This is a genomic window from Xylanimonas protaetiae, assembly GCF_004135385.1.
GTDB classification, from domain to species: Bacteria; Actinomycetota; Actinomycetes; order Actinomycetales; family Cellulomonadaceae; genus Xylanimonas; species Xylanimonas protaetiae.
In genome coordinates this window covers 1,885,959-1,942,366 of record NZ_CP035493.1, presented here as the reverse complement: position 1 = coordinate 1,942,366, position 56,408 = coordinate 1,885,959, and the positions used below count along the sequence as shown (strand labels likewise).

Annotated in this window: 49 protein-coding genes and 3 pseudogenes (2 of these 52 cut by a window edge); 27 read left to right on the top strand and 25 right to left on the bottom strand. The window is 74.5% G+C overall.

Features of this window, described 5'->3' with window-relative positions; translation table 11 throughout:
- Together guaA and ET471_RS08995 are read right to left on the bottom strand one after the other, a co-directional pair.
- On the bottom strand, positions 1 to 1,501 hold the 5' portion of the coding sequence (gene guaA, locus ET471_RS09000; protein ID WP_129187664.1) for a glutamine-hydrolyzing GMP synthase. It extends 83 nt beyond the left edge of the window; 1,501 of the gene's 1,584 nt are visible here — the first part of the coding sequence; the start codon lies at positions 1,499 to 1,501; the stop codon falls past the left edge of the window.
- A 66-nt stretch (positions 1,502 to 1,567) separates the two neighbouring features.
- Positions 1,568 to 1,981, bottom strand: coding sequence for a DUF3817 domain-containing protein (locus ET471_RS08995; RefSeq protein WP_129187663.1), 414 nt, complete (start codon positions 1,979 to 1,981; stop codon positions 1,568 to 1,570).
- Positions 1,982 to 2,165: 184 nt separating this feature from the next.
- On the opposite strand from ET471_RS08995, the gene ET471_RS08990 reads away from it, so the two are divergent.
- The 3 genes from ET471_RS08990 to ET471_RS08980 are packed head-to-tail and all read left to right on the top strand — an operon-like array spanning position 2,166 to position 6,318.
- On the top strand, positions 2,166 to 2,783 hold the full coding sequence (locus tag ET471_RS08990) for a PadR family transcriptional regulator (RefSeq protein ID WP_129187662.1): 618 nt from the start codon (positions 2,166 to 2,168) through the stop codon (positions 2,781 to 2,783).
- A complete protein-coding gene (locus tag ET471_RS08985) occupies positions 2,783 to 3,511 on the top strand; it encodes an ABC transporter ATP-binding protein (RefSeq protein WP_129187661.1) in 729 nt (242 codons plus the stop codon). The genes ET471_RS08990 and ET471_RS08985 overlap by 1 nt, the downstream gene beginning before the upstream one ends.
- A gap of 11 nt (positions 3,512 to 3,522) precedes the next feature.
- Positions 3,523 to 6,318 (top strand): ABC transporter permease, encoded by a 2,796-nt coding sequence (locus ET471_RS08980; protein WP_165350458.1) that lies wholly within the window; start codon positions 3,523 to 3,525, stop codon positions 6,316 to 6,318.
- A 42-nt stretch (positions 6,319 to 6,360) separates the two neighbouring features.
- On the opposite strand, the gene ET471_RS08975 is transcribed toward ET471_RS08980, so the two are convergent.
- Entirely contained in the window at positions 6,361 to 6,813 is a 453-nt protein-coding gene (locus ET471_RS08975) for a nucleotidyltransferase family protein (protein ID WP_129187659.1), read from the bottom strand.
- A 195-nt stretch (positions 6,814 to 7,008) separates the two neighbouring features.
- Here ET471_RS08975 and ET471_RS08970 point away from each other — a divergent pair, with 195 nt between their 5' ends.
- The 3 genes from ET471_RS08970 to ET471_RS08960 are packed head-to-tail and all read left to right on the top strand — an operon-like array spanning position 7,009 to position 10,999.
- The gene (locus tag ET471_RS08970; RefSeq protein ID WP_129187658.1) at positions 7,009 to 8,889 is read left to right on the top strand and encodes an ABC transporter ATP-binding protein; all 1,881 of its coding nucleotides are present in this window, start codon (positions 7,009 to 7,011) and stop codon (positions 8,887 to 8,889) included.
- Entirely contained in the window at positions 8,886 to 10,622 is a 1,737-nt protein-coding gene (locus ET471_RS08965; protein WP_129187657.1) for an ABC transporter ATP-binding protein, read from the top strand. Before ET471_RS08970 ends, ET471_RS08965 begins: the two co-directional genes overlap by 4 nt.
- A 20-nt stretch (positions 10,623 to 10,642) precedes the next feature.
- Positions 10,643 to 10,999 (top strand): VOC family protein, encoded by a 357-nt coding sequence (locus tag ET471_RS08960; protein WP_129187656.1) that lies wholly within the window; start codon positions 10,643 to 10,645, stop codon positions 10,997 to 10,999.
- Positions 11,000 to 11,017: 18 nt separating this feature from the next.
- Here ET471_RS08960 and ET471_RS08955 read toward each other — a convergent pair whose 3' ends face one another.
- Complete coding sequence (locus tag ET471_RS08955; protein ID WP_129187655.1) at positions 11,018 to 11,905, bottom strand: VOC family protein; 888 nt, start codon at positions 11,903 to 11,905, stop codon at positions 11,018 to 11,020.
- A 102-nt stretch (positions 11,906 to 12,007) separates the two neighbouring features.
- On the opposite strand from ET471_RS08955, the gene ET471_RS08950 reads away from it, so the two are divergent.
- Positions 12,008 to 13,183: a MalY/PatB family protein gene (locus ET471_RS08950; RefSeq protein WP_129187654.1), complete on the top strand. Its 1,176-nt coding sequence runs from the start codon at positions 12,008 to 12,010 to the stop codon at positions 13,181 to 13,183.
- A 67-nt stretch (positions 13,184 to 13,250) separates the two neighbouring features.
- On the opposite strand, the gene ET471_RS08945 is transcribed toward ET471_RS08950, so the two are convergent.
- Positions 13,251 to 14,159 (bottom strand): SURF1 family protein, encoded by a 909-nt coding sequence (locus ET471_RS08945; protein WP_242496477.1) that lies wholly within the window; start codon positions 14,157 to 14,159, stop codon positions 13,251 to 13,253.
- 311 nt (positions 14,160 to 14,470) lie between these two features.
- On the opposite strand from ET471_RS08945, the gene ET471_RS08940 reads away from it, so the two are divergent.
- The 4 genes from ET471_RS08940 (at position 14,471) to ET471_RS08925 (ending at position 21,469) form a co-directional block, all read left to right on the top strand.
- Positions 14,471 to 16,957, top strand: coding sequence for a phosphoketolase family protein (locus ET471_RS08940; protein WP_207207362.1), 2,487 nt, complete (start codon positions 14,471 to 14,473; stop codon positions 16,955 to 16,957).
- Positions 16,958 to 17,079: 122 nt separating this feature from the next.
- Positions 17,080 to 19,179: a phosphate acetyltransferase gene (pta, locus tag ET471_RS08935; RefSeq protein ID WP_129187653.1), complete on the top strand. Its 2,100-nt coding sequence runs from the start codon at positions 17,080 to 17,082 to the stop codon at positions 19,177 to 19,179.
- A complete protein-coding gene (locus tag ET471_RS08930; RefSeq protein ID WP_129187652.1) occupies positions 19,176 to 20,357 on the top strand; it encodes an acetate/propionate family kinase in 1,182 nt (393 codons plus the stop codon). The genes pta and ET471_RS08930 overlap by 4 nt, the downstream gene beginning before the upstream one ends.
- Positions 20,358 to 20,581: 224 nt before the next feature.
- Positions 20,582 to 21,469: a DUF4031 domain-containing protein gene (locus ET471_RS08925; RefSeq protein ID WP_129190834.1), complete on the top strand. Its 888-nt coding sequence runs from the start codon at positions 20,582 to 20,584 to the stop codon at positions 21,467 to 21,469.
- Positions 21,470 to 21,515: 46 nt separating this feature from the next.
- Here ET471_RS08925 and ET471_RS08920 read toward each other — a convergent pair.
- Positions 21,516 to 22,943 (bottom strand): annotated as a pseudogene (locus ET471_RS08920) (succinic semialdehyde dehydrogenase); the annotation flags it as partial.
- A gap of 285 nt (positions 22,944 to 23,228) precedes the next feature.
- Complete coding sequence (locus ET471_RS08915) at positions 23,229 to 24,353, bottom strand: GuaB3 family IMP dehydrogenase-related protein (protein WP_129187651.1); 1,125 nt, start codon at positions 24,351 to 24,353, stop codon at positions 23,229 to 23,231.
- A 158-nt stretch (positions 24,354 to 24,511) separates the two neighbouring features.
- Between ET471_RS08915 and ET471_RS08910 the strand changes: the two genes are divergently transcribed.
- Positions 24,512 to 25,255 (top strand): exonuclease domain-containing protein, encoded by a 744-nt coding sequence (locus ET471_RS08910; protein ID WP_129187650.1) that lies wholly within the window; start codon positions 24,512 to 24,514, stop codon positions 25,253 to 25,255.
- Between the two features lie 84 nt (positions 25,256 to 25,339).
- Here ET471_RS08910 and guaB read toward each other — a convergent pair whose 3' ends face one another.
- Both guaB and ET471_RS08900 read right to left on the bottom strand, forming a co-directional pair.
- Positions 25,340 to 26,845 (bottom strand): IMP dehydrogenase, encoded by a 1,506-nt coding sequence (gene guaB / locus ET471_RS08905; RefSeq protein WP_129187649.1) that lies wholly within the window; start codon positions 26,843 to 26,845, stop codon positions 25,340 to 25,342.
- A gap of 129 nt (positions 26,846 to 26,974) precedes the next feature.
- Positions 26,975 to 28,084 carry a MerR family transcriptional regulator gene (locus ET471_RS08900; RefSeq protein WP_129187648.1) on the bottom strand — a complete coding sequence of 370 codons (1,110 nt, stop codon included), beginning with the start codon at positions 28,082 to 28,084 and terminating at the stop codon, positions 26,975 to 26,977.
- A gap of 189 nt (positions 28,085 to 28,273) precedes the next feature.
- Here ET471_RS08900 and ET471_RS08895 point away from each other — a divergent pair, with 189 nt between their 5' ends.
- Positions 28,274 to 28,555 (top strand): WhiB family transcriptional regulator, encoded by a 282-nt coding sequence (locus tag ET471_RS08895; protein ID WP_129187647.1) that lies wholly within the window; start codon positions 28,274 to 28,276, stop codon positions 28,553 to 28,555.
- Positions 28,556 to 28,624: 69 nt separating this feature from the next.
- Here ET471_RS08895 and groES read toward each other — a convergent pair whose 3' ends face one another.
- Positions 28,625 to 28,921 (bottom strand): co-chaperone GroES, encoded by a 297-nt coding sequence (gene groES / locus ET471_RS08890; protein WP_012877465.1) that lies wholly within the window; start codon positions 28,919 to 28,921, stop codon positions 28,625 to 28,627.
- Between the two features lie 219 nt (positions 28,922 to 29,140).
- Between groES and ET471_RS08885 the strand changes: the two genes are divergently transcribed.
- The 3 genes and pseudogenes from ET471_RS08885 to ET471_RS08875 all read left to right on the top strand — a co-directional run bounded on the left by ET471_RS08885 (position 29,141) and on the right by ET471_RS08875 (position 32,360).
- On the top strand, positions 29,141 to 29,827 hold the full coding sequence (locus ET471_RS08885; RefSeq protein WP_129187646.1) for a hypothetical protein: 687 nt from the start codon (positions 29,141 to 29,143) through the stop codon (positions 29,825 to 29,827).
- A 69-nt stretch (positions 29,828 to 29,896) separates the two neighbouring features.
- Positions 29,897 to 31,153 carry a class I SAM-dependent methyltransferase gene (locus ET471_RS08880; RefSeq protein WP_165350555.1) on the top strand — a complete coding sequence of 419 codons (1,257 nt, stop codon included), beginning with the start codon at positions 29,897 to 29,899 and terminating at the stop codon, positions 31,151 to 31,153.
- A 56-nt stretch (positions 31,154 to 31,209) separates the two neighbouring features.
- Positions 31,210 to 32,360, top strand: a pseudogene (locus ET471_RS08875) (glutamate--cysteine ligase).
- Positions 32,361 to 32,392: 32 nt separating this feature from the next.
- Here ET471_RS08875 and ET471_RS08870 read toward each other — a convergent pair.
- Complete coding sequence (locus ET471_RS08870) at positions 32,393 to 33,856, bottom strand: MFS transporter (RefSeq protein WP_207207361.1); 1,464 nt, start codon at positions 33,854 to 33,856, stop codon at positions 32,393 to 32,395.
- Between the two features lie 100 nt (positions 33,857 to 33,956).
- Between ET471_RS08870 and ET471_RS08865 the strand changes: the two genes are divergently transcribed.
- From ET471_RS08865 to ET471_RS08845, 5 genes are all read left to right on the top strand, one after another.
- Positions 33,957 to 34,643, top strand: coding sequence for a TetR/AcrR family transcriptional regulator (locus ET471_RS08865; protein WP_207207360.1), 687 nt, complete (start codon positions 33,957 to 33,959; stop codon positions 34,641 to 34,643).
- 78 nt (positions 34,644 to 34,721) lie between these two features.
- The gene (locus ET471_RS08860) at positions 34,722 to 35,306 is read left to right on the top strand and encodes an RNA polymerase sigma factor (protein WP_129187645.1); all 585 of its coding nucleotides are present in this window, start codon (positions 34,722 to 34,724) and stop codon (positions 35,304 to 35,306) included.
- On the top strand, positions 35,303 to 36,133 hold the full coding sequence (locus ET471_RS08855) for a zf-HC2 domain-containing protein (protein ID WP_165350457.1): 831 nt from the start codon (positions 35,303 to 35,305) through the stop codon (positions 36,131 to 36,133). The genes ET471_RS08860 and ET471_RS08855 overlap by 4 nt, the downstream gene beginning before the upstream one ends.
- Positions 36,130 to 37,002: an ABC transporter ATP-binding protein gene (locus ET471_RS08850; RefSeq protein WP_129187643.1), complete on the top strand. Its 873-nt coding sequence runs from the start codon at positions 36,130 to 36,132 to the stop codon at positions 37,000 to 37,002. The genes ET471_RS08855 and ET471_RS08850 overlap by 4 nt, the downstream gene beginning before the upstream one ends.
- Positions 36,999 to 37,880 (top strand): hypothetical protein, encoded by an 882-nt coding sequence (locus ET471_RS08845; RefSeq protein ID WP_129187642.1) that lies wholly within the window; start codon positions 36,999 to 37,001, stop codon positions 37,878 to 37,880. The genes ET471_RS08850 and ET471_RS08845 overlap by 4 nt, the downstream gene beginning before the upstream one ends.
- A gap of 598 nt (positions 37,881 to 38,478) precedes the next feature.
- Here the strand turns inward: ET471_RS08845 and tsaD are convergent.
- Complete coding sequence (gene tsaD / locus ET471_RS08840; protein ID WP_129187641.1) at positions 38,479 to 39,528, bottom strand: tRNA (adenosine(37)-N6)-threonylcarbamoyltransferase complex transferase subunit TsaD; 1,050 nt, start codon at positions 39,526 to 39,528, stop codon at positions 38,479 to 38,481.
- Positions 39,529 to 39,652: 124 nt separating this feature from the next.
- Here tsaD and ET471_RS08835 point away from each other — a divergent pair, with 124 nt between their 5' ends.
- Entirely contained in the window at positions 39,653 to 40,273 is a 621-nt protein-coding gene (locus ET471_RS08835) for a malonic semialdehyde reductase (RefSeq protein ID WP_129187640.1), read from the top strand.
- 68 nt (positions 40,274 to 40,341) lie between these two features.
- Here the strand turns inward: ET471_RS08835 and ET471_RS08830 are convergent, their stop codons facing one another.
- The 6 genes from ET471_RS08830 to ET471_RS08805 form a co-directional block, all read right to left on the bottom strand.
- Positions 40,342 to 41,235 (bottom strand): sulfurtransferase, encoded by an 894-nt coding sequence (locus ET471_RS08830; protein WP_129187639.1) that lies wholly within the window; start codon positions 41,233 to 41,235, stop codon positions 40,342 to 40,344.
- The gene (gene rimI, locus ET471_RS08825) at positions 41,232 to 41,798 is read right to left on the bottom strand and encodes a ribosomal protein S18-alanine N-acetyltransferase (RefSeq protein WP_129187638.1); all 567 of its coding nucleotides are present in this window, start codon (positions 41,796 to 41,798) and stop codon (positions 41,232 to 41,234) included. Before rimI ends, ET471_RS08830 begins: the two co-directional genes overlap by 4 nt.
- Positions 41,795 to 42,547 carry a tRNA (adenosine(37)-N6)-threonylcarbamoyltransferase complex dimerization subunit type 1 TsaB gene (gene tsaB / locus ET471_RS08820; RefSeq protein WP_129187637.1) on the bottom strand — a complete coding sequence of 251 codons (753 nt, stop codon included), beginning with the start codon at positions 42,545 to 42,547 and terminating at the stop codon, positions 41,795 to 41,797. The genes rimI and tsaB overlap by 4 nt, the downstream gene beginning before the upstream one ends.
- A 65-nt stretch (positions 42,548 to 42,612) precedes the next feature.
- Positions 42,613 to 43,131: a tRNA (adenosine(37)-N6)-threonylcarbamoyltransferase complex ATPase subunit type 1 TsaE gene (gene tsaE, locus ET471_RS08815; protein WP_129187636.1), complete on the bottom strand. Its 519-nt coding sequence runs from the start codon at positions 43,129 to 43,131 to the stop codon at positions 42,613 to 42,615.
- Positions 43,122 to 44,465: an alanine racemase gene (gene alr, locus ET471_RS08810; RefSeq protein WP_242496523.1), complete on the bottom strand. Its 1,344-nt coding sequence runs from the start codon at positions 44,463 to 44,465 to the stop codon at positions 43,122 to 43,124. The genes tsaE and alr overlap by 10 nt, the downstream gene beginning before the upstream one ends.
- The gene (locus ET471_RS08805; RefSeq protein WP_129187635.1) at positions 44,462 to 45,400 is read right to left on the bottom strand and encodes a pseudouridine synthase; all 939 of its coding nucleotides are present in this window, start codon (positions 45,398 to 45,400) and stop codon (positions 44,462 to 44,464) included. Before ET471_RS08805 ends, alr begins: the two co-directional genes overlap by 4 nt.
- A 37-nt stretch (positions 45,401 to 45,437) precedes the next feature.
- Between ET471_RS08805 and ET471_RS08800 the strand changes: the two genes are divergently transcribed.
- Positions 45,438 to 45,920 (top strand): glutathione peroxidase, encoded by a 483-nt coding sequence (locus ET471_RS08800; protein ID WP_129187634.1) that lies wholly within the window; start codon positions 45,438 to 45,440, stop codon positions 45,918 to 45,920.
- A gap of 16 nt (positions 45,921 to 45,936) precedes the next feature.
- Here ET471_RS08800 and ET471_RS08795 read toward each other — a convergent pair whose 3' ends face one another.
- Positions 45,937 to 46,554 (bottom strand): TetR/AcrR family transcriptional regulator, encoded by a 618-nt coding sequence (locus ET471_RS08795; RefSeq protein WP_129187633.1) that lies wholly within the window; start codon positions 46,552 to 46,554, stop codon positions 45,937 to 45,939.
- Positions 46,555 to 46,720: 166 nt separating this feature from the next.
- Between ET471_RS08795 and ET471_RS08790 the strand changes: the two genes are divergently transcribed.
- On the top strand, positions 46,721 to 48,232 hold the full coding sequence (locus ET471_RS08790; protein WP_129187632.1) for an MFS transporter: 1,512 nt from the start codon (positions 46,721 to 46,723) through the stop codon (positions 48,230 to 48,232).
- A gap of 77 nt (positions 48,233 to 48,309) precedes the next feature.
- On the opposite strand, the gene ET471_RS19120 is transcribed toward ET471_RS08790, so the two are convergent.
- Positions 48,310 to 48,750, bottom strand: a complete 441-nt coding sequence (locus ET471_RS19120) for an ADP-dependent NAD(P)H-hydrate dehydratase (RefSeq protein ID WP_425356578.1) — start codon at positions 48,748 to 48,750, stop codon at positions 48,310 to 48,312.
- Positions 48,751 to 48,950: 200 nt separating this feature from the next.
- Positions 48,951 to 49,811: pseudogene (locus tag ET471_RS19115) on the bottom strand (NAD(P)H-hydrate epimerase); the annotation flags it as partial.
- Positions 49,812 to 49,979: 168 nt separating this feature from the next.
- Here ET471_RS19115 and ET471_RS08780 point away from each other — a divergent pair.
- Positions 49,980 to 51,008 (top strand): LLM class F420-dependent oxidoreductase, encoded by a 1,029-nt coding sequence (locus ET471_RS08780; RefSeq protein ID WP_129187631.1) that lies wholly within the window; start codon positions 49,980 to 49,982, stop codon positions 51,006 to 51,008.
- Between the two features lie 77 nt (positions 51,009 to 51,085).
- Here the strand turns inward: ET471_RS08780 and ET471_RS08775 are convergent, their stop codons facing one another.
- Positions 51,086 to 51,436 carry a holo-ACP synthase gene (locus ET471_RS08775; protein WP_129187630.1) on the bottom strand — a complete coding sequence of 117 codons (351 nt, stop codon included), beginning with the start codon at positions 51,434 to 51,436 and terminating at the stop codon, positions 51,086 to 51,088.
- 69 nt (positions 51,437 to 51,505) lie between these two features.
- Complete coding sequence (gene glmS, locus ET471_RS08770; RefSeq protein WP_129187629.1) at positions 51,506 to 53,401, bottom strand: glutamine--fructose-6-phosphate transaminase (isomerizing); 1,896 nt, start codon at positions 53,399 to 53,401, stop codon at positions 51,506 to 51,508.
- Positions 53,402 to 53,497: 96 nt separating this feature from the next.
- Here glmS and ET471_RS08765 point away from each other — a divergent pair, with 96 nt between their 5' ends.
- A complete protein-coding gene (locus ET471_RS08765; protein WP_129187628.1) occupies positions 53,498 to 54,337 on the top strand; it encodes a DUF72 domain-containing protein in 840 nt (279 codons plus the stop codon).
- Positions 54,338 to 54,459: 122 nt separating this feature from the next.
- Positions 54,460 to 55,407: a type I pantothenate kinase gene (gene coaA / locus ET471_RS08760; RefSeq protein ID WP_129190826.1), complete on the top strand. Its 948-nt coding sequence runs from the start codon at positions 54,460 to 54,462 to the stop codon at positions 55,405 to 55,407.
- A gap of 6 nt (positions 55,408 to 55,413) precedes the next feature.
- Here coaA and ET471_RS08755 read toward each other — a convergent pair whose 3' ends face one another.
- Both ET471_RS08755 and ET471_RS08750 read right to left on the bottom strand, forming a co-directional pair.
- A complete protein-coding gene (locus ET471_RS08755) occupies positions 55,414 to 56,118 on the bottom strand; it encodes a DedA family protein (protein WP_129187627.1) in 705 nt (234 codons plus the stop codon).
- Positions 56,119 to 56,275: 157 nt separating this feature from the next.
- A protein-coding gene (locus ET471_RS08750; protein WP_129187626.1) for a peptide deformylase crosses the window boundary here: on the bottom strand, positions 56,276 to 56,408 show its end. The gene runs 536 nt beyond the window's last position; 133 of the gene's 669 nt are visible here — the last part of the coding sequence; the start codon falls outside the window, past its right edge — the gene reads right to left on this strand; its stop codon occupies positions 56,276 to 56,278.

Here is a 56,408-nt window from a genome sequence, read left to right as displayed (position 1 = left end):
GCGTCGAGATGACGGCGAGCGTCTCGTAGGGCAGCCGGGTCCAGTCGGCCGTCATCGCGTCCTCGGACGACACGGGGCGCAGCACCACCGGGTGGCCGTAGGTGCGGCCGTCGCCCTGGACGCCCACGGAGCGCACGTCGGCGAGCAGCACCACGGGGCACTGCCAGATCTCGCCGTCGAGCCCCGCCTTGGTGAGCTCCTCGCGGGCGATGGCGTCGGCGCGGCGCAGGATGTCGAGGTTGTGCTCGGTGACCTCGCCGATGATGCGGATGCCCAGGCCGGGGCCGGGGAACGGCTGGCGGCCGACGATCTCCTCGGGGATGCCGAGCTCGCGCCCGACGGCGCGGACCTCGTCCTTGAACAGCGCGCGCAGCGGCTCGACGAGCTCGAAGTCGAGGTCGTCGGGCAGGCCGCCGACGTTGTGGTGCGACTTGATGTTCGCCGCGCCCTCGCCGCCGCCCGACTCGACGACGTCGGGGTACAGGGTGCCCTGCACGAGGAACTTGACCTCCTCGCCGTGCTCCCCGGCCTCGGCGACGATCTGGCGCTGCGCGTCCTCGAACACGCGGATGAACTCGCGGCCGATGATCTTGCGCTTGGTCTCGGGGTCGGTCACGCCGGCGAGCGCGCCGAGGAAGCGCTCCTTCTCGTCGCGGACGATGAGGCGCACGCCGGTCGAGGCGACGAAGTCGCGCTCGATCTGCTCGACCTCGCCGGCGCGCATGAGGCCGTGGTCGACGTGCACGCACGTGAGCTGGTCGCCCACGGCCTTCTGCACGAGCGCGGCCGCGACGGCGGAGTCGACGCCGCCGGAGAGCGCGCAGATGACGCGGGCGCTGCCCACCTGCTCGCGGATCAGCGCGACCTGGTCGTCGACGATCGACGACGGCGTCCAGTCGGGAGCCAGCCCGGCGCCGTCGTACAGGAAGTGCTCGAGCACGCTCTGGCCGTGCTCGGAGTGCTTGACCTCGGGGTGCCACTGCACGCCGAAGAGGCGCTGCTCGCGGTTCTCGAACGCCGCGACGGGTGCGCCAGCCGTCGTCGCGAGCACGCGGAAGCCCTCGGGGGCGCGGTGCACGGAGTCGCCGTGGCTCATCCACGCGGACTGCTGCGAGGGCGTGTTCGCGAGCAGCACGCCGGACTCGCAGACGTCGACCTGCGTGCCGCCGAACTCGGAGAGGCCCGTCTTGGCGACGTCGCCGCCGAGCGCCTGGGCCATGACCTGGAAGCCGTAGCAGATGCCCATGACCGGGACGCCGGCGCGGAACAGCGCCGGGTCGACCGAGGGGGCGCCGTCGGCGTACACGGAGGACGGGCCGCCGCTGAGGATGATCGCGGCCGGGTCCTTCGCGAGCATGTCCGCGACGGACATGCTGTGCGGGACGACCTCGGAGTACACCTTCGCCTCGCGCACGCGGCGCGCGATGAGCTGGGCGTACTGGGCGCCGAAGTCGACGACGAGGACCGGGCGGGGTGCGGCAGGGGACGTCACAAGGGTCATTCTAGGTGCGCCGCGAGGCCGCCCGTCGGGCTGTCTCGGCGCGCACAGGCGCCCCGACGGCCGGCGTCAGGCTGTCGTGACGTCGTAGCGCTGCGCGAGCGCGTCGAGCTTCGCCTGGCCGTCGGCGTGCACACGGCGCTCCACCACGAACGACATCACGGGGACGACGCCGGCGAGCACCATCGTGACGAGACGGCCGTAGCCCCAGCGCATGGTCGACCACAGGTGCAGCACCGTGACGAGGTACACGACGTAGACCCAGCCGTGCACGGGGGCGACGATCCAGGTCGCGTCGACGAACGCCGCCACGTCGTGGTTGCCGAACCACTGCCACTCCCCGACCGGGTACTTGACGATGCACCACGCCGTCAGGAGCAGCAGCATCACACCGGTGACGATCGCCATCACGCGGTAGCGGGCGAGGGCGCCCCGAGCCTTGCGGATGGCGGTAGCGGCCTGCGCGCTGGAAACCTCGGTCACGGGAGCCAGCCTAGCCAGCGCAGGCGGGCCCGGGCCGCGCCGTCGGCGCTGACGTGGATCACACCCGCCCCTGCCGCGGACCCGCGGCCGCGCCACGCCGCCGCGCCCTCTTGACGCCAGCCACTTACTCGGTAACTATCGATCTCAGCACCGATCCCTTACCCAGTAAGCACGGGAGACGACGATGTCGATCAGGCAAGGCTTCCTCGCACTGCTCTCGGAGCAGCCGATGGGCGGCTACCAGCTCCGCCAGGAGTTCGAGGCCCGCACGGGCGGCACGTGGCCGCTCAACATCGGGCAGGCGTACACCACCCTGCAACGCCTGGAACGCGACGGGCTCGTCGAGCCCGTGCCCGACGACGCGGCCCCGGCCACGTCACCGAAGGGCGGGCCGAACCCCGAGCGGTACCGGCTGACCGAGGCGGGCCGGGCGGAGGCGACCGCCTGGTGGCAGCGCCCCGTCGAGCGCAACGCCCCCGCGCGCGACGAGCTCGCCATCAAGCTCGCGCTGGCCGTGACCGTCCACGGCGTCGACATCGGCGCCGTCGTGCAACGCCAACGCACCGAGACCCTGCGCGCACTGCGCGACTACACCCGCCTCAAGCGCGACGCGACCACCGACGGGCCCGGGCTCGCCTGGTCCCTGGTGCTGGACTCCCTGATCTTCGCCGCCGAGGCCGAGGTCCGCTGGCTCGACCACGTCGAGACCGCCGTCCTTCGCGCGTCGCACACCCGCCCGGGCTCCGCACCCGTCGCGGCCGTCGAGACACCCCGTCCCACCGACACGAAGGCAGGCCGCTGATGTCCTCCCCCGTCATGCTCACGATGCGCGCCGTCACCCGCGTCCACGGGTCCGGCGCCGCCGAGGTCCACGCCCTGCGCGGCGTCGACCTCGCCGTCGCCATGGGCGAGCTCGTCGCCGTCATGGGCCCCTCCGGCTCCGGCAAGTCCACCCTGCTGCACCTCGCCGGCGGCCTCGACACCCCCACGTCGGGCACCGTGCAGGTCGGACGCGACGACGTCGGCGCCCTCGACGCCCAGGGCCGCGCCCGGCTGCGACGCAAGCACGTCGGGTACGTGTTCCAGGACCTCAACCTGATCCCCGCCCTGACCGCGCTGGAGAACGTCACCCTGCCCCTCGAGCTCGACGGCGCGTCCGCCCGCAAGGCACGTGCCGCCGGGACCGCCGCGCTCGCCGAGGTCGGCCTCGACGACCTCGCCGACCGGTTCCCCGACGACATGTCGGGCGGCCAGGCCCAACGCGTCGCCATCGCGCGGGCGCTCGTCGGCCCGCGACGCCTGGTCCTCGCCGACGAACCCACCGGGGCGCTCGACTCCGTGACCGGCGAGGCCGTCATGCGCGTCCTGCGCGCCCGCGTCGACACCGGCGCCGCCGGGCTGCTCGTCACGCACGACGCCCGCCACGCCGCCTGGGCCGACCGCATCGTGTTCCTGCGCGACGGACTCGTCGTCGACGAGACCGGGTCCTCCGCCGGAGCGGAGACGCTCCTCGACGGGGCGGCACGCTGATGGTCGCCACCGTGCCCTCGCCCTCCCGCGCGACACTCCGCACCGACACCGACGAGCCACGCCGCGGCCCCGGTGCCCGCTTCCGCGGCCGCTGGCGCGTCGCACTGCGCTACGGCGCGCGCGACGCCCGCCGCCACAAGGGCCGCACGGCGCTGGTCGCGGTCATGGTGGCGCTGCCGGTCGCGGTCGGGTCGTTCGCGGCGACGGCCCTGTGGTCGCTGTCGTACGCGCCGGAGATCAAGATCCGCACCGAGCTCGGGAGCGAGTTCACCGCAGGGCTCAGCTTCCAGGGGCCTGGCTACCTGCAGGCCCCGGACGGCTCGACCGGCCTGGGCGTCGAACAGCGTGGACCGGTCGCCGTCGCCGACCTCGAGGCGGGAGTGTCTGCGGCCTTGCCGGCGGGTTCGACCCTGCACCGGGCGGCGAAGGCGCAGCTCGGCGTCGTCGGCACCGACCGGCGACTCAGCGGCACCGCCCTGCAGCTCGACCTGGAGTTCCCCGAGGCCGCCGCCGCCTTCCCCGTGCGGGACGGCGCGCTCCCCCAGGACGGCGAGGTCGCGATCACCGCGTCGATGGCCAGGCAGATCGGCATCTCCCTCGGGGACGAGGTCACCCTGACGCCGAACCGTCTCGCAGCCGACCAGACCACCCGCACCGCCACCGTCTCGGGCCTCCTCAAGAACACGCAGGTGATCGACGCGTCGATCCTGCTCCCGGCCACCGGTCCGCTCGTGGCCCCCACCGACGTGGGCGACACCGCGGCCGACGGCCAGGGCGGCACCCAGCCCGAACCCCGCTGGTTCGTGACCGGCGACGCACCCGTCACCTGGGAAGACGTCGTGGCGATGAACAAACTCGGCGTCAGGGTGGTGAGCCGCGCCGTCCTCTCCGACCCGCCGCCGGACGAGGCCGTGCCGTTCTACGACGAGATACCGCCCGAGAGTCTCGGCGCCAGCGTCGAGACGTGGGGCACCGCGGCGGCCGTCGTCGCGATCGCGCTGCTCGAGGCCGTGCTGCTCATCGGGCCGTCGTTCGCGGTGAGCGCCCGCCGCTCGGCCCGCTCGCTCGCGATCGTCGCCGCCAACGGCGGCACGGTCCGTACGCTACGCGCCGTAGTGCTCGGCACGGGCATCGTCATCGGTGTGCTCGCCGCGCTCGGCGGGGCGGTGCTCGGCCTCGCCGGGACGACGGTGCTGGTCTCCGTCCTGGCCGACGGCTTCGTGCTTCCCGTGGTCCCGTGGCTGCCGGTGCTGGCGATCGTCGTCGTCGGCGTGCTGCTCGCGGCGGCCGGGGCGTGGCTGCCCGCCCGTGGCGCGTCGAAGGCCGACGTCGTCGCCGTCCTCGCGGGCCGCCGGGGTGAGACCACACACCGGCGTGGGCCCGCCGTCGTCGGCGCGGTGCTCGCGGCGGCAGGTTTCGGGGGCGCGCTCGCGGCCGGCGTCGCCGGGCAGGCCATGCTCCTCGCGGCCGGCATCGTCGTGGGCCAGATCGGGTTGGTGCTCGCGTGCGGCGGCATCGTCGCGCTGCTCGGCCGCGTCGCCGGGCGCCTACCGCTGTCGTGGCGGTTCGCGCTGCGCGACGCCGCTCGCAACCGCTCGCGCACCGCGCCCGCCATCGCGGCCGTGCTCGTGGCGTGCGCGGGCGCGTCGGCCGGGCTGGTCTACTCCTACTCGCAGGCGCTCTACGACTACCGGAACCAGTCGATCGAAGCACGGCCGGGGACGCTGATGATCGCGCCCGAGGCGTGGCCGTCGCCAGGCAACCGGCTCACCACATTCGACGAGACCATCGTGGCGAAGGTGTCCGAGCTGGTCGCCGACGTCATCCCCGATGCCGGAGACCTGACCCCGGTCCGCGTGCTGCGCACCCCGGGCGACGCAGAGACCGTCCGGCGGGTCGACCTGGTCCTGGCGCTCACGGACATGCAAGGCCCGGGTATGTCCTCCGGCCCCGGAGGGATCCTCGGCCCCGTGGTCGACGACGGCGCCCTGGTGGACGTCTTCGCGATCCCGGACGCCGACGCCGCCAAGGACGCGCTGCGTGACGGCAGGCTGGTGACCTCCCCGTGGGGGCTCGCACCTGACGGGACGGCGCGGCTCTCGGAGCTCGGCGTCGACTCCGCGACCGACACGCCGATCGACGACGGTCGCGAGGTCACAGCGCAGGGCACCGCCGTCGGAGAGCTGGTCGGGCCGAGCATCCTGTCGCTCCCGCTGGTCCCGCCGCAGGTCGCCGAGGCCAACGACCTCCCCGTCTCCGTCGGCGGGCTCGTCGCGACGCCTTCGGCCACGCCCTCGCGCGCGCAGGTCGAGACGCTCCAGTCCCGGCTGGACGACGTCTATGGCGAGACCGAATGGGGTGGGTGCATCGTGTGCGTCGGTGTCGCCGAGCCGCCGCAGCTCACCTCGGGATGGCTGACCACCCTGCTCATCCTCGGCGGGACGGGCCTGCTCGCGCTGGCCGCGGCCTGGATCGCGGCGGCCCTCGCCGCCACGGAGGCACGGCCCGACCTGGCGACGCTCGCCGCCGTCGGCGCCGCGCCCACGACGCGCAAGCGGATCGTCGCCGCCCAGGCAGGCACGATCGTCGTCATCGGCGCCGTGCTCGGCCTCACGTCCGGCATCGCGGTCGGAGCGGCATTCGTGCTCCAGAGCCGCTTCCGGTACCTGGAGGACCCGACCTGGTCGGTCGTGGTGCCCTGGCTCCCGATCGCCGTCGCCGTCGTTGCCCTCCCGCTCGTCGCCGTGGGCGCGGCCTGGCTGGTGACGCGAGGCCGCCTGGCGCTCACGCGCCGCGTCGCGGGGTAGCGCCGCGCGAGCCGGCGGGGAGGTCACCCGGTCCTGACCGGTTCATCGCGCGCTCCCGACGAGAAGGCTGCGGATGCGCCTCGGCGTGATGTCGATGGCGTCGTCCCGCAACGACGTCAGGACGGGTGCGTCGCGACGCACGAGGTCGGTCAGGTCGTCCACGGACACGTCGAGGACGGCGGCCCGGTTGCCGCTCCACGCCAGGACGGACCGTTCGAGCCCGGTGACCTGGTCGGACCAGACCGGGTCGTCGTCGGTCGTGCCACCGGGTCGCACGACGAGCAGGTCGACGTCGGACTCCGTGGTGGCCTCGCCACGGGCGACGGACCCGAACAGTGCGACGGCGAGAGCCGGGACGGCCCAACCGTCCACGGCCTCGCGCAGGCGCGAGAGGAACTCCGTGCGCATCCCGGCCAGGATCTCGGCGGCCGGCGCGGCCAGGTGGTCGCGGTTGAGCCGGTAGAGGTTCGCCCGGCCCGCCCTCTCGGCCAGCACCACACCTGGGACACGAGCCGGTCGAGTGCCTGCGCGATCCCGACGGAGCTTCCGCGGCGAGCGCGGCGGTGAACCTCCAGCCCTCCGGGTCGTTCCAGTCCATGACTCTCCGTTGAAGGTCGCGTCCTGCCCGTCGAGCGCCGCCCGCACAAAGCCTTCGACCGGTGTCGGTCCCCCGGCCTAGCGTTGTCCCTCGTGCGACCCCTCCCCCTGCCCGACCCGGGCACCCCGCCGCTCACCGGGCCGTGGGCCCTGCTCGGCTGGCTCGCCCGCCAGCAGGCCCGGACGCTGGCGGCCTCGCTGACGTGCGGTGTCGTCGTCTTCGGCGTCCAGGCGTTCCAGCCGTACCTGGTCGGGCGGGTCGTGGACTCGGCGACCGCGGGCGGGCTCGACGCCGAGACGTGGCGCTGGGCGGTCCTCCTGCTCGTCCTGGGCGCGGCCATGGCCGGGGTGTCGGTGCTCGGGCACCGGTTCGACGTGCGCAACTGGATGGAGGGGGCGTACCGCTCCTCGCAGCTCGTCTCGCGCACCGTGTCCCGCTCGGGGCACGCGATCTCGGCGGAGCTGCCGACGGGCGAGGTCGTGGCCTCGATCGCGAACGACGTCCACCGCATGGGTGACCTGTTCGCCATGTCCGCGCAGTTCGTCGGGTCGCTGGTCGCGTACGCCGTCACCACGGCGCTGATGCTCCAGGCGTCGGTGCAGCTCGGCGTCGTCGTCGCGCTCGGCCTGCCGGTGGTGGCGGTGATCCTCGCGTTCCTCGTCAAGCCGCTCCAGAAGCGGCAGGCGGCCCAGCGCGAGGCCTCCGGGCGCCTGACGACGCTGGGCGCCGACACCGTCTCCGGGCTGCGGATCCTGCGCGGCATCGGCGGCGAGTCGGTGTTCTCGGCCCGCTACCGCGCGCAGTCGCAGAAGGTGCGTGCCGCCGGGGTCCAGGTGGCCGGGATGCAGTCGTGGCTCGACGCGCTCCAGGTGGTGCTGCCCGGGCTGTTCACGGTCGCCGTCGTGTACCTCGGCGCGCTGTCCGCGGTGCGCGGCGAGATCACCGCGGGGCAGCTCGTGTCGTTCTTCGGGTTCGCGGCGTTCCTCAGCTGGCCGGTGCAGCTCGCGATCCAGTTCCTCAAGGTCGCCACGAACGCGCACGTCTCCGCCGGCAAGGTGGTCAAGGTGCTGCGCGTGGTCCCCGCGACGGGTGCCGCGCCCGCCACGGCCGAGCCGCCCGCCACCGGAGCCGTCCTGCACGATGAGGCGACAGGCGTCGCGCTCGCCCCCGGCCGCGTCGTCGCGCTGGTCGCGGCCGACCCCGACGAGTCCGCCGCCGTCGCCCTGCGCCTCGGCCGGTTCGACGACGACGCCGAGGCCGCGACGCCCGTGACTCTCGGCGGGGTGCGGCTGTCGTCGCTGCCCAAGGAGCACCTGCGCCGCCGCATCGTCGTCGCGGAAGCGACGCCGACCATCTTCTCCGGGCGCCTCGACGTCGAGCTCGACTCCCGGTCGCGGGCGGAGCTCGCCGACCTGGAGCGGGCCCTGCACGTGGCCGACGCGCACGACGTCCTCGAGTCCATGCCCGGCGGCCTCACGGGCGAGCTGCCCGAGAAGGGCCGCTCCCTGTCGGGCGGCCAGCGGCAGCGCGTCGCGCTCGCGCGCGCCCTGCTCACCGACCCCGAGATCCTCGTGCTGGTCGAGCCCACGAGCGCCGTCGACGCCCACACCGAGGCCCGCATCGCCGCCCGCCTCGCCGACGACCGCCGCGGCCGCACCACCCTGATCGTCACCGCGAGCCCGCTCGTGCTCGACCACGTGGACGAGGTCCTGTTCCTGGAGGGCGGCCGCGTGGTCACGTCGGGCACGCACCGCGCCCTGCTCGACCGTCGGCCCGACGACGACACCGACGACGATGCGCGCGACGGGGCCGGCGCGGCGGCGGCACGCTACCGCGCCGTCGTCGGGCGGTCCTTGGATGCGGACTCGGCCGCGTCTCCGGACGCCGACTCGGCCGAGTCGCCGGACGATCCTGAACGAGCCCGCGGCGCCGTCCGCCACCGGTCCGTCGATGCGCTGGAGGCGCGGTCATGAAGCTGCCGATCGCGGACGCCGCGACCACGTGGGCCTACACCCGCGCGCTGCTGCGGGCGAACCGCCGCGAGTTCCTCCTCATCGCGACGCTGACGATGCTGTCGTCCCTCGCGGGGCTGGTCGGGCCGTGGCTGCTCGGCCGCCTCGTCGACGACGCGCGGGCCGGCACCACCGCCGGGCACGTGCGCGACCTCGTGCTGGTCGCCGTCGTCGCGATCCTTGCGCGCGGCGTCGTGCAGAAGATCGCCCAGCAGCGGGCGATGGTGTTCGGCGAGTCGGTGTTCGCGGCGATGCGCGAGGAGTTCCTCGACACCGTCACGGCCCTGCCGCTGTCCACCGTCGAGCGCGCCGGCACGGGCGACCTCGTGGCTCGCACCACCAACGACGTCGCGAAGATCCAGAACGCGGTCCGGTTCGGCGTCCCGCAGCTCACGGTGTCGGTGGTGACGATCCTGCTCACCGTCGTCGCATGCCTGGTGATGGCGCCGCTCGTCGCGGTGGCCATGTTCGTGGGCATGCCGCTGCTGCTCACCGTGGTGCGGTGGTACCTGCGCCGCGCCCCCGACGCGTACCAGGCGGAGTCGGCCACCTACGCGTCGCTCAACGGCACGGTCACCGAGTCGGTCGAGGGCGTGCGGGCCGTCGATGCGCTCGACCTGGGCGGACGGCGCAACGACCGCTCGGACGCGGACATCGCGGCCGCCTACACCGCGGAGATGCGGACGCTCGGCCTGCGCACCGTGCTGTTCCCCGGCGTGGACCTGACGTTCGTGATCGCGCCCGTGGCGGTGCTGGTGTGGGGCGGGTTCCTCGCCTCGCAGGGCACGGTCACGATGGGTGCCGTCACCGCGCTGGTCATGTACACCTTCCAGCTCACCGGCCCGGTGTGGAACCTCGTGTTCTGGCTGGACGAGATGTCGGTCGCGGCCGTGTCGCTCGCGCGCATCATCGGCGTGCGGCTCGTCCCGACGGACCGCGCCGCCAGCGGCGCCACCCCGGCGGAGGACGGTGGGATGGAGGCGCGCGGCGTGCGGTACGCGTACCGCGAGGGGCACGACGTGCTGCACGGCATCGACCTCGACCTGCGGCCCGGCGAGCGGCTCGCCATCGTGGGGCCGTCCGGGGCGGGCAAGTCGACGTTCGGCCGCATGCTCGCGGGCATCCACCCGCCCACGGGCGGGTCGGTGACCGTCGGCGGCGTGCCGCTCGTCGACCTGCCGCTCGAGGAGCTGCGGCGCCGCGTCGCCCTGGTCACGCAGGAGCACCACGTGTTCGTGGGCACGGTCGCCGACAACCTGCGGCTCGCCGACGTCGGCGCGTCCGACGAGCGGCTGCGCGACGCGCTCGCCGCCGTCGACGCCCTGACCTGGGTGGACGACCTGGAGCAGGGCATCGAGACGGAGGTCGGCTCGGGCGGGGTGACGCTCACGCCGGCGCAGGCGCAGCAGGTCGCGCTCGCGCGCCTCGTGCTGCTCGACCCGGACGTGCTCGTGCTCGACGAGGCGACGTCGCTGCTGGACCCGCGCGCGGCCCGCCACCTCGAGCGCTCGCTCGCGGCGGTGCTGCACGGCCGCACGGTCGTCGCGATCGCCCACCGCCTGCACACGGCCCACGACGCCGACCGCGTCGCGGTGGTGGAGGACGGTCGCATCACCGAGCTCGGCGCCCACGACGACCTGGTCGCCGCCGGCGGCAGCTACGCCGCGCTGTGGCACAGCTGGCAGCACGAGTAGCCCGGCGGCATGCTCGGCCCATGACCAGCACCCACCACGCGATCGACTACGTCGAGCTCGGCGTCACCGACCTGGCCGCCACCCGGGCCTTCTACGAGGCGGCGTTCGGGTGGCGGTTCACCGACTACGGGCCGGACTACGCGGGCATCGTCGCGCCCGACGGCGACGGCGAGGTCGGCGGCCTCAACCCCGGGCGAGCGCCCGGCCGCGCGGGGCCGCTCGTCCTGCTCTACTCCGAGGACCTCGACGCGACCGTCGCGGCCGTGACCGCCGCGGGCGGCCAGGTGGTCGACGGCCCGTACGCCTTCCCCGGGGGCCGCCGGTTCCACTTCACCGACCCGAGCGGCAACGAGCTGGGGGTCTGGGCGTCGGCCTGATACTGCCCGCTCAGGCCGCTACGCGCCGGCGGCCACGACGCGGACGGTGTTCGCCCACGGGTCCTCGAACGCGAGGGTCTGCCCGTCGTCGGCCGTGGCCGCGCCGTAGAACCGCATGCGGTCCGCGAGCGCCCCGACGTCGTCGCCGGTGGGCAGCACGAGGTCCAGCTGGCCGAGGCCCAGCGTGCGCGCGCGGCGGCCGGCGCCCGCGCTGTTCCACGTGTTCATCGCCAGGTGGTGGTGGTACCCGCCGGCGCTCACGAACAGCGCGGAGCCGCCCAGCGACGCCGTCGCGTCGAAGCCGAGCTGGTCGACGTAGAAGCGGCGGGCCGACGCGATGTCGCCGACGCTGAGGTGGACGTGGCCCACGCGCGCGGCGCCGGCGTGCGGGTCGGCGGCCCCTGCCTCGTCGAGGTGCTCGCGCAGGTAGCCGTTCAGGTCGAGGAAGAGCGTGGCCATCTCGACCTGCCCGTGCGTCCAGCTCCACAGGCTGCGGTCGCGGTCCCAGTACAGCTCGACGCCGTTGCCCTCGGGGTCGGTGAAGTAGAACGCCTGGCTGACCAGGTGGTCGGCGCTGCCCGTGAACGTGCCGGGCGCGCGCGTCGCGACGGAGGCGACGGCGGCCGCGAGCGCCGCCTGGGTGTCGAACAGGATGGCGGTGTGGAACAGGCCGGCCTCGCCGGGGGACGCGTGCCGCAGGCCGGGCGCGTGCTCGAGCACGACGACGGCGGTGGTGCCGCGGCCGAGCACGGCGGTGGTGCCGCGGCCGAGCACGGCGCGCGGGCCGTCGTGGGCGAGCAGCCGCAGCGGCACGGCCTGCGTGTAGTAGGCGATCATCCGGTCGAGGTCGGCGACGCGGAGGGTGACCGCGCCCATGGCGGTGTCGGCGGCGATCCTGGTGTCCATCGGTGTCTGTCCTTGCTCGGTCGGGCCGCCGCGCGGTCGCGCGTCCTTGTTGAAGAGTAAATCTTCGGCCGCCTGCGCGGGCCCGGGGTGTTGGATGGGACCATGCCGACCGAGTCCGAGCTCGACGCCATCACCCTCGACCAGCTGCGCGCGGTGCCGTCGGAGAAGTGGTCGACGTACCCCGACGCGATCGGCGCGTTCGTCGCGGAGATGGACTTCGGCACGGCGCCCGCGGTGCGCCGCGCGCTGCACGACGCCGTCGACACGGGCCAGCTCGGCTACCTGTCCGGCCCGCCGGTCGCGCGCATGCAGGAGGCGTACACGGGGTTCGCGAAGCGCCGCTTCGGCTGGTCGGTGGACCCCGAGCGCGTCCGCCCGGTGCCCGACGTGCTCGCCGCGTTCGAGGCCACCGTGCGGCACCTGACCCCCGAGGGCTCGCCCGTCGTCCTCCCGACGCCCGCGTACATGCCCTTCGCCCCGTTCCTGCACGACCTGGGCCGCGAGGTGATCCCCGTCCCGTTCGCGCGGGACGGCGGCCGGTCCGTGCACGACCTGGACGCCGTCGACGCCGCGTTCGCCCGGGGCGCCGGGCTGCTCGTGCTGGTCAACCCGCACAACCCGACGGGCCGCGTCTTCGAGCGTGCGGAGCTCGAGGCGCTCTCGGCCGTCGTCGCGCGGCACGGCGGGCGGGTCTTCGCGGACGAGATCCACGCGCCCCTCGTCTACGCGGGCCACGCCCACGTCCCGTACGCGTCGGTCTCCCCGACGACGGCCGCCCACACCGTGACGGCGACGTCGGCGTCGAAGGCCTGGAACGTGCCCGGGCTCAAGGCCGCCCAGCTCGTCCTCACCGACGACGACGCGGCCGAGACCTGGCAGCGCCGCTGCACGTGGACGGAGCACCTGGCGGCGACGCCCGGCGTCCTGGCCCATGCGGCGGCGTACGACGCCGGCGAGGATTGGCTGGCCGACGTCCTCGCCTACCTGGACGGCAGCCGGCGCCTCGTGGCGGACCACCTGGCCGCGCACCTCCCCGAGGTGGGGCACACGCCGCCCGAGGGCACCTACCTCGCGTGGCTCGACCTGCGGCGCTACGCCCTGGACCGCCCGACGGCCTGGCTCCGCGAGCACGCGGGCGTCGCGCTCGCGGACGGCCGGCACTGCGGCGCGGCGGGCGACGGCTTCGTCCGCCTCACGCTCGCGACGCCGCGCCCCGTCCTGCGGGAGATCCTGGACCGCGTGACGACGGCGCTCACGACGGAGCGCCGCGGAGCGTAGCCCGACGGACGGCGCGGAGCCGATGCCGGCCGGCCGGCGACGTCGCGCAGGCGGCGCGCAGCCGACCTCAGCCCGGCAGCCCCGCGATGCCGGGGTCGTCCCCACGGCGCCGGGGACGCGGCCCGCCCGCAGCGCCCGCCGCGAGCACCGCACGCTCCGACCGGACCTCGTCGCGCGCGAGCCGGACGTAGAACGCGAGCGCGAACACCGCGAAGATGGTCCACTCGAGCGCGTAGAAGAGGCTCTGGAGGTTGAGGCCCGAGCCGCCCTCCACCTGGGGTCGCGGGACGAGCGCCGGCCCGCCCGACGCCGCGTCCACCTGCGCGGGGTCCGACGCCGTGAGCACCAGGTAGCCGTCCCAGATGGGCCCGCCCCAGTCGTTGACGAGCGCCGACGTCGCGATGTCGTGCGTGAGGGGCGGCCCGCCGGGGTTCGCGGGCGCGACCTCCCCGGACACCGACTCGCCCGCCTGGACCCACCCGGTCACGCGCACCTCGCCGTGCGGGGCGGCCAGCCCGGGCGCGTCGTCCGGCGAGGCCACCCAGCCGCGCACGACGGGCAGCACCGGGGCGCCCGACAGGCCCGCCCAGGACGCGCCGCCCGTGCCGTCGTCGGTGACGCGCAGCGGCGTCAGGACGAGGTAGCCGACCGCGCCGTCGAGCGCCCGCCCGGCGACGAGCAGCTGGGCGTCGTCGTCGAACGTACCGGTGACCCACACGGCCCGGCCGACGTCGTCGCCCGGCATGGGCGCCTGCGGCGCCACGAGCGTGCCGAGGCCCACCGGGCCCGACGACGCGGCGTCGGCCTCCGCGACGCGTGCCGCCGCGGCGGCACGCTCCGTGGCCCGGTGCCACTGCCAGATCCCGAGCTGCACGCACCCCGCCGCGACGGCGAGCGCGACCAGCAGCGCGACGAGCATCCGGGGGCGCACCAGCGCCCGCCACGGGGACGGGCGAGCGGACGGACGCGAGGGCACGGGCCCACGCTATCGGCGCGGGCGGGCACCCCCGGCACGCCGGGCAGCCGATGTGCGGCGACTCACTCCCACCCCCGCGCGGGACCCCGCCCCAGGCCGGCGTGACCGCCGTCGCCCGGCGCAGCGCCAGGGCTGTGTCGCACCAGGTGTACGGTGCTTAGATGTGGTCAGTCCACATGTGTGCGCCGTCCCAGGACGCGTCACCGACAGGAGGGCGCCAAGACGCCCCTCCTCTCCTGCACACCGCACGGTTCTGCGGTGGAATGAGCGTCGGGTACACATGCGAGCCCTCGAGAACGGGAGCAAGTGATATGACGTCGACGACCCCCGCAGCTGCGGGCGGGTGGCGAGCCACCGGAGTGGCGGACCTCTCCACGGAGACCCTCCAGCTGATCGACAAGTGGTGGCGCGCGGCCAACTACCTGTCGGTCGGCCAGATCTACCTGCTGGACAACCCCCTCCTGCGCGAGCCGCTGCACCGCGACCACGTGAAGCCGCGCCTGCTCGGCCACTGGGGCACCACGCCCGGCCTGACGTTCCTCTACGCGCACCTCAACCGCGCGATCAAGGAGCGCGAGCAGTCGACGATCTACATCACCGGCCCCGGCCACGGCGGCCCCGGCCTGGTGGCCGCCTCCTACCTGGACGGCACCTACTCCGAGGTCTACTCGGACATCACCAAGGACGACGAGGGCGTCCGCCGCCTGTTCAAGCAGTTCTCGTTCCCCGGCGGCATCCCGTCGCACGTGGCGCCCGAGACCCCCGGCTCGATCCACGAGGGTGGCGAGCTCGGCTACGCGCTGTCCCACGCGTACGGCGCGGCGTTCGACAACCCCGACCTCCTGGTCGCCTCCATCGTCGGCGACGGCGAGGCCGAGACCGGCCCGCTCGCGACGTCGTGGCACTCGAACAAGTTCGTCAACCCGGCCAAGGACGGCGTCGTCCTGCCGATCCTGCACCTCAACGGGTACAAGATCGCCAACCCGACCGTGCTGGCCCGCATCCCCGAGGCCGAGCTCAAGGCCCTCATGGAGGGCTACGGCCACAAGCCGCACTTCTTCGAGGTCGAGGACGAGTCCACCGAGGACGCCGTCTCGATCCACCGCCGCTTCGCCAAGGTGCTCGACGAGGTGCTCGACGAGATCGCCGAGATCAAGGCCCGCGCGGCCACCGGCGACGAGTCCCGCCCGCAGTGGCCCATGATCGTGTTCCGCACCCCCAAGGGCTGGACCGGCCCGGCGACGATCGACGGCAAGAAGACCACCGGCTCGTGGCGCGCCCACCAGGTCCCCCTGGCCAGCGCCCGCGACACCGAGGAGCACCTGCACGACCTCGAGTCGTGGCTGCAGTCCTACGGCCCCGAGGAGCTGTTCGACGCCGAGGGCGCCGTGCTCCCCGAGATCACCGCGGCCCTGACGCCGTCGGGCACCCTGCGCATGAGCGACAACCCGCACGCCAACGGCGGCCTGCTCCTGCGGGACCTGCGCCTGCCGGACTTCCGCGACTTCGCCGTCGACGTGCCGACGCCAGGCGGCGCCATCTCGGAGGCCCCGCGCGAGCTGGGCAAGTTCTTCACGGAGATCATCCGCCGCAACCCGGACAACTTCCGGATCTTCGGCCCGGACGAGACCGCGTCGAACCGCCTCCAGGCCGTCTACGACGTCACCGACAAGCAGTGGAACGCCGACTTCTACGGCGCCGACGTCGACGAGCACATGTCGCGCTTCGGCCGCGTCGTCGAGATGCTCTCGGAGCACCAGGTGCAGGGCTGGCTGGAGGGCTACCTGCTCACCGGCCGCCACGGCATGATGAGCTCCTACGAGGCGTTCATCCACATCGTCAACTCGATGTTCAACCAGCACGCCAAGTGGCTCAAGGTCACCAACGAGATCCCGTGGCGCCGCCCCATCGCGTCGCTCAACTACCTGCTCTCGAGCCACGTGTGGCGCCAGGACCACAACGGCTTCAGCCACCAGGACCCCGGCTTCATCGACCACGTGGTCAACAAGAAGGCCGAGGTCGTCCGCGTCTACCTGCCGGCCGACGCCAACACGCTGCTGAGCACGTACGACCACTGCCTGCGCTCGCGCCAGCTCGTCAACGTCGTCGTCTCCGGCAAGCAGCCCTCGCCGCAGTGGCTGACCATGGACGAGGCCGTCGAGCACTGCACCCGCGGCCTCGGCATCTGGGAGTGGGCCGGCACGGAGAAGGACGGCGAGGAGCCGGACGTCGTGCTCGCCGCCGCCGGTGACGTCCCGACGATCGAGGTGCTGGCCGCGGCCGACATCCTGCGTCAGGAAGCCCCGGACCTGAAGGTCCGTATGATCAACGTCGTCGACCTGATGAAGCTGCAGGACCCCAAGGAGCACCCGCACGGGCTCTCCGACAAGGAGTTCGACGGCCTCTTCACGGACGACAAGCCGATCATCTTCGCGTACCACGGCTACCCGTGGCTCATCCACCGCCTCACGTACCGCCGCAACGGGCACGACAACATCCACGTGCGCGGGTACAAGGAGGAGGGCACCACCACCACGCCGTTCGACATGGTCATGCTGAACGACATGGACCGGTACCACCTGGTGATCGACGTCATCGACCGGGTCCCCGGCATGGCGTCCCGCTACGCCGGCCTGCGCCAGCGGATGCAGGACGCCCGCATCCGCGCCCGCGCCTACACCCGCGAGCACGGGGACGACATCCCCGAGGTGCGCGACTGGGTGTGGCCGGGTGCGCGTGACGCCGCGCAGGCCACGGAGGTCGCCGCCACCATCTTCACGGGTGGCGACAACGAGTAAGGCCTGAGAGCCCGGCCGGGGAGATCCCCCGGCCGGGCTTCTCGCCCCGCGGGTCCACAGCCCGGCGGGCCATCTGACCAGGGTTGATCCCGCAGGGTTACCACCAAGGAGCAGCAGCACCCATGACGGCCACGCGCACCATCGTCATCGCCTCCCCCGAGGGAGACTCCGGAAAGTCCACGATCGCTCTCGGCGTCATCGACCTGCTCGTCCGCCAGGGCCAGCGCGTCGGGGTCTTCCGCCCGGTCTCCCGCGTCTCGGCGGCGGCGGGCAACGACGGCCCGGCCACCGAGCGCGACCACGTGCTGGAGATGCTGCTCGAGCACGACGGCGTCGACCTCACCTACGAGGAGTCCGTCGGCATCACGTACGACGACATCCACGCCGACCTCGACGCCGCGATGAGCCGCATCGTGGCCCGCTTCCACGAGATCTCCGCGCGCTGCGACTCCGTGGTGGTGCTCGGCACCGACTACACCGACGTGTCGGGCCCGACCGAGCTCGCGTTCAACGCGAAGATCGCCGCCAACCTGGGCGCCCCGGTGCTGCTCGTGGTCTCCGGCCGCGGCCGCTCCGACGAGGACACCAAGGCCCTGACGCAGATCAGCCTCGGCGAGCTGCGCGCCAACCACGCCCAGCCCATGGGCGTCATGATCAACCGTTACGACGGCCGCACGCCCGCCGACGTCGCCGCGCTCACCGCCGACCCCGACCTGCCCGTGTGGGTGGTCCCCGAGGAGCCGTTCCTGCAGGCGCCGACGGTCGCGCAGCTCATGGAGGCCGTCGGCGGCGAGCTGTGGCTCGGCGACCCCGAGCTGCTGTCCCGCGAGGCCCTCGACGTGCTGGTCGGCGCGATGTCGGTCGAGCACCTCCTCGACCACCTGTCCGACGGCGCCGTCGTCATCACCCCCGGCGACCGCTCCGACGTCATCCTCTCGCTGCTGTCCGCCCAGGCGGCGACCAGCTTCCCGTCGCTCGCCGGCATCATCCTCACCGGCGGCATGGTTCCCGGCAGCTCCATCGGCGAGCTCGTCAAGGCGCTCGAGCCGCACGTGCCGCTCATCGTCACCGAGCAGGACACCTTCCCCGCCGCCCGCAGCGCGGGCGCCACGACGGGCCGCGTGACCGCGAGCGCCACGCGCAAGGTCGACGTCGCCCGCGGCCTGTTCGAGTCGGCCGTCGACGGCGAGGACCTGCTCGCCCGCCTCGCGGTGCCGCGCCCGTCGGTCGTCACGCCGCTCATGTTCGAGTACGAGCTCATCGAGCGCGCCCGCTCGGACCGCCGCCGCGTCGTCCTGCCCGAGGGCGACGACGACCGCATCCTGCGCGCCGCCTCGTCGGTGCTGGCCCGCGGCATCGCGGACCTGACCATCCTGGGCGACGAGACCGCCGTGCGTGCCCGCGCCACCGAGCTGGGCCTCGACATCTCGTCCGCCACGGTGCTCTCCCCCACCGACCCGGAGCACGTCGAGCGCTACGCCGCCGAGTACACGCGCCTGCGCGCCCACAAGGGCATGACGGTCGAGCGCGCCCGCGAGATCGTCACCGACGTCTCCTACTTCGGCACGATGATGGTCCACCTGGGCGACGCCCACGGCATGGTCTCGGGTGCCGCGCACACGACGGCGCACACCATCCGCCCGTCGTTCGAGATCATCAAGACCGCCCCCGGCATCTCGTCGGTGTCCGGCGTCTTCCTCATGTGCCTCGAGGACCGCGTGCTCGTGTACGGCGACTGCGCCGTCATCCCCGACCCGACGACGGAGCAGCTTGCCGACGTCGCCATCGCGTCCGCGGCCACCGCCGCGCAGTTCGGCGTCGAGCCGCGCATCGCGATGCTGTCGTACTCGACGGGCGAGTCCGGCTCGGGCGCCGACGTCGACAAGGTGCGCGCCGCGACCGCCGTCGTCAAGGAGCGCCGCCCCGACCTGTCGGTCGAGGGCCCGATCCAGTACGACGCCGCCGTCGACGCCGCCGTGGCCGCGTCCAAGCTGCCCGGCTCCGCCGTGGCCGGCCGCGCGACCGTCTTCGTGTTCCCGGACCTCAACACCGGCAACAACACCTACAAGGCCGTGCAGCGCTCGGCCGGCGCCGTGGCCGTCGGCCCGGTGCTGCAGGGCCTCAACAAGCCCGTCAACGACCTGTCCCGCGGCGCGCTCGTCCAGGACATCATCAACACGGTCGCCATCACGGCGATCCAGGCTCAGGGGGCCAGCAAGTGAGCACCGTTCTCGTCCTGAACTCCGGTTCGTCGTCGCTGAAGTACCAGCTGCTGAACCCGTCCACCGGCGACGTCCTCGCCGTCGGGCTGGTGGAGCGCATCGGCCTCGAGTCGGGTCGGATCGTCCACGAGGTCGGCGACGAGGAGCACGAGCGCGAGGCTCCCATCAAGGACCACGGCGTCGCCCTGCACCTCGTCCTCGACCTGTTCAAGGAGGTCGGCCCGTCGCTCGACGAGGCCGGCATCGTGGCCGTCGGCCACCGCGTGGTCCACGGCGGCACGCACTACTCGCAGCCCACCGTGATCGACGACGACGTCGTCGAGGGCATCCGGGCGCTCGTCCCGCTGGCGCCGCTGCACAACCCCGCGAACCTGACGGGCATCGAGGCGGCGCGCGAGCTCTTCGACGTGCCGCACGTCGCCGTGTTCGACACCGCGTTCTTCGCGACCCTGCCGCCGGCCGCGTACACCTACGCGATCGACGCGGACGTCGCGGCGGAGCACCAGGTGCGCCGCTACGGCTTCCACGGCACGTCGCACCAGTACGTGTCCGCGAAGGTCGCCGAGGTGCTCGGGCGCGACGACCTCAAGCAGGTCGTGCTGCACCTGGGCAACGGCGCCTCGGCGTCGGCCGTCGTGGACGGCGTGGCCGTCGACACCTCGATGGGCCTGACGCCGCTCGAGGGCCTGGTCATGGGCACGCGCTCGGGCGACCTCGACCCCGCCATCGTGTTCCACCTCAAGCGCGTGGCCGGGATGGACGTCGACGACATCGACGACCTGCTCAACAAGAAGTCCGGCCTGCTGGGCCTCTCCGGCCGCTCCGACATGCGCGACCTGCGCAACGCCGCCGACGCCGGGGACGCCACCGCGATCGCCGCGCTCGACGTGTACCGCCGCCGCCTGGTCAAGTACGTGGGCGCGTACGCGGCCGTCCTGGGCGGCATCGACGTGCTGACCTTCACGGCGGGCGTGGGCGAGAACTCGTTCCCGATCCGCCAGGAGGTCGCGGACGCGCTCGGCTTCCTCGGCCTGGCCGTCGACCCGGCCAAGAACCAGGTCCGCTCCAAGGAGCCGCGCATCATCAGCCCCGACGGGCACGAGGGCCCGCTCGTCATGGTCGTCCCGACCAACGAGGAGCTCGCGATCGCCCGCCAGTCGGTCGCGGCCATCGCCTGACGGCCGCCCCTCCCCGGCTATCGGGTCGGCGGTTGGGCTCCGGGTCGGCGGTTCGGTTCCGGGTCGGTAGTTGTATCCGCCGACCCGGAGCCCAACCGCCGACCCGGGCCCGCTCACAGCGTCAGGGACGCCGCCACCTTCAGGTCGCGAGCGCTCGCCTCGCCAGACGTCCGGGTCGGTGTCCGTTTACCTGGGAGCGGGCGCGTCCGTACGCTCGGCGGGTGATCCTCCTCGACCCGCCCGCCTGGCCCGCGCACGGCACGCTGTGGTCGCACCTCGTCTCCGACGCCTCGCTGCACGAGCTGCGCCAGTTTGCGCAGGCCGCGGGACTGCCCGACCGCGGGTTCGACCTCGACCACTACGACGCCCCCGCGGCCCGCCACGACGAGCTCGTCGCGGCGGGAGCGACCCCGGTCGACGGGCGCACCCTCGCCCGCCGCCTCGCGACGTCGGGGCTGCGCGTGCCCGGCCACGAACGGGCGGCCGCCAAGCGCCCCGCCCTCACCGACCGCTGGGCCGCGCTCGGCGACCTGCCGGCGGTCGTCGGCGCCGACCTGATCACCCGCTGGGCCGAGCCGCACCGGGTCTACCACGGCCGCCTGCACCTGGCGGCCGCGCTCGACGCGCTGGACGAGCTGCTCACCGCGTCCGACGTCGACGCCGCCTCCGCGCACACCGCCCGGCTCGCGGTGTGGTTCCACGATGCCGTGCACGACGGCGAGGCGGGCCGCGACGAGGAACGCTCCGCCGCCCTCGTGGTCAAGGCGCTCGCCACGACCCCGCTGACCAGCGACGACGTCGCCGAGGTCGAGCGGCTCGTGCTGCTCACCGCAGCGCACGCCCCCGAGCCGGACGACCTGCTCGGCGGCCTCGTCAGCGACGCCGACCTCGCCGTCCTCGGCGGGTCACCGCAGCGGTACGCGCGCTACGTCCACCAGGTGCGCGCGGAGTACGGCCACGTCCCCGACGGCGCCTTCCGGGCGGGCCGTGCGGCGGTCCTGGAGCAGCTCCTGGCGCTCCCGTCGCTCTACGCGACACCGGCGGGCCGCGCCCGCTGGGCGGTCGCCGCCGAGACGAACCTGCGCGGCGAGCTCGAGTCCCTCCGAGCCTGAGCGCCCGACGAGGGCGTCTCCGCCGGACGATCCGGCGGCGCCCCCGTCAGCGCAGCCGGGCCGCCCGCATCGCCCGCATCCCCGCGGTGAGCACGGCCGCCGCCCTCTCGCCGCCGAGGGCGTCGATGCGCGCGAGCGAGACGCGCTGGGTGGCGATCGTCTGCGGCTCGCTGAGCGCCTCCACGATCTCGCGCCCGTGCCGCCGGCCCTGGCCCGAGGCGCCGAACCCGCCGAGCGGCGCCGCCACGGACCCGAACGCCGCCATGTACCCGTCGTTGACGTTGACCGTCCCCGCGCGCATCCGGCCGGCGACCGCCTGTGCCCGGCCCACGTCGCGCGACCACACCGAGGCGCTCAGCCCGTACTCGGAGTCGTTGACGACCGCGACGGCCTCGTCGTCGGACGCCACGCGGCGGATCGACACGACGGGTCCGAAGGTCTCCTCCCGGGCGCACAGGGCGTCGTCGGGCACGTGGTCGAGCACGGTGGGGGCGTAGAAGTACGGCCCCACGTCGGCCCGGTGCACGGCTCCCGCCAGGGCGGTCGCCCCGCGCCCGAGCGCGTCGTCGACGTGGCCGGAGACGCGCGCGAGCTGGTCCGCGGAGACGAGCGAGCCGACGTCGGCGGAGTAGTCCAGGCCGCCGCCCAGCCGGAGCGTGCGGGCGCCCGCGACAAACGCCGGGACGAACGCGTCCGCCACCGCCTCGTGCACCACGAGGCGCTCGACCGACACGCACAGCTGGCCCGCGTTCGCGAAGCAGGCGCGCAGCGCACCGGCCACCGCGGCGTCGACGTCGGCGTCCGCCGCGACGTACATGCCGTTCTTGCCGCCGAGCTCGAGCGTCGCGCCGATGAGTCGCCGCCCGGCCTGCGCCGCGACGAGGCGGCCCGTCGCCGTCGAGCCCGTGAACGCGACGTGGTCCACGGCGTCGACCAGCGCGACGCCCGTCTCGGCCCCGCCCGCGACGACGAGGAAGAGGTCGGCCGGCAGCCCGCACGCCTCCAGCAGCTCGGCCACCCACAGCGCCGTCAGCGTCGTCTGCGGGTCGGGCTTGACGACGACGGCGTCGCCCGCGACCAGCGCGGGCAGCGCCTCGGAGACCGCCATCGCGAGCGGGTAGTTCCACGGCGCGATGACGCCGACGACCCCGACGGGCCGCAGGTGCACCGACGCCCCCGTGACGAGCGGCATCATGCCCCGCACGCGGCGGGCCGCCAGGTACCCGGGGCCCGCGACGGCGTAGTGCCGCGCGACCTGGGAGGCGTAGGCGACCTCCTCGAACGCGTGCGCGCGCGCCTTGCCGCCCTCGAGCTGGACGAGGTCGAGCACCTCGGACTGCCGGTCCAGCACGGCCTTCGCGAACCGCAGCAGCACCCGCGCCCGCTCGCGCACCGCGACGTCCGCCCACGCGGCCTGCGCCGCGCGCGCCCGCGCGACGGCGGCGGCGACGTCGTCGGGCGACGACACGGGGAGCGAGACGAGCGGTGCGCCGGTGAACGGGGCCGACGCCCGGTGCTCCCCGAGCTGCGCGAGCTCGCGAGCCGCGCGAGCAGCGGCGCGACGACCTGGGGCTCCAGCGCGTAGGTGCCGGCGGGGAGCTCGGGGTCGACGAGCCCGGGCAGACCGTGGAGTGCGTCACCGGTGTCCATGCCGGCCACCCTACTCACGCGCTCTGACAGCCCGGCGCGACATCCGGGGGCGGCGCAGGGCCCAGCCCCGTCCGGGGAGCCGGGCCCTGCGCGACGGAGCAGCGGCCGGTCAGTGCGGCTGGTACGGCGAGACGACGACCTCGACGCGCTGGAACTCCTTGAGGTCCGAGTACCCGGTCGTGGCCATCGCCCGCTTGAGCGCGCCGACGAGGTTGAGGGTGCCGTCGGCCTGGCGGCCCGGCCCGAAGAGGATCTCCTCGAGCGTGCCGGACGTGCCGACCTCGACACGCTCGCCGCGCGGGAGCTGCTCGTGGTGCGCCTCCGGGCCCCAGTGCCAGCCGCGGCCCGGCGCCTCCTGCGCCCGGGCGAGCGCCGCGCCGAGCATGACGGCGTCGGCGCCGCACGCGACGGCCTTGACGATGTCGCCCGAGCGCCCGACGCCGCCGTCGGCGATGACGTGCACGTAGCGGCCGCCGGACTCGTCCAGGTAGTCGCGGCGCGCGGCCGCGACGTCGGACACCGCGGTGGCCATCGGCGCGTGGATGCCCAGCGAGACGCGCGTGGTGTGCGCGGCGCCGCCGCCGAAGCCGACCAGCACGCCCGCGGCGCCGGTGCGCATGAGGTGCAGCGCCGCGGTGTACGTGGACGCTCCGCCGACCACGACGGGCACGTCGAGCTCGTAGATGAAGCGCTTGAGGTTGAGCGGCTCGGCGTTGCCCGAGACGTGCTCGGCCGACACCGTGGTGCCGCGGATGACGAACAGGTCCACCCCGGCGTCGACGACGGCCTTGTGGTGCTCCTGCGTGTTCTGGGGGCTCAGCGCGCCCGCGACGGTGACGCCCGCGGCGCGGACCTCCTTGAGGCGCTGCGTGATGAGCTCGGCCTTGATGGGCTCGGCGTAGATCTGCTGCATGCGCCGCGTCGCCTCGTCGGCGGGCAGCTCCGCGATCTCGGCGAGCAGCGCCTCGGGCGCCTCGTACCGCGTCCACAGGCCCTCGAGGTCGAGGACGCCGAGACCGCCGAACCGGCCCAGCGCGATGGCCGTCTCCGGGCTCATGACGGAGTCCATCGGTGCGGCCATGATCGGCAGCTCGAAGTGGTAGGCGTCGATCTGCCAGCCCACCGAGACGTCCTTCGGGTCGCGGGTGCGACGCGACGGGACGACGGCGATGTCGTCGAAGGAGTACGCCCTGCGTCCGCGCTTGCCGCGCCCGATCTCGATCTCGTTGCTCACCCGAACAGCCTACCGGCGCAGGCCACGCACGCCCTTCTGGTGTCGATCCCCGACCGGTCCGCGGCCCGCCCGAGGCGCTGCGCGGGGGCGTGGCGGTGGGCGTGTCGGTGGTGCGTGGCAAGGTCTGCGCCAAGGACGTCGAGATGGAGGAGCACCCGATGAGCGAGCGGTCGTACGACGCGTTCTCGGCCGGCTGGGCCCAGGGCCCGCTGGTCGGGTTCGACACGGAGACCACCGGCGTCGACGTCGCGAACGACCGGATCGTGACGGCCGCCGTGGTGCTGCGCATCCCCGGCGTGAGCACGGACGTGCGCACGTGGCTCGTCGACCCGGGCGTGGACATCCCGGCCGAGGCCGCCGCCATCCACGGCATCTCCACCGAGCACGCGCGGGCACACGGCACGTCGCCCGCCGTCGCGCTCGAGGAGATCGCCGCGGAGCTCGCCGCGCACCTGCGCGAGGGCGTGCCCGTCGTCGCCTACAACGCGTCGTTCGACCTGTCGCTGCTCGACGCCGAGCTGGCCCGGCACGGGCTCGCGACGCTGCCGGAGCGGCTCGGGCGCGCGGTCACCCCCGTGCTCGACCCGCTGGTGATCGACCGCTGGCAGGACCGGTACCGCCCCGGGAAGCGGCGGCTCGGCAACCTCGTGGAGCACTACGGGGTGCTGGCCACCGACGAGCTGCACGCCGCCGACGTGGACGTGCTCGCGACGCTCGACGTGCTCGACGCGCTGGTGCGCGCGTTCCCGGTGCTCGGGGCCATGAGCCTGGAGGAGCTGCACGCGGCACAGGTGGGCGCGCACGACACGTGGGCGCGCAGCTTCAACGAATGGCGCGAGAGCCAGGGCTTCGACGGCCCGGGCGCCTCGACGGCGTGGCCCGTGGAGCACGCGACCTGGTGACACGCACGGGTCCTGCGACTCCGCGTCGGGCGACGGGTCACCCCGTCGTCCGACGCGCCGTCGCAGGACCCGTGCGAGGTCCGCTCAGAACCCCGTGTAGTTCGGCGCCTCGACCGTCATCTGCACGTCGTGCGGGTGGCTCTCCTTGAGCGAGGCGGACGTGATGCGCACGAACCGGCCCTTCTCCTGGAGCTCCGGGATCGTGCGCGCGCCGACGTAGAACATCGTCTGGTGCAGGCCGCCCACGAGCTGGTGCGCGACCGTGGTGAGCGAGCCCTTGAACGGCACCTGGCCCTCGACACCCTCGGGCACGATGAGCGAGTCGTCCGCCACCTCGGCCTGGAAGTAGCGGTCCTTCGAGTAGGACTTCTTGCCGCGCGACGACATCGCGCCGATGGAGCCCATGCCGCGGTACGCCTTGAACTGCTTGCCGTTGACGAGGATCGTCTCGCCGGGCGACTCGGCCGTGCCGGCGAGCATCGAGCCCAGCATGACCGTCTCCGCGCCGGCCACGATGGCCTTGCCGATCTCGCCCGAGTGGCGCATGCCGCCGTCGGCGATGACGGGCACGCCGGCGGGCCGCGCGGCGAGCGAGGCCTCGTACACGGCGGTCACCTGCGGGACGCCGACGCCCGTGACGATGCGCGTGGTGCAGATCGAGCCCGGGCCGACGCCCACCTTGATGGCGTCCGCGCCGGCGTCGACGAACGACTGTGCGCCCTCGCGCGTGGCGACGTTGCCACCGATGACCTGCACGTCGCGCGTGGCCGGGTCCTTCTTGAGGCGCTCGACCATCTCGATGAGCATGCGCACGTTGCCGTGCGCGGTGTCGGCGACGAGCACGTCGGCGCCGGCGTCGATGAGCGTGGTCGCACGCTCCCACGCGTCGCCGTAGTAGCCGATGGCCGCGCCGACGAGCAGGCGGCCCTGGCCGTCCTTCGACGCGTTCGGGAACTGCTCGGACTTCACGAAGTCCTTGACGGTGATGAGGCCCGCGAGGCGCCCGGACGCGTCGATCAGCGGGAGGCGCTCCAGCTTGTGCTTGCGGAGCAGGACGGTGGCCTCCTCGCGCGAGATCGTCGACGGGCCCGTGATGAGCGGGGCGGGGGTCATGACGTCCGCGACGGTCGTCGTGGCCCACTCGGCGACGGGCGTGAAGCGCAGGTCGCGATTGGTCACGATGCCGATGAGGCGGTGGTCGGCGTCGACGACGGGGAAGCCCGAGATGCGGTACTCGCCCGCGAGCTTGTCGAGCTCCTCGAGGGTCTTCTCCGGGCCGATCGTCACCGGGTTGTCGATGATGCCCGTCTGCGTGCGCTTGACGAGGTCGACCTGGCGGGCCTGGTCCTCGATCGAGAGGTTGCGGTGCAGCACGCCGATGCCGCCCTGGCGGGCCATGGCGATCGCCATGCGGGCCTCGGTGACGGTGTCCATGGCCGCCGAGACCAGCGGCACGCGCAGCGAGATCTCGCGGGTCAGGCGCGACGTCGTGTCGATGTCCGACGGTGCGAGGTCGGAGTAGCCCGGCAGCAGCAGCACGTCGTCGTACGTGAGCCCGAGGTTCGCGAAGGGATCGTGAGCGTCCGTCATGGGGGAAGTCTACGGGGGCAGCACGCGGCGAGAGCCGCGTCGGCCGAGGCCTGCGTCACCCTCCGCCAGGGCTTCCCTCCCGCCGTGCCCGAGCCCGCTCGTCGGGCAAGGCTACGGCTCCGCTCCGCCTTACCCCACGACGGCGAGGACCTCGTGCAGCAGCCCCGTGAACGACCGGACGCGTTGCACGGTCGGGGCGAGCGGCAGCTCGCTGGCCGCGTTCTCGCGCCGCAGGCCGACGAAGATCGGCAGGCTCGCGAAGGCGTCGTGCACCGAGCGGACGGCGTCGAGGTCGGGCCGGGCGAGGGTCGTCGCGAGCACGACCGCCGCGGGCCGCACCATCGTCACGAGCTCGACGGCGCGGTGCGTGCTCGCGGGCCCGGTGACGACGCGCGCCGTGGCCCCGTGGGCCACGAGGGCGGCCGCGAGCGCGTGCGCCGCGAGCGGCACCACCTCGTCGGGCGCGGCGAAGATCAGCACGATCTTGCGCATCCGGCTCGGGTGGTTGGCCGGCGGGTTGCCCGCGTTGGTCATGGCCTGCTCGAAGGCCTCGGTGAAGTCGCGCAGGGCGCGCAGGGCCGCCGTGGCGAGCACGAGCTCGGGCACCTCGCCGGGCGTGCCGAGCACCGTGCGCTGCGCGATGCGCAGCCACGCCGGCTCGACGAGCTGGGTCCACCACGCGGCGGGGTCGCCCTGGGCGCCGATGCGCAGCAGGCCGTCGCAGGCCGACTGGTCGTAGGCGAGCGCCGCGTCGATGACGGCGGCGACCCGCGCGGAGATCGTGGACGGGGCGGCGCCGGGCAGCGAGGTCGCGTGGGCGCCGCGCGCTCCTTCGCCGCCCCCGGGCAGGGCGCGCAGGTGGCCGCGACCGCGCGGCCCCTCGGGCTCGTCGGGCGTGCCCGCGCTCGCCGCGCTCTGGGCCGCCGCGGCACGCCGGCCGGGCGTCGTCGTGGAGGTGTCGAGCTTGTCGACCTCGGTCTCGAGCGCGGCACGCGCGGCGTCGACGGGCGCGACGCCCTCGACCGTGAGCCGGCGCATGACCAGCAGCCGCGCCACGTCCTCGGGCGTGTAGCGGCGGTGCGAGCCGGCCGTGCGACCCGACGGGCCGAGGCCGTAGCGGCGGTCCCAGGTGCGCAGCGTGGCGGGGGCGACCCCGAGCCGGCGAGCCACCGCGGCGACGGCGAGCCCTGGGCTCGGCGCGCTGGGCCTGCCGGACGAGGCGGGCCTGGTGGGAGTCATGGCTCGATTGTGCCGACCGGGTCGTGCGCTTGCCACTGCGCCACGTCGGGTGGCGCGATTGTGTCTGGTCGAACAACTAACCTGGCCGGATTCCCGCGCACGGCCCCGGGAACGCGCCAGGCACAAGGGGCCACCACCTGCACAACCACACCGTTGACCAACTTCTGAACAACTTGTAAGTTGGCCGCCATGACGGAGATCTCGAGGTTGCCCGGCCCGGTGATGGAGCTGTGGGAGTGGCAGTACCAGGGCGCTTGCCGCGACGCCGACGACACGCTCTTCTTCCACCCTGAAGGCGAGCGGGGCTCGACCCGCCGCCGTCGCGCAGAGGCCGCCAAGGCCATCTGCAACACCTGCGCCGTGATGATGCAGTGCCGCGAGCAGTCGCTCCGCGTGCGCGAGCCGTACGGCGTCTGGGGCGGTCTCTCCGAGGACGAGCGCGCGGCGATCCTCGCCAAGAAGACCGGCTGACCCGAGGTACGACGAAGCCCTCTGCACCAAGGACGGTGCAGAGGGCTTCGTCGCGTCTGACGGCTGGTGTCAGCCGACGACGACGGCGAGGATGTCGCGCGCCGAGAGCACCAGGTACTCCTCGCCCGCGTACTTGACCTCGGTGCCGCCGTACTTGCTGTAGATGACCTTGTCGCCGACCTTGACGTCGACCGGGACACGGTTGCCGTTGTCGTCGAAGCGACCCTCGCCCACGGCCAGGACCTCGCCCTCCTGGGGCTTCTCCTTGGCGGTGTCCGGGATGACCAGGCCGGAAGCGGTCGTGGTCTCGGCCTCGATGGCCTTGACGACGATCCGGTCCTCGAGCGGCTTGATGGGGACCGACACGTCGGACCTCCTCTTTCGCATGTCGTGCGTGCTGGACTAGGACGCGTCGCAGCGCTGGCCGTCGTCGCGGGTGCCGGCACAGCGCGCGTGCGCTGATGGACAATCTAGGAGCGCGATTAGCACTCTGACAAGTCGAGTGCCAAAGCGAGGGCCGTCGTGGCGGGCGGGGTCGGCCACCACGTGGCGCTCGGGCCCTCCGACCGGGCACCATGTCCCCCGATGGACACGCAGCAGATCGTCGCCAGCGCCCGGAACTGGGCGGACTACCACGCGCAGGTGCAGGCGCAGCGCACCCTCGTGCGCCTCGAGGCCGAGCGCGCCCTCGCGGACCTCAAGGCGGCCCTGCTGCCCGTGAGCCTGGGCGGCGAGGTGGCGTGGCGGGTGCTCCCGCTCGGCCCCGACGACGTCGCGGCGCTGCGCGCCGTCTCGCGCGCCGTGACCATGGCGCCGATCGGCGAGGACGTGCGCGAGACGATCGCCCAGCTCGAGGACGCCGTCCCCGAGGCGCTCGCCGACCTCGACGCCGTCGCCGGCGCCCGGCGCATGCTGGCCGGCGCCGCCGCCAAGGAGGCCGCGGCCGACGCCGTCGAGTTCCTCACCGAGTACGTCGAGTGGGGCGCCGCCGAGGGCCTGGTGGGCACGCTCCAGCGGCTCGCGCCCGGCCCGGAGCCCGACGGCATCGCGGTCACCGACGCGCTCGCGGCGCGTGTGGGGCTCGCCGCCGTCTGGCGCAGCCTCGGCACCGCCGAGCTCGTCGCGGCACCCGCCGTCGTCGGGACGTCGTCCGCGGCGGGCGACGTCGCGGCGCTGCGGGCCGCGATCGCCGCCAAGGCGCCCACTCACCTGGCGGTGTTCTCCGTCGCGCCGCGCGTCGCGGACGGGCTGCTGGCGGTCCTCCAGGCCTGACCGCCGCGGGCCACGCCCGCGGCGTCGCCCCGGGCGCGATGCGACGATAGGCGCGTGGAGCGCCTGAGCATGTCGACGCTGGTCAAGCTGCTGAGCCCGGAGGGCGAGGCGCTGCTCTCGGCGCTCCCCGCGTACGACGAGAAGCGCGCGATGGCCCTGGCCATGCGCCTGCGCGACGACGGCGTGGACCCCGACCTGGCGGCCGCGGCCATGACGCAGTCGCGGCTGCGCGCCAAGGCCCGGGCGAAGCTCGGCGACTTCGCCGACGCGATGCTGTTCACGCCCGACGGCGTCGAGCAGGCCACCCGCCTGTTGGTCGCGGCGCTGCACGCCCGCCGCTACCTGGCGGCCGGCGTCACGAAGGTCGCGGACCTCACGAGCGGCATCGGCGCGGACGCGCTCGCGTTCGCCGGCGTCGGGCTCCAGGTGCTCGCCACCGACATCGACGAGGTCACCGCCGCGATCGCCGCGTCCAACCTGCGCGCGTTCCCCGAGGCCGAGGTGCGCTGCGCGGACGGCCTCGCGCTGGACCTGCGCGCCGAGGCCGTCGACGGCGTCTACGCCGACCCGGCCCGCCGCACGCGCGGCGGCCAGCGCATCTTCGACCCCGGCGCGTACGCCCCGCCGCTCGACGCCGTGTGGGCGCTGCGCGAGCAGGTGCCCGCCGTCGGCGTCAAGGTGGGTCCGGGCATCCCGCACCAGGGGTTGCCCGCCGACGCCGAGACGCAGTGGGTGTCGGTGGACGGCGACGTCGTCGAGGCCGGGCTCTGGTTCGGGCCGCTGGCCCCGGACGGGCCCGGCCGCAGCGCGCTGGTGCTGCACACCGCGGGCGGCACCACCCGGTCGCGCACGCTGCGCAGCGCGGTGCCCGTGGGCGCGCACGCCGCAGGCCCGGCGTACGACGAGGCCCCGCCCGTCGGCAAGCCCGGGGCGTACCTCTACGAGCCCGACGGCGCCGTCATCCGCGCCGGGCTGGTCGGGCAGGCGGTGACCGAGCTGGGCGGGCGGCTGCTCGACCCGACCATCGCCTACGTGACCACGGACGCCCCGGGTCCGTCGGCGGCCGTGGGCACCGGGTCGATCGAGGCGCCCATCGCCACGGGCTACCGCGTGCTCGACGTCATGCCCTTCGGCGTCAAGCGGCTCAAGGCGTACCTGCGGGAACGCGGCGTCGGGCGGGTCACGATCAAGAAGCGCGGCACGGCCGTGACGCCCGAGGCGCTGCGCGCGCAGCTGTCGCTCAAGGGCCCGACCGAGGCGACACTCGTGCTCACGCGCGTCGCGGGCAGCCAGCAGGTGCTGGTCGTGGAGCCGCTGCCCCGCTGAGGGCCCGGACGCGCCCCTCCGCCGCGCCGCGGCGGCGCGCATGGAACCATGTCCCCATGGTGCTGGAGTTCGCGGCCTCGCGACGATCGACCCTCGGGCTCGAGTGGGAGCTCGCGCTCGTCGACGCCGACTCCGGCGACATGCGCCAGGCCGGGCCGGCCGTGGTCGGCGCCCTGTCCCCCGACGGCGGCCACCCGCACGTGCACCCGGAGTTCCTGCGCAACACCGTGGAGATCGTCTCGGGCGTGTGCGACACCGTCGCGGCCGCCGGGGCGGACCTGGTCCGCACGCTCGGCGAGGTGCGCGCCGTCACCGACCCCATGCGCGTCGAGCTCGTCAGCGCCGGCACCCACCCCTTCTCCCACTGGGGCACCCAGAAGGTCACCGACAAGCAGCGGTACCACACCGTCGTCGACCGGGCGCAGATGTGGGGCGGCAGATGCTCATCTACGGGGTCCACGTGCACGTGGGTGTCGAGGACCGGGCCAAGGTGCTGCCCATCATCCGGTCGCTGCTCGTCTACTACCCGCACCTGCTCGCGCTGTCGGCGTCGTCGCCGTTCTTCGACGGGCGCGACACCGGGTACGCCTCCATGCGCGCCCTGCTGTTCCAGCAGCTGCCCACCGCCGGGCTCCCCTACCAGCTCGAGACGTGGGACCAGCTCGAGACCTACGTCGACGACATGCTGCGCACCGGCGTCATCGACGACATCAACGACGTGCGCTGGGACCTGCGGCCCTCGCCGCGGTTCGGCACCATCGAGGTGCGCGTGAGCGACGGCGTCTCCAACATCGAGGAGCTGCTGGCGCTCGCGGCGCTCACGCACTGCCTCGTGGAGCACCTGTCGACGCTCCTCGACGAGGGCAGGCCGCTGCCGACGATGCCGCAGTGGTTCGTCCAGGAGAACAAGTGGCGGGCTGCCCGCTACGGCCTGGACGCCATCGTCATCCTCGACGACGTGGGCAACGAGGAGCTCGTCACCGACGCGACGCGGCGGCTCGTGGCCAAGCTGCGGCCCGTCGCGGCCCGGCTGGGGTGCGAGGCCGAGCTGGCCGGCGTGCTCGACATCCTCGACCGGGGCGCGTCCTACCAGCGCCAGCTCGCCGTGGCGCGGGCGCACGGCGGCGGGCACGACGGCCTGGAGGCCGTCGTCGGGCACCTCGTCGCCGAGCTGCGCGCCGGGCACCCGCTGCCCGCCGCCCCCTGAGGAGCCACCCGTCGCAGGCTCGGCACGCCCGCTCACGCGGCCTCGGGGTGCTCCTCCGTGGAGCGGGAGTCGGTCAGGGTCAGCGCGCCCCAGCCGGCGACGACGCCGACCAGCACGGCCAGGACCGCGTACGTCACCCGCTCGCCGTGGAAGAAGCGCGCGACGAGGTCCGCGCCCCACGTCCCGGACGGCAGGGCCTGCGTGACGAGCACGGCGACGAGCGTGCCGACGACGGCGGTGCCGACGCTCGTGCCGACCTCCTGCGCGGTGTCGTTGAGCGCGGCACCGACGGACGTGCGGTTGGCGGGCATCGCGTCGACGAGCGCCACGGCGCAGATCGTCATCACGGTGCGCAGGCCGACGGTCAGCACCACCATGCAGACGGCGATGACGGCGTACCCGCGGTCGACGCCCCACGCGAGGCCCGCGAGCGCCGCGACGAGGAGGCCCGTCCCGACGACGCAGGCGACCCGGTGGCCGTACCGCTTGGCGAGCGACTCCGAGACGGGCGTGGCGGCGATCATCGTGACGATGAGGGGCAGGTTGGCGAGCCCAGCCCGCATCGGGCTCCAGCCGTAGGCGTACTGGAAGTGCAGGATCAGGCCGAACATCACGCCGGCCATGGCGATGGACGTGCCGATCTGCGCGACGGACGCGCCGCGCACGGTCCCGCTGGCGAAGACGGACAGGTCGAGCATGGGCTGGGGCGTGCGGCGCTCGTGCCGCACGAACGCCGCCAGCGCGACGGCCGCCCCGAGCGCCGACCCGAGGGTGGCCACCGAGAGCCACCCGTGCTCGACGCCGCTGGTGAGCGTGTAGCAGGCGAGGCCGATGGTGGCGACGCTGAGCGCGGCCCCGGGCAGGTCGAGCCTCTCGTCGGTGAGGTCCTCGCGACGGTCGGCGGGGACGCCGAGGCGGACGCCGACCCAGGCGATGAGCGCGATCGGGGCGTTGACGACCAGCAGCCACTCCCAGCGCACGTGGGCCAGGACGCTGCCGCCGAGCAGCGGGCCCAGGATGAACCCGCTCATGCCGACGACGATCATGACCGTCATCGCGCGCATGCGCAGGTCCTTGTCGTCGAACAGGCGGAAGACGAGCGAGTTGGTGATGGGCGCCATCGCGGCCGCGGCGAGGCCCAGGCCGGCGCGCAGCGCGACGAGCTGGCCCGTGGAGCCGACGGCCAGGACCAGGAGGCTGATGAGGCCGAACGCCGCGAGCCCGGTCAGCAGCACGCGGCGTCGCCCGAGCCGGTCGGCGGCCGACCCTGCCGTGAGCAGCAGGCCGCCGAACGTGAGGGAGTATGCCCCGCTGACCCACTGCAGCGCGGTCGTGCCGCTGCCGAGGTCGCGGCCGATGGTGGGCAGCGCGATCGTCAGCAGCGTGTTGTCGACCATCTCCACGAAGAAGGCGAGGCACAGCGCGACGAGCGGGATCCACGCCGCGCGCAGGGAGGGATAGGTGCGCGGCTGCGTCGCCAGGGTTGTGGTGCTCACGAGACCTCCAGGATCGAACGGCGTTCGATAACGTCGCTCCGCACACCATAGAACGCTGTTCGATAGCGGGCAAGGCTCCTGACCCTGAGAGGATCGCCACATGCCAGCCACCCGCCGCAGGGCCTCGCACTCGATGGAGACCGTGATCTCGGAGGCCGTCGCCCTCCTCGACGAGGCCGGCGAGCCCGCCCTGACGTTCCGCGCGCTCGCCGCCCGGCTCGGGGGCGGGGTGGCGAGCATCTACTGGTACGTGTCCAGCAAGGACGAGCTGCTCGACAGGGCGACGGACCACGTCCTTGCCGGCCCGCTCGCGGACATCGAGCGGTTCCGCGACGGCGACGACCCGATCGACAACCTCCGGTCCATCGCCGTCACCGTCTTCGACGTCATCGTCGAGCGGCCGTGGCTCGGTGCCTACTTCATGCGCAACACCGGCGCGCAGCCCAACGCGCTCCTGCTCTACGAGCGGATCGGCCAGCAGGTCATGCGGCTCGACCTCACGCGGCGGCAGGCCTTCCACGCCGTCTCCGCCGTCATCGGCTTCGTCGTCGGCACCGCGGCCGACCTGGGACAGCAGCCGCCGCAGGAGGTGCTCGACGGCGAGGTCGACCGCGAGACCTTCCTCGCCGCCGCAGCGGCGCAGTGGCGCTCCCTCGACCCCGCCGAGTACCCCTTCGTGCATCACGTCGTCGACGAGTTCGCCGGGCACGACGACGCCGAGCAGTTCCGCGCGGGCCTCGACCTGCTCCTCGCCGGGCTCCGCCTCCAGGCCACGGGCGGCCGCTGACACCGTCGCGCCCAGGATCACCCGGCGCAGCCGCCGGTCGCGTGATCCGATCGGGGCCGTGCGCGCGACAGTGTGAGCATGGACACACCCGCGCCGAGCGACGCCGACCTGCTGGCCCAGGTCGCGGCGGGCGACGAGCGCGCGCTGCGCGAGCTCGTGGAACGGCACTGGGCGTGGCTCCAGCTCCGTCTGCGACGCCGGACGCCCGACGACGAGCTGGCCGCGAGCGCCCTCCAGGACACGTTCGTCGCGGTGTGGCGCTCCGCGGGCCGGTACCGCGGCGACGGCGACGTCGGCGCCTGGCTGTGGGGCATCGCGATCCGCCAGCTCGTGTCCCGCCTGCGCGCACGCGGCGGCCCGCGACCCGTCAGCGCCCTGACCGCCGCGGCCCTGTCTCCGGCCGTGCGCAGCGCCGAGGACGAGCTGCTGCTCGCCGTCGAGCACGGCGACGTCGGCGACGCCCTGCGCGGCCTCTCGCCGGAGCTGCGGCAGGCGATCCAGGCGACCGTCGTCGACGGGCTGACCACGCGCGAGGCCGCGCGGCTGCTCGGGGTGCCCGTCGGGACCGTGAAGAGCCGGGTGCGGACCGCCAAGGCCCGCATGCGGGCGCAGCTCCTGGCTGGCGCGGCGAACGACGGCACGGCGATGGAGGGATGGGCATGAGCGAGTGGCACGTCGACCCCGCGACCTGGCAGGCGTACGCCGCCGGCCGCCTCGACCCCGCGGCGGAGGCCGCGGTCGAGACCCACGTGACCGGCTGCCCCGTGTGCCGCGACGCCGCACGACCCGTCGCGCTCGCCGCCGACGACCCGCTGACCGGCGGGTACGCGCCCGTGTGGCGGGCCGTCCACGCCGAGATCGGCGCACCGCGACCGCCCGCGCACCTGCGCTGGCTCCGCCGGCTGGGCCTGCCCGACGACGCCGTCGTCGTGCTCGCCGCCGCCGGCGACCTGCGGCTGCCGTGGGCGCTGGCCGTCGGCGGTGCCGTGCTGAGCGCGATCGTGGCCGCGCACGTCGGCCGCGCCGAGCTCGCCTTCCTGCTGCTCGCGCCCCTGGTGCCGCTCGTGGCGGTCGCGGCCGCGTTCGACGCGACCGACCCGTTGCGCGAGGTCGCGGGCCCGACGCCCTTCTCCAAGCTCCGGCTCGCCCTGCTGCGCACCGCGGCCACCCTCGCCGTCGCCGTGCCGTCGACCGCCCTCGTGGGCGCCGCCGTCCCCGCCCTGCACGCGCTGGCCTGGGTGTGGCTCCTGCCGTCGCTGTGCCTGTCGGGCGCGGCGCTGGTGCTGCTCACGCGGCTGTCCGCGCGGACGGCGTGCGGCGTCGTCGGGGCGGGCTGGGCGGCCGCGGTCGTCGCCGTCGACCAGGCGGGGCACCTGGACGCCGTCTCCGGCGGCGGGACCCAGGCGGGCTTCGCCCTCGTCGCCGTCCTCCTCGGGATCGTCCTGACCCGTGCCCTCACCACCCTGCCCGCGATGGGAGCCCCCCGATGACCGCCACCCTGCGCGACGTCTCGAAGAGCTACGGACGCACCGTGGCCCTCCACCCGACGACGCTGACCCTCGGCACCGGCGTGATCGGCCTGCTCGGCCCGAACGGTGCCGGCAAGACGACGATGCTGCGGCTGCTCTCGAGCGCGCTGCCGCCGTCGACCGGCACCGTGACCGTCGCCGGCCACGAGGTCACCGGCACGCACGCGGAGCGCACCGCGGCCCGGCGCCGCATCGGCTACCTGCCGCAGGAGGTCGTGTTCCCGCGCGGCATGACGGCGGCCGGGTTCGTCGACTACGTCGCCGTGCTCAAGGAGTGGCGCGACACCGAGGCCCGGCACCGGGAGGTGCGCCGCGTGCTCGACCTGGTCGAGCTGGGCGACCGCTCCACCGTGCGGATCCGCGCGCTGTCCGGCGGTCAGCGGCGCAGGCTCGCGATCGCGCAGGCGCTCCTCGGCGACCCGGACCTGCTCGTGCTCGACGAGCCGACCACCGGCCTCGACCCGGAGCAGCGGGCCTCGCTCCGCGGCATCCTCTCCTCGCTGCGCTGCACCGTCCTCATCTCGACGCACCAGACCGAGGACGTCTCGGCCCTGTGCGACCGTGTGATCGTGCTCGAGGCCGGACGCGTGCGGTTCGACGGCAGCGTCGCCGAGCTGCTCGCCGTCGCCGCCGGCCACGTCCACCAGGGACCGGCACCCAGCGAGGGCGCCGTCGGCACCTGGAAGACCGGCACCGGTCTCGTCCACTCCGTCGGCGGCACGCCCGACACCCAGACCTCGACGGCCGTCGACCCGACGGTGGAGGACGCCTACCTGCTGCTGCGCGCCGCGTCCGCACGCCGTGGCACGAGCGAAGGAGCCCACGCATGAGCACCACCCTCACCCCGCCGGTCCTCGCCACCCTGGCCCGCCGGGAGATCCGCCACTACGCCACCTCGTGGCTGTTCCTCACGGGCGTCGCGGTGGCGCTCGCGTCCACCGTCCAGTCCTTCCTCGTCGACGACGGGACGTCCTCGACGATGACGATGATCGTCCCCGCGGCGCTGATCGGCGTCGTCGGGCTCCTCGTCATGGCCGGGCTGGTGCGGCGCTCCGACCGCGCCGCCGCGGCCGCCGGGGCCGTCGCCGTCCCCGAGCGCACGCGCACGCTCGCGCTCGCGGCCGCCGTCGTCGTGCCGCTCGCGACCGCGCTGCTCTGGTTCGCCGCCGCGCTGGTCCTCCTCGCCGTGCAGCCGCCCAGCGCGGCCGCGGTCCCGTTCGGGCCGGTCAGCACCGCGCACGTCGTGGTGGTCATGGCCGCGCTCGGCGTGGTGCCGGCGGTCGGTGGCCCGCTGCTCGGGCTCGTCGTCACGCGGTGGCTCCCGCAGCGGGGGGTCACGGCGATCACTGCCGTCGCCGTCGTCCTGGTCACCATCCTGCTCCAGGGCAACTTCGAGGCGACCTGGCGCTGGCACGTGGTGTGGCCCTGGGTGTACTGGTACGGGCCGCTGAGCTGGGGCGACGCGGGCTCCGGCGCGTCCTCGTGGGTCGCCCTGCCGGGCTCGCCGGCCGCGTGGGTCGTCTACCAGCTCGCGCTGTGCGCGCTCTGTGTGCTCGTCGCGATGTGGCACGACGCCGAGAGCGACCGGTCGCGGCTGCGGCCGCTGCTCGTCGGGACGCTTGCCCTCGCGGTGGTCGCGCTCGTGGCGACCATGACGCTCGGGCTGCCCGACGCGGTGCGCAACCCGCTGCCCGGGCCGTCGTTCTGATGCTGCGCCACGCGACGCGGGCCGTGCCGTGGGTGCTCGTGGCCGTCGCCGCGGTGCTCGTGGTCGGCCTGCTCGCGCTGGTGCGGTGGCGGCCCTGGACGCTGTGGCCGCTCGAAGGGGTCGCCGTCGGGCTGCTGGCGGCCGCGGTCGGCTGGTGCCTCGACGAGCCCGCCGCGGCCGTCGTGGACGTGACGCCGCGCGGCCTCGCGTGGCGCACGGCCGCGCGCTCGGCCGGGGTCGCGGCGCTGCTCGGCGCGTGGGCCGCGGGGTGTGGTGGGCCCGCCACGGGCTGTTCGGGCACCCGGGGCACGTGCTGCTCCAGGGCGCGGCGGCCGCGGTCGCCGCGGCCGCCTGGACGACGTGGCGGCGGACCCGCGACGAGGCGACGCCGGGCGGACGGTGGGCGGTCGCCGTGGTGCCGCTGGTCTCGGCCTGGGCGCTGGTCCGCCCGTTCGACGGGTCGGTGCCGGTGTTCCCGTTCGGCCCGGACGGGGGTGGGCGGCGTCGGCGCGCGGCTGGGGCGTGGCGGCGGCCGGGGCCGCGGCGGTGCTGGCGACGGTGCTGGCGCGGGAGGGACGGCGGCCCCGCCGCCGGTGGCTCAGACGGACACGGTGGTGAGCGGCATCGACGAGTCGACGCCGATGCCGAGCGTGCTCGGCGCCACACCCGCGCGCACGACGGCCGAGCCGAGGGCCGCGATCATCGCCCCGTTGTCGGTGCAGTAGCGGATCGGCGGGATGCGCAGGTCGATCCCCTCCGCCGCGCACCGGGCGGCCGCCATCTCACGGAGCTGGCTGTTGGCCGAGAACCCGCCGCCGATGACGAGCGTGTCGACGTCGTGCCGGCGGCACGCGGCGATGGTCTTGGCCGTGAGGACGTCGACGACGGCCTCGGCGAACGACGCCGCGACGTCGGCGACCGGGACGGGGCGGCCCGCGTCCTGCTCGTTCTCGACCCAGCGGGCCACGGCCGTCTTGAGGCCGGAGAACGAGAAGTCGTACGCGTGCCTGGCCTGGTCCTTCGCGGCGGTGAGGCCGCGCGGGAAGCGGATCGCCGTCGGGTCGCCCTCACGTGCGAGGCGGTCGACGTGCGGTCCCCCGGGGTAGGGCAGGCCGAGCAGGCGGCCGACCTTGTCGAAGGCCTCGCCGGCGGCGTCGTCGAGCGTCGACCCGAGCTCGGTGACGGACGTGGCGACGTCGTCGACCAGCAGGAGCGAGCTGTGACCGCCCGAGACCACCAGGGCCATGACCCGCTCGGGGAACGCCCCGTGGACGAGCTGGTCCACGCACGCGTGGCCGACGACGTGGTTGACGCCGTAGAGCGGCTTGCCGAGGCCGACGGCGAGGGCCTTGGCGGCCGACGCCCCGATGGTGAGCGGGCCCACCAGGCCGGGCCCGGCCGTGACGGCGATGGCGTCGACCTCGGACAGGTCGACGCCGGCCTCGCCGATCGCCTGCTGGATCGTGGGGATCATCGCCTCGAGGTGGGCTCGGCTGGCGACCTCCGGGATGATGCCGCCGAAGCGGGCGTGCTCGTCCATGGAGCTCGCGGTGGCGTCGACCAGCAGGTCGTCGCCGCGCACGAGGGCGACGCCCGTCTCGTCGCAGGAGGTCTCGATCCCGAGAACGAGAGGGTCGCCGGAAGCCATGGGCCCATCCTCCCATCCCGTCGTCGCACGTCGCGGGCGCGACCCCACGAGGTGACGCCCACTTGTGAAAGACGTCACGGTTGAATGTTGGATGACTTCCCGGGGGTGGCGCGTTCTGACTGCCATGACCGTCACCCTGAGCACCACCGCCGACCTCGCCATCGACGAGACCGCCGCGGACCTCCTCTTCCGCGCCGCTCGCACCACCAACCAGTGGACCGACGCCCCGGTCACCGACGACGAGCTCGCGGCCGCCTGGGACCTCGCCAAGTTCGGCCCGACCGCGATGAACTCGCTCCCCCTGCGTTTCGCCGTGGTCCGCACGCCGGAGGCCAAGGCCCGCCTCGTGGAGCTCATGCCCGACGGCAACAAGGCCAAGGTCGAGGACGCCCCCGCGACCCTCGTGCTCGCCTACGACCACAACTTCCACGAGCACATGGACACGCTGTTCCCGCACGCCCCGGGTGTCGGCGAGTCCTTCGCCCCGATGGACGAGATGCGCCACGGCATGGGCAGCATGAACGCCCACCTCCAGACCGGCTACCTGATCATGGGCCTGCGCGCCGCCGGCCTCGCCGCCGGCCCGATGCACGCCGCCGACTACGACGGCGTCAACGAGGCGTTCTTCGCCGGCACGGGCAACAAGGCGTTCCTCGTGGTCAACGTCGGTCACGCCGAGGGCGAGGGCACCGTGTACCCGCGCCTGCCCCGCTTCGACCTCGACGAGGTCTCGTCCACCCACTGAGGTCTCCGGACCGGACACGCCGGACGGCCGCCCTCCCGCACGGGGAGGGCGGCCGTCCGCGTGTCCGGTCAGCCGCGCGCCGCGCCCGTCGCGACCGGGCGCGACGGGTCGTTCGACCACTGGCTCCAGGAACCCGCGTAGAGGCTCGCCTGGACGCCTGCCGCGGCCAGGGCGGCGGCCTCGTGCGCGGCCGTGACGCCGCTGCCGCAGTAGACGCCGACGTGCGTGCCCGCCGTCGCGCCGAGGGCGGCGAACCGCTCGCGCAGCGCGTCCGTGGGCAGGAACGTCCCGTCCGCCGCGAGGTTCTCCGTCGTCGGAGCCGAGGCGGCGCCGGGGATGTGCCCCGCGCGCGGGTCGACCGGCTCCGTCTCGCCGCGGTAGCGCTCGCCGGCGCGGGCGTCGAGCAGCACGCCGTCGTCCGACGCCGCGAGCGCCGCGGCGTCCGACGCGTCGAGCGTGCGCAGGTGGCCCGGCGTGAGGACGACGTCGCCGGGCGACGCCTCGACGTCGTCGGCCTCGAGCGGGTGGCCGGCGCGCTGCCAGGCGGGCAGGCCGCCGTCGAGGATCCGCACGTCGCGCAGGCCGAAGTAGCGCAACAGCCACCAGGCGCGCGCCGCCGCCATGCCCCCGGTGGCGTCGTAGACGACGACGCGGGAGTCGTGGCGGACGCCCCAGCGGCGGGCGGCCGCCTGGAGCTGTGCGGTGCTGGGCAGCGGGTGCCGGCCCTGGGCGGGCGACGGCGCGGCGGCGAGCTCGGTCTCCAGGTCGGCGAACACCGCGCCCGGCAGGTGCCCGGCCCGGTAGTGCGCGAGGCCGTCGAACGTCTGCCCGGCGGCCGCGAGCGCCCACCGCACGTCGAGGAGCACCGGGGCGCCGGGCGCGGGGTCGGCGCCACCCAGCCGGAGGTCGGCGGCGAGCTCGTCGACCGTGACGAGGACGGCGGCGCGGGGGTCGGTGGTCATGAGGCGTCCCTCTCCGCGGGGGTTGCCGCGCTCCCGGGCTCGTCCAGGAGGAGCCGCATCGTGTACGCGTCCTTGTTCTCGGGCTGGTAGTAGCGCTTGCGGACGCCGAGCCGCTCGAAGCCGAGGTCGGCGTAGAGCGCGAGCGCGGGCTCGTTGTCGACGCGCACCTCGAGGAAGACGGCGCTCGCGCCGAGCTCGCGCGAGCGGCGGACGAGCGCGTCCATGAGCGCGCGCCCGACGCCGCGCCGCTGGGTGAGCGGGTCGACGCCCACCGTCATGACCTGGGTGACGTCGCCGTCGAACCAGAGCCCGGCGTACCCGACCACGCGGTGCAGCCCGCGGCGGTCGAGGACGGCTTCGCGGCCGCGGCCCGCGGCGGCCCGCCCGACGGCCTCCGACTCGACCTCCTCGGCCACGACGTACCAGCGGCCCCAGGCCGCGAGCTCCTCGGCGAGCATGCCGTAGGTCCACGCGCCGGGGCCGAAGAGCTCGCGCTCGAGCTCGAGCACGCGGTCGAAGTCGTCGCGTCGCAGGGGGCGCAGCCGGACCGGTGCCGCGGTCATCGCGCACCTCCCGCCGCGGGGACGGCCCGCACGGGCTCCTGGACGTCAGGGCGTCGCAGGTAGAGCGGCTCGGTCGGCAGCCCCACGCCCGCTGCGCGACGCTGGAGCGCGACGCGCGCGAGCACCGTGGCGTCCGGGAGCGTGGGCGCGTCCTCGTCCGCGACGACGTCGGCGCCCAGGACGTCCGCGGCCAGCGCGTCCGGGTAGAGCGCGGCGCCCTCGCCGACGACGGCGAGGCGTCCCGCCGCGGGTGCCCCGCCGTGCGCGGCCGCGACGTCGGCGGCCTTGCCGACGTCGGGACCCGCGACGGTCTCGACGACCGGGACGCCGTGCGGGCCCTCGTGCGCGACGACGCGGTAGCGCGCCCAGTACACCTCACGGCGCCGGGCGTCGGTGGCGACGAGCACCTCGTCGTCGGGGGCCAGGCCCAGGTCGGCGACGGCCTGGACGGCGACGGCGTCGAGCGAGGGGACGCCCAGCGCGGGGACGCCCAGCGCGAGCGCCAGCGTGCGCGCGGTGACCAGCCCGACGCGCAGCCCGGTGAACGGGGCGGGGCCGGTGCCGGCGACGACCGCGGTGAGGTCGGCGCGCGTGAGACCCGCCTCGTCGAGCACCTCCGCGATCATCGGGGCGAGCTGCTCGGCGTGCCGGCGCCGCTCGTCGACGGCGCGGGAGGCCAGGCGCGCGCCGTCGTCGGAGACGAGCGCGACGGTGATCGCGGCGGACGTGTCGATCGAGAGAACTGCCACGACACCAGCCTACGAGGCCAGGTCAGCCACGGGACGCCGCCGGGCGCCCGGGTCTGCGGGCTGCGTCAGGCCGACCGGAGCAGCGCGCCCAGGTCGACGCCCTCCCAGCGCGGCCCGACGCCCCGCACCGTCGCGCGGCGCGTGCCCGCCTCCGGGTCGTCCATGTCGACGACGCCGCCGCGCGGGCGGACGAGCTCGATCTCGAGCCGGTCCTCGGTGAGCGCCTCGGCCAGCCCCGCGCCCCACTCGACGACCGTCACGGAGTCGTCCAGCGAAGCATCGAGGTCGAGGGCGTCGAGCTCGCCGAGCCCGCCGAGGCGGTACGCGTCCACGTGCACCAGGCCCGGGCCGCGCGTGCCGTCGGCACGCACCCCGGGCGCGTGCTCGCGCGCGACGATGAACGTGGGCGACGAGACGTGCCCGCGCACGCCGAGGGCGCCGGCGAGCCCCTGGGTGAAGGTCGTCTTCCCGGCGCCGAGGTCGCCCGTGAGGATCAGCAGGTCCCCCGCGCGCAGGACGCCCGCGAGCGCCGCGCCGAGGGCTCGCGTCGCCTCGGCCGAGGGCAGGTCGATCGTCACGACCACCGGTGCCGCTCCGCCCCCGCGAGCGGCCCGGCGAGACTGACGCCTCCGGCCTGGGGACGCCCGGCGACGGCCGCCGCCCCGCGCTCCCCCAGCACGCGCCCGCCCACGTACACGCGCGGGATCCGCGCGCCGAGCCGCGTCACGATCTCGTAGGAGATGGTGCCCGCGGCCGTCGCCCAGTCCTCGGCGCTCGGCACGGTCGCGGAGTGCGCGAGCCCGTCCGTGGACCCGAAGAGCGTGACGACGTCGCCGGCCTGCTCGGTGGCGTACGAGCCGAGGTCGAGCACCACCTGGTCCATGCACACGCGCCCGGCGACGCGCACGACGCGGCCGCCGTCGCCGTCGGACTCGCGCCCGATCCCGGCAGTGGCGGGCCCGCCGACGTAGACGGGTCCGCCCAGCCCCGCGTCCCCGCCCGAGGCGTGCCGCGGGATGCCGTCGGCGTACCCGAGCGGCACGACGCCGAGCTGCGTGGCCTGCGGGGTCACGTACCGGTGCGCGTAGGAGACGCCCTGCCCCGCCTCGACGTGCTTGACCGTGGCCAGCCGGGCCTGGAGCGTCATCGCGGGCCGCAGCCCGAACGACGACGCCGTCGCCACCTGCGGCACGGGCGAGAAGCCGTACACGGAGATCCCGGGCCGCACGAGGTCGTAGTGCAGCGCGGGCGCGGTGAGGGTGGCGGCCGAGTTGGCGGCGTGCCGCACCTCGACCTCGATCCCGGCGGCCTCGACGGTGCGGACGGCGTCGTCGAGCACCACGCGCTGCGCGGCGATCGTGGGGTGCCCGGGCTCGTCGGCGTACGCGAGGTGCGTCCACACGCCGACGACGCGGACCGCCCCCTCGGCCTGGAGCGCGGCCGCGCGCGCGGCCGCGGCGGGCAGGTCGGCGGGCATGATGCCGTTGCGGCCGAGGCCCGTGTCGACCTTGAGGTGCACGCGCGCCACCCGCCCGGTCGCGCGGGCGGCGGCGGCCACACCGTCGAGCGCCCACGGCGCCGCGACCGACACGTCGACGTCGTTCTCGACGAGGGCCGCGAAGTCCACGCCGGGAGCGTGCAGCCAGGTGAGGACGCGGGCGTCGCCGGGCCCGATCCCGGCCGCGCGCAGCGCGAGCGCCTCGGCGGCCTGCGCGACCCCGAGCCACGTCGCCCCGCCCGCGAGCGCCGCCCACGCGGCGGGCACCAGGCCGTGCCCGTAGGCGTCGGCCTTGACCACGGCCATGACCGCCGCCGACGGCGCGTGCGCGCGCAGGGCGCGCACGTTGTCCCGCACGGCCTCGAGGTCGACGACGGCGCGGGCCGGGAAGTCGCTGGGGAACGGCGTCACGCCGGTCATCCTCTCACCTGCCATTCCGCGAGCATCCGGCGGGACGCGAAGGTGCGGTGCTCGCCGGTGAAGGGGTCGGTGAAGGTGAGCGACCTCGACAGGAGCTGGAGCGGGCGGGCCGGGTCCGCCTCGGCGTCCGGGAGCAGGACGGGCCAGAACGGGTCGTGAAGGATGGGCAGCCCGAGCGAGGCCAGGTGCAGGCGGAGCTGGTGCGTCTTGCCGGTGTGCGGCTCCAGGCGGTAGAGGCCGAGCCCGCGCGCGTCGTCCCGCGCGACCAGGTCGACCAGCGACTCCGCGTTGGGCTCCCCGAGCTCCTCCTGGGCTGCGGCGATCCCCCGGTGCTTGACGATGCGGGAGCGCACCGTCGTCGGGAACGTCAGGCCGTCGGGCGGCAGCGGTGCTACCGCCTCGTACACCTTGCGGACCCGTCGCTCCTGGAACAGGTCCTGGTAGGCGCCGCGCACGCGGGCCCGCACGGTCAGCACCAGCACCCCCGCCGTCGGGCGGTCGAGGCGGTGGGCCGGCGCCAGCTCCGGCAGGTCGAGCGTGCGGCGCAGGTGGACGAGCACGGTCTGCGTGACCCAGCGCCCGCGCGGCATCGTCGCGACCAGGTGCGGCTTGTCGACCACCAGCAGGTTCTCGTCGCGGTGCAGCACCGCGACGTCGTCGAGCGCGGGGACGCGCGGCTCGTCGGCGGGCGGGTCGCGGTACAGGAACAGGAAGCCGCGCGGCTCGTACGGGGTGTCGACGTCGACCCGGACGCCGCGGCCCGTGACCACCTCCCCGGCCGCGACCTTCTCGAGCAGCCGCTCGGAGTCGTCCGGGAAGCGGCCCACCAGGTACTCGACGGCGGTGCCCCAGCGCGCCACGGACGCGGCGTCGTGCGGGAGCACGAGCCGCGTCGGGTTGAGGCCGTCGCGCACGGGAAGCGGGGGGAAGGGCACCGCCTCATGCTCCCACCGCGGGTGCAGGATGGGCCCTATGGACATCTACGACATCCCGTTCCAGCGCATGGACGGGACGACGACGACGCTCGCGGACCACCGCGACGACGTCGTCCTCGTGGTCAACGTCGCCTCGCGGTGCGGCCTGACGCCGCAGTACGAGGCCCTGGAGACGCTGCAGAAGACGTACGCCGACCGCGGGTTCACCGTCATCGGCTTCCCCTCGAACCAGTTCCTCCAGGAGCTCGGCTCCAACGAGGCGATCGCGGAGTTCTGCTCGACGACGTACGGCGTGACCTTCCCCGTCATGGACCGCGTCCGCGTCAACGGCCGCCGCGCCGCGCCGCTGTACGAGGCGCTCAAGCAGACCCCCGACGCCGGCGGGCACGACGGGCGCATCCGGTGGAACTTCGAGAAGTTCCTGGTGCTGCCGGGCGGCGACGTGCGCCGCTACGACCCGAAGACGGTGCCGGACGACCCCCAGATCGTGGAGACGATCGAGGGCGCGCTGCCGCGCTGAGGCCCCGCCGAGCCGGTCAGTCCCGGCGGCCGGTGGCCGCCGGGACCACGACGTCGTCGACCATCGCGGTGAGGAACGCGCTGTCGAGCGGCTCGCCCGTGACCTTGAGGCGGTAGACGATCATGGCCGTCGGCACGGCGGCGATGAGGTCGAGGTCGACACCGGGCACGGTCTCGCCGCGCGCCTCAGCGCGGGCCAGCAGCGCCCGGACGAGCGCCACGCGCGGGCACACGAGCCGCTCGTGGACGGCGTCCCGCAGCTCCTTCGAGTGGCCCACCTGCGCGATGAGGCCCTTGAGCGCGCCCCAGACGGCGTCGTCGCGGGGGCCGAGCGCCTTGACGCTCTCGAGGTCGCCCCGCAGCGAGCCGGTGTCGGGCACGTCCTCGATGCCGATCGCGGCCTGCGCGGCGCACACCATGGCGTCGATGACGAGGTCGGCCTTGGACGGCCAGCGGCGGTACACGGTCGCCTTGCCTGCGCCCGCGCGGGCGGCGACGCCGGCCATGGTCATGCGGTCGTAGCCGCGCTCGGCGAGCTCGACGCGGGCCGCCTCGAGGATGTCGGCGTCGCGGGACTCGTCCCGCGGGCGCCCCGCGCGGCGCGGCGCGGCGGCGTGCGTGGTGTCCACGGCCATGGTCGCGCTCCTTCCTCGACGGCCCCGTCGCCGTCCCTCTCATTCTGCCCTGAGCGATCAGCGGAGACAAATACGGAACTAACGGGTTCCGAAACCCCGGCGATCGTGCCTACCGTAGCCCCAGCGGCGCACGCCACGGCGCCGACCGTCCCCGCAGGAGCTACCCATGACAGCCACCACGCCCCCGGCGTCCACCCTCGACGCGGGCCACGACCCGCGCCGCTGGTGGGTGCTCGCCACCGTCGCGATCGCCCAGCTCATGGTGGTGCTCGACGCCACCATCGTGAACATCGCCCTGCCGTCGGCCCAGGCCGACCTCGTCTTCTCCGACAACGACCGCCAGTGGGTCGTCACGGCCTACGCGCTCGCGTTCGGGTCGCTGCTGCTGCTCGGCGGCCGCCTGTCCGACCTCGTCGGGCGGCGCCGCACCTTCATCATCGGCCTCGTCGGCTTCGCCGGGGCCTCCGCGCTCGGCGGCGCCGCACAGTCCTTCGCGATGCTCGTCGGGGCGCGCGCCCTCCAGGGCGCGTTCGGCGCCGTGCTCGCCCCTGCGGCCCTCTCCGTACTCACGACGACGTTCACCGACCCCAAGGAACGCTCACGCGCCTTCGGCGTCTTCGGCGGCCTCGCGGGCGCCGGCGGTGCCATCGGCCTGCTGCTCGGCGGGTTCCTCACCGAGCACCTCGACTGGCGCTGGACGCTGTACGTCAACCTCGTCTTCGCCGTGCTCGCCGTCGTCGGCGCCGTCGCGTTCCTGCACACCGGGCGCGGCCGCCCGCAGCGGCTCGACATCACGGGCGCCGTCCTGGGCGGCGCGGGCCTGTTCGCGCTCGTCTACGGATTCTCGCGCGCCGAGCCCGAGGGCTGGGGCTCGGCGTGGACGTGGGGCCCGCTCGCGGCGTCCGCCGTGCTGCTCGTCTCCATGGTCCTGTGGCTGCGCCGGGCCGGGAACGACGCGCTGCTGCCGCTGCACGTCGTCATCGACCGCAACCGCGGCGCGTCGTTCCTCGCGATCCTCGTCACGGGTGCGGGCATGTTCGGCGCGATGCTCTTCGGGACGTTCTACCTGCAGTCCCAGCTCGGCTACACGCCCATGGGCACCGGCCTGGCGTTCCTGCCGCAGATCCTCGTGCTCGCCACGTGCGCGCAACTGTGCACCAACATCTTCCTGCCGCGCTTCGGGCCGAAGGTCATGGTGCCGATCGGCCTCGTCCTGGCCACGCTCGGCATGGTGTGGCTGACCCAGATCGACGCCGGCTCCTCCTACGCGTCCCACGTCCTGCCCGGGCTCCTGGTGCTGGGCGCCGGCATGGGCACCGCGATGCCGGCCGCCATCCAGACCGCCACCCTCGGCGTCGACCGCGAGCACGCCGGGGTCGCGTCCGCCGTCGTCTCCACGGCCCAGCAGGTGGGCGGCGCCGTCGGCACCGCCGTGCTCAACACCCTCGCGACGTCGGCCGCGACGGCCTTCATCACCGCGCACGCCACGAGCAACCCGCCCGCCCCCGGCGTGCTCGCGCAGGCCGCCCTCGACAGCTACACGACGGCGTTCCGCGCGTCGGCGTACATCTTCGGGGTCGGGGCGGTCGTCGTCGCGCTGCTCTACCGCCGCCGCGCCACGACGACGCCGGCGACGCCCCCGTCGCGGCTCGAGGAGCCGGCGACGCTCCCGGCGTAGCGCGTCAGCCCGGCAGCTCGTCGTCTGACCGTGCGCCCGGGGGCACGGTCAGACGACGGACTGCCGGTCTGCCACCCTCAGCGGGACGCCAGCAGGCCCGCGACCGTCCCGGCCAGCGCCTCCGCGACGTCCGTCGCCCCCACCGGGCCTCCCGGGTTCGCCCGCTCGGCCGCCCGGCCGTGCACCAGCGCGGCCGCCGCCGCCACGCGCGCGGCGAGCCCCGGCGTCGCGACCACCTCCTCGGCCCGCGCCGCGAGCATCGCGCCCAGCAGGCCCGCCAGGACGTCCCCGGCGCCCGCCGTCCCGAGCCACGACGGGGCGTCCGCCTGCGCGTACGCAGGCCCCTGCGGCCCGACGACGACAGTCGCCGCCCCCTTGAGCAGCACCGTCGCGCCCGTCAGCGCCTGCGCCCGCCGCGCCCAGCGCAGGGGCTCCGCCTCCACGGCCTCCCGGTCCACGTCCTCGCCCCGCGACGCCAGCAGCGCCGCCAGCTCGCCCGCGTGCGGCGTGAGCACCACCCACGGCGGGCACGGGTGCTCCAGCAGCCCCAGCGCCCCGGCGTCGACGACGGCCGGCACCGGCGCCTGGGCGCCCGCCAGCCGACCCGACGACGCCGCGAGCGCCGCCCGCGCCCGGTCGCGCTGCCCGTCGTCGCCCCCGACGCCGGCAGCCCCGGGCCGAGCACCCACGCCTGCACACGCCCGCCCGCAAGCACCACCTCGGGGCGCGCGGCGAGCACGGCCCGGCCCACGGCGTCGGGTCCCTGGTAGCGCACCATGCCCGCGCCCGCGCGCACCGCCGCGCTCGCGGCGAGCACCGCGGCACCCGGGTAGGCGGCCGTCCCCGCGACGACCCCGACGACGCCGCGCGTGTACTTGTGGTCCGCAGGCCCAGGCACGGGCCACGCGGCGGCGACGTCGGCGGCCTCGAGCCGCACGACGGCTCGTCGCCGCGGCAGCCCCAGCCCCAGGTCGATCACCGCGCCCGCGCCCGTCAGGTGGGTCGCGGGCGGGAGCAGCAGCCCGGGCTTGGCCGCGCCGAAGGTCACGGTGCGGTCGGCGGGCAGCACCGGACCGGGCACGGCGCCGTCGTCGACGCCGATGCCCGACGGCGTGTCGACGGCGACGACCCACGGGCGCGCCGGGTCGCCGGGGGCCGGCAGCGCGCGGGCGAGGGCGCGCATGAGGTCCGCGGCCGTGCCGCGCAGCGCCCCGCTCGCGCCGATCCCGAGGAGCCCGTCGACGACGACGTCGGCGCGGGCGACCGCCGCGGCGGCATCGGAGGCGGCCGGCGCTGAGGCGCCGACGCCCACGCGACCGCCTGCCGCCCGCAGCGCGGCGAGCCCCGCTTCGTGGACCCGCTCGGCCGCGAGGTACGCGGTCACGACGAGCCCGCGCCGGGCGAGGTACGCTCCCGCGAACAGCGCGTCGCCGCCGTTGTTGCCCGGCCCGACGAGCAGCGCCACCTGAGCCCCGCGCACGGACCCGTCGCGCAGCTCGCCGTCGGGCCCGGCGACGGCCCGTCGTCGGGCGAGATCCCGCCGGACGACGGCGGCGAGCGCGAACGCGGCACGCTCCATGAGCGGCACCCCGGCAGCCAGCAGGGGCTCCTCGGCGGCACGGACGTCGGCGGCGGACCAGGCCTCGATCATGCAGCCATCATGGCTTCCGCCCGACGATCGGACAGCGGGACAGGCGCGCGCCTGCGACCCTCGCAACGTTTCGACGGCCGGAGTACCTTGGGCGCCATGCGATTCGGTCTCTTCATCCCGCAAGGCTGGCGCCACGACCTCACCGAGGTGGCGCCCGAGAACCACTGGGACACCATGAAGTCCCTCGTCCAGCAGGCCGACACGACGACGTCGCCCGACGGCGGCTTCGCGTTCGAGTCGGTCTGGGTGTACGACCACTTCCACACCGTCCCCGCGCCCACCGACCAGGCCACGCACGAGGCGTGGACGCTCATGGCCGCCTTCGCGGCGGCGTCGGACCGCGTGCGTCTCGGCCAGATGTGCACGTGCATGGCCTACCGCGAGCCGACCTACCTGGCGAAGGTCGCGGCCACGGTCGACGCGATCTCCGGCGGCCGCACCGAGATGGGCATCGGCGCCGGCTGGTACGAGCACGAGTGGCGCGCCTACGGCTACGGGTTCCCGCGCGCTGGGGAGCGCCTGCTCGCGCTCGACGAGGGCGTGCAGATCATGGCGCGCATGTGGCGTACGGGCTCCTCGGGGACGTTCGAGGGCAAGCGCTACCAGGTCGACGGCGCCCTGTGCTACCCGCAGCCGCTGCAGACGGTCGCCGTCGACGGCACGGAGAAGCCGTCCATCCCCCTGTGGATCGCGGGCGGCGGTGAGCGCAAGACGCTGCTGACGGCCGCCAAGCACGCCCAGTACACGAACTTCGCGGGCGACCTGGAGACGTTCACGCACAAGTCGAACGTGCTCCGGGAGCACTGCGAGAACGTCGGCCGCCCGTTCGAGGAGATCACGCGCTCGGGCAACTTCAACGTGCTCCTCGGCACCGAGAAGGAGATCGCCGACAAGCTCGCGTGGCTCGAGTCGGTCTACACCAAGCACACGCCCGAGAAGGCCGAGGGCGAGCTCGAGGGCTGGCGGACCACGCCGCTGCGCGGCACCGCCGAGCAGGTCGCCGAGACCCTCCTCGACTGGAAGAAGGCGGGTCTGGGCTACCAGATCAGCTACTTCCCCAACGCCGCCGAGGACCGCGAGCAGATCGCCACCTTCGCCCGCGAGGTGGTCCCGACCCTCCGCTGACCAGACCCGGTCGAGCGACCCTGGATGTCCGCGCGCGCACCGCGCAGAGCGGACATCCAGGGTCGCTCGGCAGCGGGTCAGGACTCTGCGATCGCCATCGCCGACGCGATGCCGGCGTCGTGGCTGATCGATACGTGCCAGCGCGTGATGCCCAGCTCCTGCGCGCGGGCCAGCACCGTCCCGCGCAGCTCCACCTCCGGCGGCCCGCCGATCGTGCGGTGCACCGTGCAGTCGTGCCACTGGAGGTTGCCCGGAGCGCCGAGCGCCTTGGCGATCGCCTCCTTGGCCGCGAACCGCGCCGCCAGGGAGTTGTCGGGCAGGTCGCGTTCCTCCGGCGTGAACAGGCGCTCGCGCAGGTTCGGCGTCCGCTCCAGGGTCGCCACGAACCGCGCCACGTCGACCACGTCGATGCCCACGCCGACGATCACCGGAGCCCCCGGCCGTCCGCGGACCGGGCGGAACGAGGGAGCAGACGGTTGGGGTGGGTCACGACGGGCTCACTCCACGGTGACGGACTTGGCCAGGTTGCGCGGCTGGTCGACGTCCAGGCCCTTCGCCGTGGCGAGCGCCATGGCGAAGATCTGCAGCGGCACGACGGCGAGCAGCGGCTGGAGCAGCGACGGCGCCTTGGGGATCCAGAAGATCTCGTCGGCGTACCGGCGCACCTCGTCGTCGCCGTCCTCCGCGATGACGAGCGTGCGCGCGCCGCGCGCCCGGATCTCCTGGATGTTGGAGACGACCTTGGAGTGCAGGCCGTGGCGGGCCTGCGGCGACGGCACGACGACGAACACGGGCTGGCCCTCGTCGATGAGCGCGATGGGGCCGTGCTTGAGCTCGCCCGCGGCGAAGCCCTCGGCGTGGATGTAGGCGAGCTCCTTGAGCTTGAGCGCGCCCTCGAGCGCCACCGGGTACCCCACGTGACGGCCGAGGAACAGCACGGACCTCGCGTCCTTCATCGACCGGGCGGTCGCGCGCACGTACTCGCCGCGCTCGATGACGGTCTGCACCTTGGCGGGCAGGTCGCGCAGCTCGTTCAGGATCGCGGCGATCTCGTCGGGGAACTTGTTGCCGCGCAGCTGGGCGAGGTAGAGGCCCAGCAGGTAGGCGGCGGTGATCTGCGACAGGAACGCCTTGGTCGAGGCGACGGCGATCTCCGGGCCGGCGTGCGTGTAGAGCACGGCGTCGGACTCGCGGGGGATGGTCGAGCCCTGCGTGTTGACGATGGACAGCACCTTGGCGCCCTGCTCGCGCGCGTGGCGCACGGCCATGAGGGTGTCCATGGTCTCGCCGGACTGCGAGACGGCGACCACGAGGGTCTTCTCGTCGACGATCGGGTCGCGGTAGCGGAACTCGTGCGACAGCTCGACCTCGACGGGGATGCGGCACCAGTGCTCGATGGCGTACTTGGCCACGTGCCCGGCGTAGGCGGCGGTGCCGCACGCGATGACGATGATCTTGTCGATGGCCCGCAGCAGGGACTCGTCGATGTGGATCTCGTCGAGCGTCAGGCGGCCCTCGAGGTCGGTGCGGCCCAGCAGCGTGTCGGCGACGGCGTGCGGCTGGTCGTGGATCTCCTTGTCCATGAAGGAGTCGAAGCCGCTCTTCTCGGCCGCGGCGGCGTCCCAGTCGACGGTGAACCGCTTGGCGTCCGCCGGCCGGCCCAGGAAGTCGGTGACGGACACCGCCGTCGGGGTGATCGTCACGATCTGGTCCTGCCCGAGCTCGAGCGCCTCCTTGGTGAAGGCGATGAACGCGGCGACGTCGGAGCCGAGGAAGTTCTCCCCCTCGCCGATGCCGACGACGAGCGGCGAGTCGTGCCGGGCGCCGACGACGGTGAGCGGGTCGTCGGCGTGCACGGCCAGCAGCGTGAACGTGCCGTGCAGGCGGCGCGCGGTGGCGGCCATCGCCTCGGTGAGGTTCTTGGTCTTGGCGTACTCCTGGGCGAGCAGCTGCGCGGCCACCTCGGTGTCCGTCTCGGACCGGAAGGTGACGCCGGCGTCGAGCAGCTCGGCCTTGAGCTGCGCGAAGTTCTCGATGATGCCGTTGTGGATGACGGCGAGCTTGTCGTCGTCGGCCAGGTGGGGGTGGGCGTTGAGGTCGGTGGGGCCGCCGTGGGTGGCCCAGCGGGTGTGGCCGATGGCGGCGGTCGCCTCGGGGAGCGGGTGCTCCTCGAGCTCCCCGACGAGGTTGCTCAGCTTGCCCGACTTCTTCGCGAACGCGATGTGGCCCTGGCCGGGGCCCGCGAGTGCGACGCCCGCGGAGTCGTACCCGCGGTACTCGAGGCGTCGCAGACCCTCGAGCGCCACCTCCAGCGGGTGACGGGTCGCGGCGGGGGTCCCGTCCGCTCCCCCCTCGAGCAGGCCCAGACCGGTGTACCCGACGATTCCACACATGTGCCCGAGTGTATCGGCGCACGCACGCGCGCAGGATCGTGCGTCCGGGTGAAGGGTGACACGACGACCAGCACGCGACGTGCCTACGGTCGTCCCATGGCATCGGTGCGGATCGGCGTCTCCGGCTGGCGGTACCCGCACTGGCGCGGCCGCTTCTACCCGCGCGGCCTGCCGCAGCGCCGCGAGCTGGAGCACGTCGCGACCCGCTTCCCGACCGTCGAGCTCGACGGCTCCTTCTACTCGCTCCAGCGCCCCGCGTCCTACCTCGCGTGGCGAGACGCGACGCCGCCCGGCTTCGTGTTCGCCGTCAAGGGCGGCCGGTTCATCACGCACATGAAGCGGCTGCGCGACGCGCGCACGCCGCTCGCCAACGTCTTCGCGAGCGGCGTGCTGGCCCTCGGCGACCGCCTCGGACCGCTCCTGTGGCAGCTGCCCGAGCGCCAGCGCTGCGACCTCGACGTGCTCGAGCAGTTCCTGGACCTCCTGCCTGCCTCGACGCGCGCCGCCGCGCGCCTCGCGGAGGAGCACGACGACAAGCTCAGGACCGCCGCATGGACCGACGTCGACGCCGACCGGCCCGTCCGGCACGCCCTGGAGGCCCGGCACCGGTCGTTCGAGGACCCCGCCGCGCTCCGCCTGCTGCGCGAGCACGGCGTCGCGCTCGTCGTCTCCGAGGGCGCGGGCCGGTGGCCGCTGCTCGACCACGTCACGGCCCCGCTGGTCTACGTGCGGCTCCACGGCCGCACCCGCCTCTACGCCAGCGGGTACGCCCCGCGCACCCTCGACGAGTGGGCCGGCCGGGTCCGCGCCTGGTACGACGACGGCCGCGACGTCGTCGTCTACCTCGACAACGACGGCGACGCGCACGCCCCGTGCGACGCGCTGGCCCTCACCGCCCGGCTCGCCGACGTCGCGGTGCCCGCCGCCGCGGGGTGAGGCCCGGCGTGTCGGGCGCACCGACCTGACCAGCGGTGTGGGGCAGAATCGAGGACGTGGTCTCCCTGCCCGAGAGCGTCGACGACGGCGCCACGCACCAGCCCTGGCCCGCCGAGCTCCCGCTGGCGGGCCGCGCGTCGTCGTCCCCCTACGTGGACCTGGACCGTGCGGCGTGGAGCCGCCTGTCGGAGTCGACCCCGCTGCCCCTGACCGACGCGGACGTGCAGCGCCTGCGCGGCCTGGGCGACCCGATCGACCTCGCGGAGGTCGACGCCGTCTACCGCCCGCTGTCCCGGCTGCTCAACCTGTACGTGACGGCGACGGCGGGCCTGCACCAGGCGACGTCGACGTTCCTGCGCGAGGGTGGGCCGCGCACGCCCTATGTCATCGGGGTGGCCGGCTCGGTCGCCGTCGGCAAGTCGACCGTGGCGCGCATCCTGCGCGAGATGATGGCCCGCTGGCCCGAGACGCCTCACGTCGAGCTCGTGACCACGGACGGGTTCCTCTACCCGAACGCCGAGCTGCAGCGCCGCGGGCTCATGGAGCGCAAGGGCTTCCCCGAGTCGTACGACCGGCGGGCGCTGGTGCGCTTCGTCTCGAGGGTCAAGGCCGGGCAGGAGGAGGTGCGTGCCCCCGTCTACTCCCACGTCACGTACGACATCGTGCCGGGCGAGGAGGTCGTGGTGCGCCGCCCGGACGTGCTCATCGTCGAGGGGCTCAACGTGCTCCAGCCCGCGCGGCCCGGCGCCGCGGAGGACTCGACGGTCGCCGTGAGCGACTTCTTCGACTTCTCGATCTTCGTCGACGCCCGCACGCGCAACATCCGGCAGTGGTACGTGGACCGGTTCCTCAACCTGCGGCAGACGGCGTTCTCCCGGTCCGAGAGCTACTTCCGCCGCTACGCCGACCTGACCGACGAGCAGGCGACCGCCCGGGCCCTGGCGATCTGGGAGGCGATCAACGCGCCCAACCTGGAGCAGAACATCCTGCCGACGCGCGGGCGCGCGACCCTGGTGCTCACGAAAGGCGCGGACCACTCGGTCCAGCGGGTGCGGCTGCGCAAGCTCTGAGAGCGGTCAGGCGGACGGCCTCGTCGTCGTGACCTGAGGGTCCGCGCCGTCGACCGCCGGGGCGTCGGCGGGGTCCTCCTCCTCGTCCACGAGCTCGCCGCGGCGGTGCAGCAGAAGGTGCAGCACACGGTCCAGCAGCAGGCCGAGGACGACGCCGACGGCGATGCCCACGGCCATCGCCAGGAGCGGGTACTCGTGCAGCCACACGCTCGCGGTGAGCCCGACGGCGATGGCGTAGAAGCCCCAGACGACGGCGGCGATCGCCGAGTAGCCCATGAACCGGCGGAGCGGGTACCGGACGGCGCCGGCCGTCATGTTCACGGCGACCCGGCCGATCGGGATGTACCTCGCGGCGATGATGAACGACGCGCCGCGCCGGGCGAGCGCCCGCTTGGCCCAGCGGACCGTCGCGCGGCCCTTCTCCGTGCGCAGGATGCGCACGCGCTCTGTGCCGACGGACCGGCCGATCTGGTAGGCGATCTGGTCGCCGCACCAGGCGCCGACGATCGCGGCGACGAGGATGCCGGGCAGCCACGGCGTGCCCGTCGTCCTCGCGGCGACGGCGAGCGTGATGACCACCGACTCGCTCGGCAGGGGCGGGAAGAACCCGTCCACGAGGGCCAGGCCGAGCATGGCCGGGTAGACCCATGCGGCGCCGGACAGCGCGAGGATCCAGTCCTCGACCTGTCCCAGGATCGTCCCCAGGTCCACGCGCGGGTCTCCTCGTCGCCGGTGTCCAGGCCCCGAGCGGCGCCCGGGGACAAGCCTAGGCGCGGGCCTTGCCGGATGACGTCGGGGAGGACCCTGGTCGGGCCCTGATGCTGCGAACCTTCACCCTGGCTTCACGCGCCCGGCGGAAGCCCGGTGATCAGGGCACCTCGAACCCGAGCGCGGCGGCCACGGGGGCAGGGTCGGGCGCACCGCCCCAGAGCGACACGAGGTTGGCGTTGCTCACGAGCGACCGCGGCACGGCGTGGTCCAGGTAGAGCTCGCCGTGGAGG

What these genes read in the sequence shown, in the direction of transcription:
- ET471_RS08910 (WP_129187650.1), top strand. Translation starts at nt 24,512, where the DNA reads ATGAGCGAGCGGTCGTACGACGCGTTCTCGGCCGGCTGGGCCCAGGGC.
- tsaD (WP_129187641.1), bottom strand. Translation starts at nt 39,528, where the DNA reads ATGGCTTCCGGCGACCCTCTCGTTCTCGGGATCGAGACCTCCTGCGAC.
- ET471_RS08855 (WP_165350457.1), top strand. Translation starts at nt 35,303, where the DNA reads ATGAGCGAGTGGCACGTCGACCCCGCGACCTGGCAGGCGTACGCCGCC.
- ET471_RS08940 (WP_207207362.1), top strand. Translation starts at nt 14,471, where the DNA reads ATGACGTCGACGACCCCCGCAGCTGCGGGCGGGTGGCGAGCCACCGGA.
- ET471_RS08895 (WP_129187647.1), top strand. Translation starts at nt 28,274, where the DNA reads ATGACGGAGATCTCGAGGTTGCCCGGCCCGGTGATGGAGCTGTGGGAG.
- pta (WP_129187653.1), top strand. Translation starts at nt 17,080, where the DNA reads ATGACGGCCACGCGCACCATCGTCATCGCCTCCCCCGAGGGAGACTCC.
- guaB (WP_129187649.1), bottom strand. Translation starts at nt 26,845, where the DNA reads ATGACGGACGCTCACGATCCCTTCGCGAACCTCGGGCTCACGTACGAC.
- ET471_RS08765 (WP_129187628.1), top strand. Translation starts at nt 53,498, where the DNA reads ATGGCATCGGTGCGGATCGGCGTCTCCGGCTGGCGGTACCCGCACTGG.
- ET471_RS08835 (WP_129187640.1), top strand. Translation starts at nt 39,653, where the DNA reads ATGACCGTCACCCTGAGCACCACCGCCGACCTCGCCATCGACGAGACC.
- ET471_RS08990 (WP_129187662.1), top strand. Translation starts at nt 2,166, where the DNA reads ATGTCGATCAGGCAAGGCTTCCTCGCACTGCTCTCGGAGCAGCCGATG.
- ET471_RS08780 (WP_129187631.1), top strand. Translation starts at nt 49,980, where the DNA reads ATGCGATTCGGTCTCTTCATCCCGCAAGGCTGGCGCCACGACCTCACC.
- ET471_RS08830 (WP_129187639.1), bottom strand. Translation starts at nt 41,235, where the DNA reads ATGACCACCGACCCCCGCGCCGCCGTCCTCGTCACGGTCGACGAGCTC.
- alr (WP_242496523.1), bottom strand. Translation starts at nt 44,465, where the DNA reads ATGACCGGCGTGACGCCGTTCCCCAGCGACTTCCCGGCCCGCGCCGTC.
- ET471_RS08800 (WP_129187634.1), top strand. Translation starts at nt 45,438, where the DNA reads ATGGACATCTACGACATCCCGTTCCAGCGCATGGACGGGACGACGACG.
- ET471_RS08845 (WP_129187642.1), top strand. Translation starts at nt 36,999, where the DNA reads ATGAGCACCACCCTCACCCCGCCGGTCCTCGCCACCCTGGCCCGCCGG.
- glmS (WP_129187629.1), bottom strand. Translation starts at nt 53,401, where the DNA reads ATGTGTGGAATCGTCGGGTACACCGGTCTGGGCCTGCTCGAGGGGGGA.
- ET471_RS08900 (WP_129187648.1), bottom strand. Translation starts at nt 28,084, where the DNA reads ATGACTCCCACCAGGCCCGCCTCGTCCGGCAGGCCCAGCGCGCCGAGC.
- ET471_RS08850 (WP_129187643.1), top strand. Translation starts at nt 36,130, where the DNA reads ATGACCGCCACCCTGCGCGACGTCTCGAAGAGCTACGGACGCACCGTG.
- ET471_RS08795 (WP_129187633.1), bottom strand. Translation starts at nt 46,554, where the DNA reads ATGGCCGTGGACACCACGCACGCCGCCGCGCCGCGCCGCGCGGGGCGC.
- ET471_RS08950 (WP_129187654.1), top strand. Translation starts at nt 12,008, where the DNA reads ATGCCGACCGAGTCCGAGCTCGACGCCATCACCCTCGACCAGCTGCGC.
- ET471_RS08885 (WP_129187646.1), top strand. Translation starts at nt 29,141, where the DNA reads ATGGACACGCAGCAGATCGTCGCCAGCGCCCGGAACTGGGCGGACTAC.
- rimI (WP_129187638.1), bottom strand. Translation starts at nt 41,798, where the DNA reads ATGACCGCGGCACCGGTCCGGCTGCGCCCCCTGCGACGCGACGACTTC.
- ET471_RS08960 (WP_129187656.1), top strand. Translation starts at nt 10,643, where the DNA reads ATGACCAGCACCCACCACGCGATCGACTACGTCGAGCTCGGCGTCACC.
- ET471_RS08860 (WP_129187645.1), top strand. Translation starts at nt 34,722, where the DNA reads ATGGACACACCCGCGCCGAGCGACGCCGACCTGCTGGCCCAGGTCGCG.
- ET471_RS08790 (WP_129187632.1), top strand. Translation starts at nt 46,721, where the DNA reads ATGACAGCCACCACGCCCCCGGCGTCCACCCTCGACGCGGGCCACGAC.
- ET471_RS08880 (WP_165350555.1), top strand. Translation starts at nt 29,897, where the DNA reads ATGTCGACGCTGGTCAAGCTGCTGAGCCCGGAGGGCGAGGCGCTGCTC.
- ET471_RS08955 (WP_129187655.1), bottom strand. Translation starts at nt 11,905, where the DNA reads ATGGACACCAGGATCGCCGCCGACACCGCCATGGGCGCGGTCACCCTC.
- ET471_RS08865 (WP_207207360.1), top strand. Translation starts at nt 33,957, where the DNA reads ATGCCAGCCACCCGCCGCAGGGCCTCGCACTCGATGGAGACCGTGATC.
- ET471_RS08965 (WP_129187657.1), top strand. Translation starts at nt 8,886, where the DNA reads ATGAAGCTGCCGATCGCGGACGCCGCGACCACGTGGGCCTACACCCGC.
- ET471_RS08985 (WP_129187661.1), top strand. Translation starts at nt 2,783, where the DNA reads ATGTCCTCCCCCGTCATGCTCACGATGCGCGCCGTCACCCGCGTCCAC.